This is a genomic window from Bacillus sp. ISL-46, assembly GCF_018613205.1.
In genome coordinates this window covers 1-57,671 of sequence record NZ_JAGGQR010000017.1, presented here as the reverse complement: position 1 = coordinate 57,671, position 57,671 = coordinate 1, and the positions used below count along the sequence as shown (strand labels likewise).

At 37.6% G+C, this 57,671-nt stretch carries 58 protein-coding genes, 1 pseudogene, 1 riboswitch and 1 other annotated feature (1 of these 61 running past the window's edge); of the genes and pseudogenes, 40 read left to right on the top strand and 19 right to left on the bottom strand.

What is annotated here, in order from left to right; genetic code table 11:
• Together addB and addA are read left to right on the top strand one after the other, a co-directional pair.
• Positions 1-618, top strand: the 3' portion of a protein-coding gene (gene addB / locus J7E67_RS11930; RefSeq protein WP_214713220.1) for a helicase-exonuclease AddAB subunit AddB. It extends 2,865 nt beyond the left edge of the window; the window shows 618 of its 3,483 coding nt (coding positions 2,866-3,483); its start codon lies beyond the left edge, outside the window; its stop codon occupies positions 616-618.
• On the top strand, positions 615-4,409 hold the full coding sequence (gene addA, locus J7E67_RS11925; protein ID WP_214713219.1) for a helicase-exonuclease AddAB subunit AddA: 3,795 nt from the start codon (positions 615-617) through the stop codon (positions 4,407-4,409). Before addB ends, addA begins: the two co-directional genes overlap by 4 nt.
• Positions 4,410-4,456: 47 nt before the next feature.
• Here addA and J7E67_RS11920 read toward each other — a convergent pair whose 3' ends face one another.
• The 6 genes from J7E67_RS11920 to J7E67_RS11895 form a co-directional block, all read right to left on the bottom strand.
• Positions 4,457-4,675 (bottom strand): spore germination protein, encoded by a 219-nt coding sequence (locus J7E67_RS11920; RefSeq protein ID WP_214713218.1) that lies wholly within the window; start codon positions 4,673-4,675, stop codon positions 4,457-4,459.
• A 56-nt stretch (positions 4,676-4,731) separates the two neighbouring features.
• Complete coding sequence (locus J7E67_RS11915) at positions 4,732-5,139, bottom strand: spore germination protein GerPE (protein WP_214713217.1); 408 nt, start codon at positions 5,137-5,139, stop codon at positions 4,732-4,734.
• Between the two features lie 5 nt (positions 5,140-5,144).
• The gene (locus J7E67_RS11910) at positions 5,145-5,321 is read right to left on the bottom strand and encodes a spore gernimation protein GerPD (RefSeq protein WP_168242447.1); all 177 of its coding nucleotides are present in this window, start codon (positions 5,319-5,321) and stop codon (positions 5,145-5,147) included.
• Positions 5,318-5,932 carry a spore germination protein GerPC gene (gene gerPC / locus J7E67_RS11905; RefSeq protein ID WP_214732001.1) on the bottom strand — a complete coding sequence of 205 codons (615 nt, stop codon included), beginning with the start codon at positions 5,930-5,932 and terminating at the stop codon, positions 5,318-5,320. Before gerPC ends, J7E67_RS11910 begins: the two co-directional genes overlap by 4 nt.
• Before the next feature lie 62 nt (positions 5,933-5,994).
• Positions 5,995-6,222 carry a spore germination protein GerPB gene (locus tag J7E67_RS11900; RefSeq protein WP_214713215.1) on the bottom strand — a complete coding sequence of 76 codons (228 nt, stop codon included), beginning with the start codon at positions 6,220-6,222 and terminating at the stop codon, positions 5,995-5,997.
• A gap of 18 nt (positions 6,223-6,240) precedes the next feature.
• Positions 6,241-6,462, bottom strand: a complete 222-nt coding sequence (locus J7E67_RS11895; protein ID WP_214713214.1) for a spore germination protein — start codon at positions 6,460-6,462, stop codon at positions 6,241-6,243.
• Between the two features lie 261 nt (positions 6,463-6,723).
• Positions 6,724-6,810: riboswitch (cyclic di-GMP riboswitch) on the top strand.
• 133 nt (positions 6,811-6,943) lie between these two features.
• Here J7E67_RS11895 and J7E67_RS11890 point away from each other — a divergent pair.
• From J7E67_RS11890 to J7E67_RS11865, 6 genes are all read left to right on the top strand, one after another.
• Positions 6,944-8,248, top strand: coding sequence for a TadA family conjugal transfer-associated ATPase (locus tag J7E67_RS11890; RefSeq protein ID WP_214713364.1), 1,305 nt, complete (start codon positions 6,944-6,946; stop codon positions 8,246-8,248).
• Positions 8,245-8,535, top strand: a complete 291-nt coding sequence (locus J7E67_RS11885) for a type II secretion system F family protein (RefSeq protein ID WP_251026717.1) — start codon at positions 8,245-8,247, stop codon at positions 8,533-8,535. Before J7E67_RS11890 ends, J7E67_RS11885 begins: the two co-directional genes overlap by 4 nt.
• 113 nt (positions 8,536-8,648) lie before the next feature.
• Positions 8,649-9,557, top strand: a complete 909-nt coding sequence (locus J7E67_RS11880) for a fumarylacetoacetate hydrolase family protein (protein ID WP_214731999.1) — start codon at positions 8,649-8,651, stop codon at positions 9,555-9,557.
• Between the two features lie 140 nt (positions 9,558-9,697).
• Positions 9,698-10,057 (top strand): YisL family protein, encoded by a 360-nt coding sequence (locus J7E67_RS11875; protein ID WP_214713212.1) that lies wholly within the window; start codon positions 9,698-9,700, stop codon positions 10,055-10,057.
• Positions 10,058-10,186: 129 nt separating this feature from the next.
• Complete coding sequence (locus J7E67_RS11870) at positions 10,187-10,459, top strand: ubiquitin-like small modifier protein 1 (protein WP_214713211.1); 273 nt, start codon at positions 10,187-10,189, stop codon at positions 10,457-10,459.
• Between the two features lies 1 nt (position 10,460).
• The gene (locus tag J7E67_RS11865) at positions 10,461-10,733 is read left to right on the top strand and encodes a MoaD-like domain-containing protein (RefSeq protein WP_214713210.1); all 273 of its coding nucleotides are present in this window, start codon (positions 10,461-10,463) and stop codon (positions 10,731-10,733) included.
• 83 nt (positions 10,734-10,816) lie between these two features.
• Here J7E67_RS11865 and J7E67_RS11860 read toward each other — a convergent pair whose 3' ends face one another.
• Positions 10,817-12,649, bottom strand: a complete 1,833-nt coding sequence (locus J7E67_RS11860; protein WP_214713209.1) for an aldehyde ferredoxin oxidoreductase family protein — start codon at positions 12,647-12,649, stop codon at positions 10,817-10,819.
• 243 nt (positions 12,650-12,892) lie between these two features.
• On the opposite strand from J7E67_RS11860, the gene J7E67_RS11855 reads away from it, so the two are divergent.
• Positions 12,893-13,921, top strand: coding sequence for a ThiF family adenylyltransferase (locus J7E67_RS11855; RefSeq protein WP_214731997.1), 1,029 nt, complete (start codon positions 12,893-12,895; stop codon positions 13,919-13,921).
• 45 nt (positions 13,922-13,966) lie between these two features.
• Here J7E67_RS11855 and J7E67_RS11850 read toward each other — a convergent pair whose 3' ends face one another.
• Positions 13,967-14,530 carry a DUF2777 domain-containing protein gene (locus J7E67_RS11850; RefSeq protein ID WP_214713207.1) on the bottom strand — a complete coding sequence of 188 codons (564 nt, stop codon included), beginning with the start codon at positions 14,528-14,530 and terminating at the stop codon, positions 13,967-13,969.
• Positions 14,531-14,752: 222 nt separating this feature from the next.
• Here J7E67_RS11850 and asnB point away from each other — a divergent pair, with 222 nt between their 5' ends.
• Both asnB and J7E67_RS11840 read left to right on the top strand, forming a co-directional pair.
• On the top strand, positions 14,753-16,600 hold the full coding sequence (gene asnB / locus J7E67_RS11845) for an asparagine synthase (glutamine-hydrolyzing) (protein ID WP_214713206.1): 1,848 nt from the start codon (positions 14,753-14,755) through the stop codon (positions 16,598-16,600).
• Between the two features lie 115 nt (positions 16,601-16,715).
• Positions 16,716-18,227 (top strand): alpha-amylase family glycosyl hydrolase, encoded by a 1,512-nt coding sequence (locus J7E67_RS11840; protein WP_214713205.1) that lies wholly within the window; start codon positions 16,716-16,718, stop codon positions 18,225-18,227.
• Between the two features lie 27 nt (positions 18,228-18,254).
• Here J7E67_RS11840 and J7E67_RS11835 read toward each other — a convergent pair whose 3' ends face one another.
• Together J7E67_RS11835 and J7E67_RS11830 are read right to left on the bottom strand one after the other, a co-directional pair.
• Positions 18,255-19,127 (bottom strand): SDR family oxidoreductase, encoded by an 873-nt coding sequence (locus J7E67_RS11835; protein ID WP_214713204.1) that lies wholly within the window; start codon positions 19,125-19,127, stop codon positions 18,255-18,257.
• Between the two features lie 114 nt (positions 19,128-19,241).
• Positions 19,242-19,739, bottom strand: a complete 498-nt coding sequence (locus J7E67_RS11830; RefSeq protein WP_088086042.1) for a YajQ family cyclic di-GMP-binding protein — start codon at positions 19,737-19,739, stop codon at positions 19,242-19,244.
• Positions 19,740-19,875: 136 nt separating this feature from the next.
• Between J7E67_RS11830 and J7E67_RS11825 the strand changes: the two genes are divergently transcribed.
• On the top strand, positions 19,876-20,739 hold the full coding sequence (locus J7E67_RS11825; RefSeq protein WP_214713203.1) for a CvfB family protein: 864 nt from the start codon (positions 19,876-19,878) through the stop codon (positions 20,737-20,739).
• 67 nt (positions 20,740-20,806) lie between these two features.
• The gene (locus tag J7E67_RS11820) at positions 20,807-20,938 is read left to right on the top strand and encodes a DUF3941 domain-containing protein (RefSeq protein ID WP_024028473.1); all 132 of its coding nucleotides are present in this window, start codon (positions 20,807-20,809) and stop codon (positions 20,936-20,938) included.
• Positions 20,939-20,984: 46 nt separating this feature from the next.
• On the opposite strand, the gene J7E67_RS11815 is transcribed toward J7E67_RS11820, so the two are convergent.
• Positions 20,985-21,845: a DegV family protein gene (locus J7E67_RS11815; RefSeq protein ID WP_214713202.1), complete on the bottom strand. Its 861-nt coding sequence runs from the start codon at positions 21,843-21,845 to the stop codon at positions 20,985-20,987.
• A gap of 124 nt (positions 21,846-21,969) precedes the next feature.
• Here J7E67_RS11815 and J7E67_RS11810 point away from each other — a divergent pair, with 124 nt between their 5' ends.
• The gene (locus J7E67_RS11810; protein WP_214713201.1) at positions 21,970-22,812 is read left to right on the top strand and encodes a YitT family protein; all 843 of its coding nucleotides are present in this window, start codon (positions 21,970-21,972) and stop codon (positions 22,810-22,812) included.
• Positions 22,813-22,978: 166 nt separating this feature from the next.
• Here the strand turns inward: J7E67_RS11810 and J7E67_RS11805 are convergent, their stop codons facing one another.
• From J7E67_RS11805 to J7E67_RS11795, 3 genes are all read right to left on the bottom strand, one after another.
• Complete coding sequence (locus J7E67_RS11805) at positions 22,979-23,164, bottom strand: DUF3813 domain-containing protein (protein WP_088086046.1); 186 nt, start codon at positions 23,162-23,164, stop codon at positions 22,979-22,981.
• 1 nt (position 23,165) lies between these two features.
• Positions 23,166-23,318: a hypothetical protein gene (locus J7E67_RS11800; RefSeq protein WP_168242474.1), complete on the bottom strand. Its 153-nt coding sequence runs from the start codon at positions 23,316-23,318 to the stop codon at positions 23,166-23,168.
• A gap of 112 nt (positions 23,319-23,430) precedes the next feature.
• Entirely contained in the window at positions 23,431-24,246 is an 816-nt protein-coding gene (locus J7E67_RS11795; protein WP_251026716.1) for a Cof-type HAD-IIB family hydrolase, read from the bottom strand.
• Between the two features lie 278 nt (positions 24,247-24,524).
• On the opposite strand from J7E67_RS11795, the gene J7E67_RS11790 reads away from it, so the two are divergent.
• Together J7E67_RS11790 and J7E67_RS11785 are read left to right on the top strand one after the other, a co-directional pair.
• Entirely contained in the window at positions 24,525-24,833 is a 309-nt protein-coding gene (locus J7E67_RS11790) for a metal-sulfur cluster assembly factor (protein WP_088086048.1), read from the top strand.
• Positions 24,834-25,231: 398 nt separating this feature from the next.
• On the top strand, positions 25,232-26,356 hold the full coding sequence (locus J7E67_RS11785) for a TIGR04053 family radical SAM/SPASM domain-containing protein (RefSeq protein ID WP_214713200.1): 1,125 nt from the start codon (positions 25,232-25,234) through the stop codon (positions 26,354-26,356).
• An 80-nt stretch (positions 26,357-26,436) separates the two neighbouring features.
• Here the strand turns inward: J7E67_RS11785 and J7E67_RS11780 are convergent.
• Positions 26,437-26,724 (bottom strand): annotated as a pseudogene (locus tag J7E67_RS11780) (helix-turn-helix domain-containing protein); the annotation flags it as partial.
• Between the two features lie 333 nt (positions 26,725-27,057).
• Here J7E67_RS11780 and moaA point away from each other — a divergent pair.
• The gene (gene moaA / locus J7E67_RS11775; protein ID WP_214713199.1) at positions 27,058-28,074 is read left to right on the top strand and encodes a GTP 3',8-cyclase MoaA; all 1,017 of its coding nucleotides are present in this window, start codon (positions 27,058-27,060) and stop codon (positions 28,072-28,074) included.
• 70 nt (positions 28,075-28,144) lie between these two features.
• Here the strand turns inward: moaA and ric are convergent, their stop codons facing one another.
• Positions 28,145-28,843, bottom strand: a complete 699-nt coding sequence (gene ric / locus J7E67_RS11770) for an iron-sulfur cluster repair di-iron protein (protein WP_214713198.1) — start codon at positions 28,841-28,843, stop codon at positions 28,145-28,147.
• A gap of 240 nt (positions 28,844-29,083) precedes the next feature.
• On the opposite strand from ric, the gene J7E67_RS11765 reads away from it, so the two are divergent.
• From J7E67_RS11765 to J7E67_RS11755, 3 genes are all read left to right on the top strand, one after another.
• Positions 29,084-30,349, top strand: a complete 1,266-nt coding sequence (locus J7E67_RS11765) for a molybdopterin molybdotransferase MoeA (protein WP_214713197.1) — start codon at positions 29,084-29,086, stop codon at positions 30,347-30,349.
• Entirely contained in the window at positions 30,337-30,885 is a 549-nt protein-coding gene (gene mobB / locus J7E67_RS11760; RefSeq protein ID WP_214713196.1) for a molybdopterin-guanine dinucleotide biosynthesis protein B, read from the top strand. Before J7E67_RS11765 ends, mobB begins: the two co-directional genes overlap by 13 nt.
• A gap of 324 nt (positions 30,886-31,209) precedes the next feature.
• On the top strand, positions 31,210-31,941 hold the full coding sequence (locus tag J7E67_RS11755) for a YwiC-like family protein (RefSeq protein ID WP_308160444.1): 732 nt from the start codon (positions 31,210-31,212) through the stop codon (positions 31,939-31,941).
• A 61-nt stretch (positions 31,942-32,002) separates the two neighbouring features.
• Here J7E67_RS11755 and J7E67_RS11750 read toward each other — a convergent pair whose 3' ends face one another.
• A complete protein-coding gene (locus J7E67_RS11750) occupies positions 32,003-32,695 on the bottom strand; it encodes a Crp/Fnr family transcriptional regulator (RefSeq protein WP_374223925.1) in 693 nt (230 codons plus the stop codon).
• A gap of 279 nt (positions 32,696-32,974) precedes the next feature.
• On the opposite strand from J7E67_RS11750, the gene J7E67_RS11745 reads away from it, so the two are divergent.
• Positions 32,975-33,154 (top strand): YjzC family protein, encoded by a 180-nt coding sequence (locus J7E67_RS11745; RefSeq protein ID WP_214713194.1) that lies wholly within the window; start codon positions 32,975-32,977, stop codon positions 33,152-33,154.
• Between the two features lie 167 nt (positions 33,155-33,321).
• Entirely contained in the window at positions 33,322-35,916 is a 2,595-nt protein-coding gene (gene clpB / locus J7E67_RS11740) for an ATP-dependent chaperone ClpB (RefSeq protein WP_214731993.1), read from the top strand.
• Between the two features lie 45 nt (positions 35,917-35,961).
• On the opposite strand, the gene J7E67_RS11735 is transcribed toward clpB, so the two are convergent.
• The gene (locus J7E67_RS11735) at positions 35,962-36,147 is read right to left on the bottom strand and encodes a YjzD family protein (RefSeq protein ID WP_168242484.1); all 186 of its coding nucleotides are present in this window, start codon (positions 36,145-36,147) and stop codon (positions 35,962-35,964) included.
• Positions 36,148-36,388: 241 nt separating this feature from the next.
• Between J7E67_RS11735 and J7E67_RS11730 the strand changes: the two genes are divergently transcribed.
• The 13 genes from J7E67_RS11730 (at position 36,389) to J7E67_RS11670 (ending at position 49,833) form a co-directional block, all read left to right on the top strand.
• Complete coding sequence (locus J7E67_RS11730) at positions 36,389-37,111, top strand: alpha/beta fold hydrolase (protein WP_214713192.1); 723 nt, start codon at positions 36,389-36,391, stop codon at positions 37,109-37,111.
• Positions 37,112-37,190: 79 nt separating this feature from the next.
• The gene (locus J7E67_RS11725; protein ID WP_214713191.1) at positions 37,191-38,030 is read left to right on the top strand and encodes a Rossmann-fold NAD(P)-binding domain-containing protein; all 840 of its coding nucleotides are present in this window, start codon (positions 37,191-37,193) and stop codon (positions 38,028-38,030) included.
• Positions 38,031-38,251: 221 nt separating this feature from the next.
• Complete coding sequence (locus J7E67_RS11720) at positions 38,252-39,199, top strand: BMP family ABC transporter substrate-binding protein (RefSeq protein ID WP_214713190.1); 948 nt, start codon at positions 38,252-38,254, stop codon at positions 39,197-39,199.
• 18 nt (positions 39,200-39,217) lie between these two features.
• Positions 39,218-39,409, top strand: coding sequence for a ComZ family protein (locus tag J7E67_RS11715; RefSeq protein ID WP_214713189.1), 192 nt, complete (start codon positions 39,218-39,220; stop codon positions 39,407-39,409).
• A 288-nt stretch (positions 39,410-39,697) separates the two neighbouring features.
• Positions 39,698-40,630, top strand: a complete 933-nt coding sequence (locus J7E67_RS11710; protein ID WP_214713188.1) for a beta-ketoacyl-ACP synthase III — start codon at positions 39,698-39,700, stop codon at positions 40,628-40,630.
• Positions 40,631-40,691: 61 nt separating this feature from the next.
• Entirely contained in the window at positions 40,692-41,930 is a 1,239-nt protein-coding gene (gene fabF / locus J7E67_RS11705) for a beta-ketoacyl-ACP synthase II (RefSeq protein WP_214713187.1), read from the top strand.
• Positions 41,931-42,062: 132 nt separating this feature from the next.
• Positions 42,063-42,863, top strand: a complete 801-nt coding sequence (locus J7E67_RS11700; RefSeq protein ID WP_214713186.1) for a DUF2268 domain-containing putative Zn-dependent protease — start codon at positions 42,063-42,065, stop codon at positions 42,861-42,863.
• Positions 42,864-43,002: 139 nt separating this feature from the next.
• Positions 43,003-44,028, top strand: a complete 1,026-nt coding sequence (locus J7E67_RS11695) for an ABC transporter ATP-binding protein (RefSeq protein ID WP_214713185.1) — start codon at positions 43,003-43,005, stop codon at positions 44,026-44,028.
• The gene (locus J7E67_RS11690) at positions 44,025-45,035 is read left to right on the top strand and encodes an ABC transporter ATP-binding protein (RefSeq protein ID WP_214713184.1); all 1,011 of its coding nucleotides are present in this window, start codon (positions 44,025-44,027) and stop codon (positions 45,033-45,035) included. The genes J7E67_RS11695 and J7E67_RS11690 overlap by 4 nt, the downstream gene beginning before the upstream one ends.
• 69 nt (positions 45,036-45,104) lie before the next feature.
• The gene (gene opp4A, locus J7E67_RS11685) at positions 45,105-46,820 is read left to right on the top strand and encodes an oligopeptide ABC transporter substrate-binding protein (RefSeq protein ID WP_214713183.1); all 1,716 of its coding nucleotides are present in this window, start codon (positions 45,105-45,107) and stop codon (positions 46,818-46,820) included.
• A gap of 163 nt (positions 46,821-46,983) precedes the next feature.
• Positions 46,984-47,949, top strand: coding sequence for an oligopeptide ABC transporter permease (gene opp4B, locus J7E67_RS11680; protein ID WP_088086069.1), 966 nt, complete (start codon positions 46,984-46,986; stop codon positions 47,947-47,949).
• Between the two features lie 11 nt (positions 47,950-47,960).
• Positions 47,961-48,872, top strand: a complete 912-nt coding sequence (gene opp4C / locus J7E67_RS11675; RefSeq protein ID WP_214713182.1) for an oligopeptide ABC transporter permease — start codon at positions 47,961-47,963, stop codon at positions 48,870-48,872.
• Between the two features lie 214 nt (positions 48,873-49,086).
• A complete protein-coding gene (locus J7E67_RS11670) occupies positions 49,087-49,833 on the top strand; it encodes a YjbA family protein (RefSeq protein WP_168242495.1) in 747 nt (248 codons plus the stop codon).
• 55 nt (positions 49,834-49,888) lie between these two features.
• On the opposite strand, the gene trpS is transcribed toward J7E67_RS11670, so the two are convergent.
• Complete coding sequence (gene trpS, locus J7E67_RS11665) at positions 49,889-50,881, bottom strand: tryptophan--tRNA ligase (protein WP_214713361.1); 993 nt, start codon at positions 50,879-50,881, stop codon at positions 49,889-49,891.
• A 52-nt stretch (positions 50,882-50,933) separates the two neighbouring features.
• Positions 50,934-51,185: a binding site (T-box leader), on the bottom strand.
• A gap of 632 nt (positions 51,186-51,817) precedes the next feature.
• Here trpS and J7E67_RS11655 point away from each other — a divergent pair.
• The 5 genes from J7E67_RS11655 to J7E67_RS11635 all read left to right on the top strand — a co-directional run bounded on the left by J7E67_RS11655 (position 51,818) and on the right by J7E67_RS11635 (position 57,632).
• Positions 51,818-53,512, top strand: a complete 1,695-nt coding sequence (locus tag J7E67_RS11655) for a peptide ABC transporter substrate-binding protein (protein ID WP_214713180.1) — start codon at positions 51,818-51,820, stop codon at positions 53,510-53,512.
• Positions 53,513-53,623: 111 nt separating this feature from the next.
• The gene (opp3b, locus tag J7E67_RS11650; RefSeq protein WP_214731991.1) at positions 53,624-54,556 is read left to right on the top strand and encodes an oligopeptide ABC transporter permease; all 933 of its coding nucleotides are present in this window, start codon (positions 53,624-53,626) and stop codon (positions 54,554-54,556) included.
• Positions 54,553-55,581: an oligopeptide ABC transporter permease gene (gene opp3C / locus J7E67_RS11645; protein WP_214731989.1), complete on the top strand. Its 1,029-nt coding sequence runs from the start codon at positions 54,553-54,555 to the stop codon at positions 55,579-55,581. Before opp3b ends, opp3C begins: the two co-directional genes overlap by 4 nt.
• Before the next feature lie 17 nt (positions 55,582-55,598).
• Positions 55,599-56,693 carry an ABC transporter ATP-binding protein gene (locus J7E67_RS11640; protein WP_214713177.1) on the top strand — a complete coding sequence of 365 codons (1,095 nt, stop codon included), beginning with the start codon at positions 55,599-55,601 and terminating at the stop codon, positions 56,691-56,693.
• Positions 56,694-57,632, top strand: coding sequence for an ABC transporter ATP-binding protein (locus J7E67_RS11635; RefSeq protein WP_214731987.1), 939 nt, complete (start codon positions 56,694-56,696; stop codon positions 57,630-57,632).
• The last annotated feature ends 39 nt before the right edge of the window (positions 57,633-57,671 follow it).

Sequence of the window (57,671 nt, the reverse complement as noted above, 5' to 3'; positions counted from 1 at the left end):
GTGATTGATTATAAATCAAGTGAAAAAGATGTCAATTTTAGCGAAGTATATTATGGACTTGCCCTGCAAATGTTAACCTACCTTGATATTGTCATGACCCATTCGAATGAATTGGTTGAGATGAAAGCTAGTCCTGCGGGTGTCCTCTATTTTCACGTCCATAATCCATTCATTAATACAACTAAAATGCTAACGATTGATGAAATTGAAAAGGAAATGATGAAAAAGTTTAAGATGAATGGATTAATGTTAAGCGATCAAAATGTGATCCGGCTTATGGATCAAACACTTGAATCTGGTGATTCGCATATTATTGCCGCAGGAATAAAAAAGGATGGAAATTTATCCAAAAAATCCAAGGTTGCCAGTTTATCGGAATTTGACGATTTGAAAACGTATGTCCGGAATTTATATCAGAAAACAGGTAACGCCATTATTGATGGTCAAATAGACATTGCTCCTTATAAATTAAAGGACAAAACACCTTGTACATTTTGTTCTTATAAATCAGTATGTCAATTTGATGAATCAATTGAAACGAATCAATTCCGGGTTCTCACACCCCACTCGAAGGAAGATGTTTTAGAACTAATTAGGAAGGAGGTACGTCAATCTTGAGAAATTTCACCATACCGCCTAAGCCAGAAGACGTGACATGGACAGACGACCAATGGAAAGCAATTATGGCAAAGGATCGAGACATCCTAGTCGCAGCAGCAGCAGGTTCGGGAAAAACGGCTGTCCTAGTGGAAAGAATGATCCAAAAAATCCTGTCAAAAGAAGACCCGATGGATGTCGATGAATTATTGGTGGTGACCTTTACGAATGCATCAGCTGCAGAAATGCGCCATCGGATTGGGGAAGCATTAGAAAAAGCCATTGATGAAGACCCGTGGTCGCGCCATTTAAGAAAGCAACTGAGCTTATTAAATAAAGCATCGATTTCAACACTTCATTCCTTTTGTATGGAAGTGATTCGAAAGTATTATTACTTAATCGATGTCGATCCTGGATTTCGAATTGCCGATGAAACAGAGGCACAATTAATCCGAGATGAAGTGATGGACGAGTTGTTTGAAGAAGAATACGGGAAAAAAGATAATGAGGCATTCTTCAACTTGGTCGATTCATTCACAAGTGATCGAAGTGATGCCGCATTAATGGATATTGTACGATCGATATACGATTTTGCTCGCTCCAATCCCTTACCAGACCAATATTTAAAGTCAATCATTCGTATGTATGATGTTTCAGCTATTAATAATCTAGCCGAACTCTCCTTTATTCAGGCACTTCTTTTTGATATTGAGTTGCAACTAGAAGCTTCCAGAGAAATGATTAAGCGGGGATTAGAAGTAACAAAGCTCCCTGGCGGACCTGCACCGAGAGCTGAAAACTTTTTAGATGATTTAAAGATGATTGATACTCTTCTTCTTGCCAAGCAGGACTCATGGGAAACTCTATATCAAGCAATGCAGACCTGGTCTTTTTCACGGGCAAAGCAAGTGAAAGGTGACCAATATGATAAAGAGCTGACAGAAAAGGCCCAAAAACTCCGAGAAAAAGCGAAGAAAAAAATCCAAGATATCAAAGAAGAGCTATTTACGCGAAAGCCTGAAAGTTTTTTACGTGACATGGATGAGATGCGGCCGTTAATAGAAACGCTAGTTCATATTGTCAAAGAATTTTCTCTGCGGTTTGAAAAGGTAAAAAGAGAAAAAGGGCTTGTAGACTATGCAGATTTAGAGCATTACTGCCTTGCAATTTTGACAAAGGAAATCTCAGCAGAGGGAGAATTTCTTCCATCCGAGGCTGCACTCGCTTACCAAAGGCATTTTAAAGAGGTCTATTGCGATGAATATCAAGACACAAATATGGTCCAGGAAACGATCCTAAAGCTTGTAACTAAAAAGGATGAGTTGAATGGTAATATGTTTATGGTCGGAGATGTTAAGCAGTCGATTTATCGCTTTCGTTTGGCTGAGCCGAACCTTTTCTTAGGCAAGTATAATCGCTTTAAAGCCGACGGAGATTCTACGGGACTACGTATTGATCTAGCAAGAAATTTCCGAAGCCGAAAAGAAGTGCTCGATGCAACCAATTATTTATTTAAACAAATTATGGGGATTAAAGTTGGTGAAATCGAATACGATGAGGCGGCAGAATTGCGTGCTGGCGCACCGTATCCAGACGATGAGCCCTATCCGGTAGAACTTTTGCTTATTGATCAAAATGCACAGGATAATGGGTCACCTGTAACGGAAGGCGAGACAGAGGTGTCAGAACTAGAAGAATTTGATGCTATCGGGCTTGAACAATCCCAACTCGAAGCGAGGATAATTGCTTCTAAAATAAAAGAACTAGTTGCAAGTGGAGCACCTGTATATACTACAAAAACGAAATCCAATCGGCCACTTATGTATCGGGATACAGTCATCCTGCTCCGTTCAATGACTTGGGCTCCGCAAATTATCGAAGAGTTTAAGCAACAAGGGATTCCGATTTATGCTAATCTTTCAACAGGGTATTTTAATGCAACCGAAGTGGCAATTATGATTTCATTACTACGAGTTATTGATAATCCCTTCCAAGACATACCGCTTGCAGCTATTTTACGCTCACCCATCGTTGGGTTGAACGAAGAAGAACTATCAATCATCCGCATTCATCAGAAGCGAGGTTCCTTTTGGGAGGCTGTTACCGCTTTTTGCAAGAGTAAAGAAGCCAAAAATACGGCTGAATTTTACGAAAAGCTGCGCCGTTTTTATGACTTTCTAGCAGAGTGGCGCGGGGTGGCAAGACAGGGTTCGTTGTCTGAGTTAATTTGGCAGCTCTACCGTGATACCCAGTTTTATGACTTTGTCGGCGGTTTACCAGGGGGAAAACAGCGCCAAGCTAATTTACGGGCATTATATGACAGAGCTAGACAATACGAACAAACATCGTTCCGTGGGCTGTTCCGGTTTCTTCGTTTTATCGAGAGAATGATTGAAAGAGGGGACGATCTTGGTGCAGCAAGGGCACTTGGTGAGCAAGAAGATGTTGTTCGGATTATGACCATCCATAGTAGTAAAGGACTTGAATTTCCCGTTGTATTCATGGCGGGAATGGCACGGACTTTTAATATGGCTGATGTTCGGAAACCATATATGCTCGATAAAGAATACGGATTTGCATCTAAGTATGTAAATGCGGAAAAAAGGATTTCTTACCCATCCTTACCGCAAATTGCTTTTAAGCGAAAAAAGAAAATGGAGATGCTCGCGGAAGAAATGCGCGTGTTATATGTGGCGATGACAAGGGCGAAAGAAAAACTTTATTTAACGGCTACGCTTAAAGATGCGCAAAAAAAAATAGACCAATGGAATGAAGTTTCCTCCCATATAGAATGGTTGTTAAAGGATTATGAGCGGGCAGCAGTTTCAAGCTATATTGACTGGATTGGACCAGCGCTTGTTCGCCATCAGGACGCCAATGAAATAAGGCTTAGTAGTACGGGAAATGCCCTTGTTCCTGAAGAAATTACAAGTCATCCTTCTTCATGGAAAATTTCTCTAATAAGTGCAGAAGAAATCAAGAAGACGGAATTAGAAATCGGAATGAATGAAGACCAATTTCTTGAAATGGTCCAAAAAGGGGAACATGTCCCAGCCACGTCGCCATTTGATGAAGAAATTAAGTTACGCTTAGACTGGGAATATTCCTTCCCAAGTGCCGCAGCCCATCGCTCCAAGCAATCCGTTTCTGAAATGAAACGCCAAAGAGAAATGGCAGATGAACAAAGTGGGACGGACCTTGTGAACCATGTGAATCACTATAAAAAGTCGATAGTTAAACGCCCAAAATTTATGCAGGAAAAGCAATTAAGTCCAGCTGAACGGGGGTCTGCCATGCATATGGTTATGCAGCACGTAGATTTAACCAATTCAGTTAGTCAAGAATCTCTCCAGGAACAGTTAACATGGATGGTAAACAACGAATTGTTAACCCCAGACCAAGCAGAAGTCATTGACAAAAATTTAATTGTTCAATTCTTTCATTCAGATTTAGGGATTAGATATTTTAACGCAAAAGCAATCAACAGAGAGGTTCCCTTTACCCTTTCCATGCCTGCTCGTGATGTGTACCCCACTTGGAAGGATGAAGAAGAATCTGTTTTTGTGCAAGGGATCATTGACTGTGTCTTTGAGGAAGAAAAGGGTCTTATTTTGGTCGATTATAAAACGGATCAAATTTCCGACAGGTATAAAGGTGGGTTTGATCAAGCAAAGTCCATACTTGAAAACCGTTACAAGATGCAAATTAACTTATATACAAGAGCAATTGAACAAATATGGAAAAGAAAGGTCACAGAAAGGTACTTGTTTTTCTTTGATGGAGCACATATTTTGAAGGTTGAAAAGGATTAAACGAACAAAAAATGACATAGACCATTTAGGCTGGTTTATGTCATTTTTTAATTATTCCCGACAATTGGCTGGTCAATTAACTTGGTATCAAGAACATTGGTTCCACTTAATCCGGAATTCGATACGATAAATCCACCAGTATTAAATGCACCTGAACCAGCATTTGTCTTTGAGGTGCTCTTTGGAGAGATATACACGGTATCGCCAAATTGCACTATACCTCCACTTACGTGAACGATTTGGACAGGACCAATAATCGCTGGCATGACAAACATCCTTTTTTAGTATATTCCCGGCATTTCCCTTAACGTAACTTATGCTTTTATCTTTGTCCCTGTTCTTCTACTTCTTCTTCTTTTCTAGGAATAGGAAGTAACTGTCGAATATGCTTAACTCTAGCCTCCATGGAAACATGGCGGCTGTTCCCAACGTGTAAAAGGGAAGATGAAGATATCCCGATAATATCAATTTTACTTACCTTAATTAGTGGGTTTGGATTTTGACGGGAGTATGAGAAAGGTTCATCGATAGGTAGAAAAGGAATAGGTTCGGAAAAGACTCGATAAGAGGATAAATTCCCCTCATTTCCATAAAATACGTCAGCTTCCCTTTGGACAGCGAGTGCTCTTGAAAGTCCATTAATGATACAGGAATCCCCTAGCTGTACCGTAGAGGAAAAAGAGGCAATCTTAATATTTATAGTGTCTACACAAGAGGTTCTCTGCAACATGATGGTCACTCCGGTGATAGGGGAACAAACGGGCCTATGATTAACGATTCTGCAGGGGTATCAAAGGTTGAGGCCAATTGAATCGTTTCCGTATCTCCCACCATTACTAACGATGAGCTTGCTACCCCAGTGATTTTTATGTTTTGGACAAAGAGTTCTCGGTTATAAACCTCGAAGTTCATTCTGTTTTCATCCCTTTCATATTTTCAGGTAAATTGCTGAAAAAAACAAATACCCCATTTTGAATTTCCTTTTTTAATGCTTCTATAACTAAATCGTCCGAAGGCGCATTTTCAAAAGAGCGGCTGCCAGAGGAATGGGCGTTTATATGTTGTTCAATCCTGATAGGAAGCTGTTTAATGATGTCTTGTTTTATGAACGATAAATATTCATCATTCGGTTGAACGGTTAATTCCCTTTGGGCATTTTCAACTAATTGAGGTAAATCCGTTTCTAAATATCTGTAAATAGCTTCCTCGATTTTCATTGATCTTTGCATTTGATCCTTGGGTGATATTGGTGTGGTTAAGGATTGATTTTGTACTGCGAAGTCCTCGATTCCTGATAATTCGGATGGGTTTAGACCTATGTTTAATGTTCCTTCAAGCGTCTCAACTTTCAATTGATCAAATTTATATTCAATTTTATCAACATGGATGGCCTTTTTTTCATTTAATTGTTTGATATCTTCTTTCATTTTTTGGAGAGCGTTCTCTAAAGTTAGAATTCGCTGCTCCTGTGCTTGAATACACATCTGCAGCCATTGAAGATATTGGGAATAATCCTGATACATGTAATCACCTCACAATTATTTCGCCAATAAGTTTATCAATTTTTATATGATAGGGCGGCTTACTAATCCTGTTCTCTAACAGCAGCTTGTAATGGTACGGCTGGTGTCCCTAATAAAGTCCCTGAAGGTTGAATGGATTGCGGTGCGGGTTGTGAAAATCCACCGGTATTATATAAATGAGCTGTTGGTTTAATAATCCCAGCACTGCCTATTTGTAGGACGGAGGAATTGGTAATCCCGCCAATTTTAATAAAATTAATCTGAATGGACTGCTGGATATAGAAATTCATTTGAAAATCACCCATTCATTAAGCATTAAGTGCAATTCCTTGATCGTAAACATCTGAATCATTGGTATTTGTGGAACTAACATTATTATGGAGCTGTAAGCTATCCCCTGTGTTAAAGGAACCAGCACCGGAAAAGGTTTTTGCAGTAGAAAATGGCATAATTTTATAAACATCTCCAATATGGAAAACAGAACTGCTGCCAAGTGTAATGACCTGTGCAACTCCAACAATCGCTGGCATTTTCAACACCCTTTTTTCATAGTATCTTCTACATCCTATGTATGGGCAAAGGTAATGTGATTGATTCGCCCAAATAAATTGGAAACAGAGGTCATTTAAGTTTATTTACACTTTTATTTATTTGTTTTTAGGGGTATGAATGAAAAACAGTTCAATTAACCTATGATTTACCACGCAAAATGATAAAATAGTAGGATATCAGATAAGGGTAAAACGTTCTATTATGTGATTAAGAGATCAGTCGGAAAAATAAACACTGAGTCTCGATAAAGGCAAAGCTGATGAAAATCAGTGACGCAAAGCTACAGGGGCTAAGGTGCATTTGCACTAAGCCAGCCAGTTACCGAAAGATCAGGGTGTTTCATAATAGATATTCTATGTCTGCATAGGTTTTCTATGTATATATGGTTGTTCTATGAATTCTATCCCCCCCTTTGGTAAAGGTGGGGCTATTTCTATTTCACGGAGGTGAAAATTGTTGATGATACCTTTAATGGACGAGGAAAATGAAAAGGCGAAAAAAGCTAACAAACATCAGGAATTAAAGAATGTTCTTCATAAGAAAATTTTGCAAGAGTTAAAAGAGCAAGAAATTGAGGAAATCATTCCAAAGTTTGACGGAATGGCAGTCGAAATAATAAAAGAAGATGAAGAATTCCGTGGGCAAATTGATCGAAAAAAAGTAGATGATGAGCTAATCAACGACCTAACTGGTTTCGGACCAATTAATTCCCTTCTTTTAGATGAAGATGTTTCAGAGGTAATGGTGAATGGACCCAACCAAGTTTACTGTGAACGAAAAGGGAAGTTGGTGTTAACGCCAGTTCAATTCCGAGACAATGAACATGTCATGAGTGTAATAGACAAAATAGTTGCCCCACTGGGACGGAGAATAGATGAAAGTTCTCCAATGGTAGATGCCAGGCTTCCGGATGGATCGCGTGTTAATGCTATCATTCCCCCCTTGGCATTAAATGGACCAACTATAACAATCAGGAAATTTCCAAAGGATCCCTACCAGATTGAAGATTTGATTAACTTTGGAACAGTCACAGAAGAAATGGCTATCTTTCTAGATGCTTGTGTGAAAGCACGGTTAAATATGTTTGTCAGCGGAGGAACAGGATCTGGCAAAACAACCACACTCAATGTTTTGTCAAATTTTATCCCAGATGATGAAAAAATCGTAACTATTGAGGATGCAGCCGAGATTCAATTGGGACAAGAGCATGTGATATCCCTAGAGTCACGTCCGCCCAATATAAAAGGTAAAGGAGCCATCTCCATTAGAGATCTTGTCAGGAACTCACTACGGATGAGACCAGACCGCGTTATTATCGGGGAAGTACGTGGAGGAGAAGCGCTTGATATGCTGCAGGCAATGAATACGGGACATGATGGTTCATTGGCTACAGGGCACTCAAACAGTCCAAGAGATATGATTGCTCGGTTGGAAACAATGGTTCTTATAGCTGGTGTAGATTTGCCGATAAAAGCACTACGTGAGCAAATTGCTGGGGCGATTGATGTGATTATACAGCAAACACGTTTGAAGGACGGAACAAGGAAAATTGTCAATATAACTGAGGTACAAGGAATGGAAGGAGAAATTATCGTTCTCCAAGATATCTTCTCTTTTAAACAAGAAGGACTTAACGCAGAAGGAAAAATCATTGGAAGGCTTGTACCTACCGGTGTCCACCCTAAGTTTTATGATCGTCTGGAGGCATCAGGGATTCACATTCCGTCGTCCGTGTTTATAGAAAATGAGGAGTGGCGGCAATGATTGGACTGCTCCTGATTTTTTTCAGAGATAGGCTTGATGTAGATATTGTTAGAGCGTTTATCAGTAATGTTTTACAAGCTGAAAAATTAGGAATCGGCATGGTTCGAGTGCTCCGAGTTCAATCCAATGAAGTCAGAGAACAGAGAAAGCAACGGGCGGAAGAGACGGCTATGAAAGCACCAATCAAAATGCTCTTTCCGTTAGTTCTTTTCATATTTCCAAGTTTATTTATCGTTTTGTTAGGACCGGCAATCATCCAATTTATCGATGCTTTTAAAAATAGTTAAGGGCTGATTCCCTTTTAATTAGGGATCGGCCTTTTTTGATTCTTTATATTTGTTCGGTTCATCTGTTTCTTTTACTATATAAAGTGTAATTACTATAAATTGAGGTGAAAACGATGAAATTTGTAACAGTAGAACATAATCATGAAACATTTGTTGGTTTAGTAGACCCAGATGAATCAAAAGTAATTTTATTAAATCCTGCTGAAGAAGCAAGGATAGGTAAAAGAAGTTTCCCTTCTTCAATGCAGGAATGTATCGATTTAGGAGAAAGTTTTATCGAACAAGTCCAAGTTTTGTATGATTGGGTAATTAGTGGTACACATGCTGCGTCATTATACGTCCCCATGGAAGAGGCAACCTTGCTAGCTCCTATTCCAAGACCAAACAAGAATATTTTCTGTGTAGGAAAAAATTATGCAGAACATGCGATTGAAATGGGAAGTGAAGCAGATATCCCGGAACATGTAATGGTCTTTACGAAAGCCCCTACAACGGTTATTGGACCGAATGAAACAGTCCTAAACCATCAAGATGTAACAAATCAACTTGATTATGAAGGGGAGCTAGCTGTCATCATCGGTAAAAAGGGAAGGGCGATAAAAAAAGAAGAGGCCCTCGACTACATTTTTGGTTATACCATTCTGAATGATGTGACCGCACGAGACTTACAATCAAGACACAAGCAATTTTTTATTGGTAAAAGCTTAGACACTACCTGTCCGATGGGACCATGGATTATCCATAAAAGTGTGATTGAAAATCCAAACCATTTACATATAGAAACTAGAGTTAATGGGGAAGTGAGACAGAACTCAAATACAAAGAATTTTATTTTTCCAATTGAGGAGGTTATCTCCGTTCTTTCAGCCGGAATGACACTTGAACCAGGGGATATTATTGCGACCGGCACACCAGCTGGAGTGGGAAAAGGCTTAAAGCCTCCTAAATTTTTATCTCCTGGCGATCAGATGGAAGTCACCATTGAAAAAATCGGAACACTCAAAAATACCATTAAGCAATAGGCACTCTTTAAATACCTCAAAATTGTAGGGGAACATATCCATTTTTGTTACTAGATTGACTTACTTTTTTCGTTTTTATCAAAGTTTTATGGTATGATAAGGTCGAAATAAATGAATTTCATTCATTAGGAGGTACTATATTGATTCACGGTCATATCACTGCATGGGTTTTAGCATTAATTTTATTTTTCATTGCTCTTTCCTTACATAAAAGTGGAAAAGCAAAAGGATTTAAAATTCTACAAATGATCTTACGAGTACTATACTTAGTTATAATAGCAACAGGTGCAGGACTTTTGTTTTCGGTTTACAGAATTGATGTTTGGTATATATTAAAAGCGGTTGTAGGTATATGGATAATCGGATTATTTGAAATGATCCTTGGCCGTGTGGCTAATAATAGAAGAACTTCTGTATTCTGGATTCAGTTTATCATTGCATGGGTGCTTGTATTATACCTAGGCTTTGCAAAATTACCAATGTCATTTTTACACCCATAAAACCTAATGTAACTAGTAAAGGCTGCCGAGCATATCGGCAGCCTTTTTAAATTTGCGAAAATGATAAACAACGTGACAACTGCTTAGTTTGGTTTTAATATTGAAATAAGTAGAGAGGAGAGGATCCATATGCTCGTAAAAGTGTTTGCTAATCTCCGGCAAATATGTGGTGGGGTAACGGTAGACGTTCAGCCGGATGGTGAACGGGTGATAGATGTTCTTGATAAAATGATTGAAATGTTTCCTGCATTAAACAATGAAATCTTTACTATTGAAAAGGAACTGCTTCCGTTTGTTCATGTCTATGTAAACGGGAGAAATATCATCCACCTTGATGACCTTCAGACTAAGGTAGAAGAAAAGGATCAATTTGCTCTTTTTCCGCCTGTTGCAGGGGGCTGATATGGTCATTAGAGATTTGGAGTTTCGTGGTATTAGTATTGAACATCTTGGCATGTATTTTGAAGAACTTGGTGCTTTACAGAGGACAGATAGGTTCCCTTATGTCTATGAAGCGGATAACTGGAAGGGTCAAATACTCTCCGAAGAGGAAATTTCATTTACTTCAAGTTTTAAGGTGAATACCGTCCAAGTGCGTTTTTGTGCAAATGACGATCATGCTTTAGATGTGTTAATCAAAAATTACCGCTATAAAACAACAAGAATTGGCGGTTAATTAAGTATAGCGTTAGCGCTGTCAAAACTTACGTATTAAAAAAAAGCTTCTGCATTTGTGCAGAAGCTTTCTTAATTAATGTCTTAGACAGGTTGTTTTACTTCAGGATCGATAATTCCTAATTCACGAAGCTTTTCATCTGTTACCAGGCCGTCTTTCCAGCCGCGAACTTGATAATATTCTTCTAGCATGATATCCATCCGGCTTACATGGCCCGCACTGTTCCCGGACGCCGGTTCTTCAGTAAAACGTTTTGGAAGGAAGTCATCTTCACGTTTATTAAAGCCTGCAAGGTTATTGTAATAACGTTCAAGATTATAGATTCTTTCCCCAGCCTTCATAACATCCTCAGCTGATAGTTGAACTCCAGTCATTGCACTGTATTGCTCCGCATAATGCTCTGCGTTTTCTGAGAAGGATGAGAACTTACAAATATTCATAGAATCTGAGAATGCTAGCATATCTTGGAATACTTTTAGTAATTCGCCTTTTCCTTCTGGCTTTAATCGGTCAGTTGGTTCAGGAATACCAGCAATTTCACTGGCTACAGTGTACCCACGAAGGTGACATGCACCGCGGTTACTTGTAGCATAACCAAGTCCAATACCTTGAATGCCGCGAGGATCATAGGCAGGGATGGATTGGCCTTTAACAGACATTGATAATTCAGGTGCACCCCAAAGTGCAGTTGCACGTGCAGGCCCTTCAGCAAGTACGCCGCCAAATCCTTCACGGAAGGCGATTTTTTTGGTTAATTCAATCATTGAATCGGCGTCGCCCCAGATTAGTTCCTCGGTAATAATCCCTTTTTCAAAAGCTTCCATTGTAACGGAGAAACAATGTCCAAGTTCAATTGTATCAAGCCCATATTCATTACAGCGGTCGATCATAAATGAAATCGCTTCTGCATCACTTAATAAACAGTTGGAGCCAAGTGACCAAGCGGATTCGAATTCAATGCTCTCTACTCGTGTTTTATACTTCCCATCTTTTACTTCTACTTCAATTTTACAACCAACTGGGCAGGCATGGCAGGTCTTGTTAGCAACACGTAAATTAGTGTTGTAATATTCACCACTGTGTTTCTCTGCTTCATCCCAGTGTGTTAATTGGGAGTTCTTTGTTGGAAGCGCTCCCACTTCATTGATCAAGTTGGTTAATACATTTGTTCCATATACGGATAATCCGCCTTTATTAGGTGCCGTTAAGCCGCCATCAAGGATCGCCTTTACAGCTTTTTTATTGGCATCTTTGTAATCGGTATCTAATTTTGGTTGTGGCATATTGCCTTTTTGAGCAGCTTTGATAACAATTGCTTTTAATTTTTTATAGCCCGCAACAGCAGCTGTCCCACCACGGCCTGCAGCACGGTCATGCTCATTAATAAATGCAGCAAAGCGGACGGTGTTTTCACCTGCTTGACCAATCGTCATAACACTTATGTCCTCTTCACCGTGTTCGTCTTTCATTGCTTGAATAAAGGCTCGTGTGCTAGTTCCCCAAAGGTTTGAAGCGTCACGGAGCTCTGCTTTACCATCTTCAATAAATAGGTATACAGGCTTGTCACTTTTTCCTGAAAAAATAATATTATCCACACCTGCCCATTTGAGCCGCGCTGCAGTCCACCCGCCGATGTGTGAATCCGTTACCGTACCAGTCAGCGGAGATTTAGTAACAACACAAAGCCGTCCGCTCATCGAAGAACGTGAGCCTGTGACAGGGCCTGTCATAATACAAATGATGTTTTCTGCAGATAATGGCTCGACTTCAGGGCCGTTATCTAAAACATACTTAACCCCTAGGCCACGACCACCTATGTACTTAACTGCATCATCTTCGTTGATTCCTCTGTAATCAACCACACCATTTGTTAAGTCGACTAATACTTCTTTGTTTTTAAAACCGCCTAGATTCAAAGTTTTTCCCCCTCTTTCCCATATTAAAAAAATATATACTAATCTCTTATAATATTAGATATTGTTATAAGAGATTCCTACCAAATTATACTAAAACCCAATATTTATTATATCTCTTTTTCAATATTTTTAAAATTAAATTATTTATAACAGACAATCAAAAATAATTTGGTAAGATAATAGTAATATAACTTTTTCTTTTGCGGTTCATGATTACAGTTTAACTTAGGAAAGAGGTGGATCATGAGTGATTTAGAACGCTATTCAAGACAGATTCTTTTTCAACAGATTGGGGAGTCAGGACAAATAAAATTGCAAAATAGCAAAGTGGCAATTGTTGGAGTTGGTGCACTTGGCACGGTAATCGCGAACCATCTGGTTCGTTCTGGAGTTGGCTATATAAGGTTAATTGATAGGGATTTGGTTGAACTATCAAATTTGCAGCGGCAGACACTTTTTGATGAAGAGGATGCAAAATTACAGCTCCCAAAGGTAATTGCTGCAAAAAAAAGATTAAATCGAATTAATTCTACTGTTACAGTCGATGCAGTAATCGCTGATTTAAACCTAGATAATGCGGAAGAATTATTAACGGAATTTAATTGTATCGTTGATGGCTCTGATAATTTTATGACACGATTCTTAATCAATGATGTGGCCGTAAAGTACGGAATTCCTTGGGTTCATGGTGCTGCTGTTAGTTCAAGAGGCATGTTTGCCTCGATCAAACCCGGAATTACCCCCTGCTACCGCTGTCTCTTTCCACATGTCCCAACTGGGACGGGGGAAACCTGCGATACAGTTGGCGTATTGTCACCATTGACGGATATTATCGGTTCCTTTCAAGTCATGGAAACAATGAAAATATTAATTGATGAAAAGACTACACCTAATCTAGAACAAATTGATATATGGGATTATACCACCATGCAAATGGATATTTCAGAAGGGAGAAATTCTAATTGTCCGACATGTGTGAATCATCAATTTGATTTTTTAGATCGATCCTCGGAACTCCAGGTGGCCTATACGACACTTTGTGGGCGTAATACAGTCCAAATCAATCCTAGAAATAAACGAGACTTAGATGTAAAAAAGTTGGCTGCGAATCTCAAGAAAAGTGGTAAAGTATCAGGAAATGACTACTTAATCCGTTTTACTCCTGATGAAGATATTTCTATTGTCGTATTTAAAGATGCACGTGTATTGATTCATGGTACAAATGATTTGGTCCAAGCAAAATTGCTTTATTCAAAATACATCGGGAACTAAATTGGTACCAAAAAAAAAGGCGTGGGAGCTGCCCCAGCCTTTTTCTTATGATATCATTTTTTCGATCACTAATCGTTTTCCGGTATTTAATGTAAATTCAAATCGATCATTAACTTTTTCATAGTAACAAAAGTGGTGCTGGACATTACAAATTTGCTCCTGATTATCGAAAACCAAAAAATTAACTCCATCCTTTCGATTTTCGTCCGATAAGAAGGATAAATGGTTGTAACAATAGATGCAATCGTAAATAGAAAAGTTTAAGGAGTTTAAAGTGGTCACAAATTGAAAAAAAGCATCATCATTGATTCCATCTAAAAGCCGCTCAAGTGAATAAATTAAATGTTTCCTAATTCTTACTAAATCATGGTTACGAAGCATCGTTGCTTCGTTTCCAATTCGGACCTTTCCTGTTTCATACAATTTACCTTTCTTCCAACGATTCATTCGGAAGACTTCTATTTCCTGCTGAAGGTAATCATCTAACATTTCGGCTTCTTCTGTTTCCTCATCAAAAAAAATCCATTGTTCATTAATTTGTTCAACAGTTCCTTCTGTGTATGCTCTTTCCTGAAAATCGTAAAGTCTCATTCGTTGTTGTCGATTCATTATTAACCTCCGTGCCCAGATGCTATCATATTCTTTTTAGACATCTTCATGAAATTTTATAACTGAAAGATAAAGTATTATCTTTTAAATCATATGAATTGTTGGCTTACTCCATCGACCTCCGCTTTTCTATTCGGACAATTAACCATTTCCCATGGGCTGAATACTATAAAAACATGAATTCATGTACAGTAGTTCTGTTAATGAGGAGTGTGATAGGAAATGTGTGGTATTACAGGCTGGATTAATTTTGATAAATCACTTAAGAACGAGGCGGGTACACTTACCAAAATGACCAATACACTGGCAAAAAGAGGACCTGATGAGACCAACATCTGGTCTGAGACACATGTCGCTTTTGGCCATAAGAGACTTATTGTTGTCGACCCTGAAGGGGGAAGGCAGCCAATGTCCAAACAAAAAGACGGCTTCGATTACACCATTTGCTACAATGGGGAATTATATAATACAGAAGATATCCGCAAAGTTCTCCATACTAAAGGATATTCATTTAAAGGTCATTCTGATACAGAAGTTCTATTATCTGCCTATATAGAATGGGCGGAAGAGTGTGTAAATTACTTAAATGGGATTTATGCATTTGCCATTTGGGATAATAAGAAGGAACAGCTCTTTATTGGTCGTGACCGCTTAGGGGTTAAACCATTATTTTTCAGAGAACACAAGAAGGGGCTTATATTTGCTTCTGAAACCAAGGCTATTTTAGCCCATCCAGAAGTGAAAACAGAGATTGATCAAGAGGGGCTTGCTGAGATCTTTGGAATCGGCCCTTCCAGGTCACCGGGTTCTGGTGTTTTTAAAGGGATTAAAGAACTAAGACCAGCCCATGCATTAACATTTTCAAAAAATGGTTTAAAAATTTGGAGATATTGGAATGTAAAAAGTGGTGAACACAAGGATAATGTGGAAGAAACAGCAGAAAAGGTCCGTTATTTAGTCACCGATGCGGTAACAAGGCAGCTTGTTTCCGATGTTCCTCTAAGTACCTTTTTATCTGGCGGACTAGATTCTAGCATCATCACGGCCATTGCCGCAAAAGGATTCAAGGACCAAAATAAGGGGCAGTTACACACTTATTCAATCGATTATGAAGGTAATGACAAATTCTTTTCTTCAAATGAATTCCAGCCGGATGCTGATGGGAAATTTATTCAAATGATAACGGATAAATTTAATACAAAGCACCATAACAAAATTATTACTCAAAGGCAATTGGTCAATGATTTGGTGGAAGCTACACATGTTAGAGATCTTCCAGGGATGGCAGATGTGGATTCATCGTTACTGTGGTTTTGTAAGGAAATTAAACAGGATTTTGTTGTCAGCCTTTCAGGGGAATGTGCTGATGAAATTTTCGGAGGGTATCCTTGGTTCCATCGAAAACAAGACTTAGAACGTCCAGGATTTCCGTGGATGAGATCTGTATCAGAAAGACAAGGTTTGTTGAAATCGCATTGGCAGGAAAAATTAAAATTAAATGACTATGTCATGGAAAAGTATTATCAAGCGGTTGCCGAAACCCCGAGGCTAGAGGGTGAAAGCGGGGAAGATTCTAAACGCAGAGAATTATTTTATATTAATATGATTAATTTTATGACAACATTACTTGATCGGAAAGACCGAATGAGCATGGGCGCAAGCCTGGAAGTCAGAGTTCCCTTTGCTGATCACCGTCTTGTCGAATATGTATGGAATATCCCATGGGATATGAAAATGTATCGAGGCAGGGAAAAAGGGATTCTTAGAAAAGCCTTTGAAGGTATATTACCAGAGGAAGTATTGTACCGGAAAAAAAGCCCTTATCCAAAAACACATAATCCTGCCTATACCATTGCCGTTCAAAAACTGGTGGAAAATATATTACAAGATAAATCCTCAGCATTGCATGAATTTTTTAATAAAGAACAGCTTGAGAGTATCGTCAAGTCTGGTGGAAATTCATTTCAAGAACCTTGGTTTGGGCAATTGATGACAGGACCACAGTTATTGGCATATCTTGTGCAGCTCCATACATGGTTTAAGGATTACAATATTAACATAGTAAATTAAAAATGAATTTCCGATAAAACGAAGAATTAAAATTTGGAATAAGGACTTGATTAGATTAAAATGGTGTAGGGAAGAGGATATCCTCTTCTTTTTTTTTAGAGGAGGATATAACTTTATGAAAAAAATTACTTTTATTTTAATGCTATTATTACTAAATTCATCATTTCCTGCAAATGCTGCTGTTGAAAAGGGTGAACGTTTGTGGCAGGATGAATCCGTTTATTCTATCATGGTAGATCGTTTTAACGACGGGGATAGAAAAAATGACATCGATGTTAATGCCAAAGACCCATTAGCATATAACGGCGGTGATATCCAAGGTATTATTGATAAATTGGATTACATCCATGATATGGGATTTACTTCGATTCGACTAACTCCGATAGTTGACAATGCAAAGAATGGCTACCATGGTTCTTGGGTGAATGATTTTTACAAAGTAGACGAGCATTTTGGCACAATTAAGACTTTCCAAACGCTTGTAAAAGAAGCGCATAAGCGAAAGATGAAGGTTATCATGGATTTTGTGACGAATAATGTAGCTGCGGACCATCCATGGTTAAGTGATACTAATAAGCAGGACTGGTTTCATGAAAAAAAGGATACCCTTGCTGGAAATGAAAATCAGAAGGAGCTTGAAATGGGCTGGTCGGAGGGCTTGCCTGACCTTAATCAGGACAACCCTGAAGTAAAAAAATACTTAATTAATGCAGCAAAATGGTGGATTAATAAAACAGATATTGATGGGCTTAGTCTACCAGAAGTAAATTATGTTCCAGTAAGCTTTTGGACAGATTTTTCAACTGAAGTTAAGAAAGAAAACAAGGATTTCTTTCTGTTGGGAGTCATGTCGAAAAATACTTCAACTAATCTGAAAGAGTATGAAAGTGCCGGAATAGATAGTGTAGTTGATTACTCGTATAGCGAAAAGTTAAGAAAAACGTTTGCAGGTACGGATCAATCTTTCAGCACACTTTATTCGGGTGCTGATAATGGTCTGAACTCCTTATTAAGGGCAAATTTTATGGATAATGAATATACGTCAAGATTTACGAGTGACATTGTGGCAAAGAAACAATTCCCTGGCTCACGCTGGAAAACAGCATTGGTTTATCTTTACACGACCCCTGGAATCCCCTTCTTTTATTATGGAAGTGAAATTGCTTTAAATGGGGGAGAAATCCCGGATAACCGTGGGCAAATGAGCTTTCGAGCGGAAAAGGACCTGATTGATTATATTACCAAGGTGAGTGAATTAAGAAATCAGCTTCCATCGCTAACAAGAGGGACAATGGAAATGCTCTATGATCAAAAGGGAATGGCAGTTTATAAACGAGTTTATAAAGGTGAAACGTCAATAATTGCAATCAATAATTCGAGTAAATCCCAAAGTGTTACGTTAACAAATAGTCAAATTGAAGGTGGAAAAGAGCTGCGGGGCCTGTTGGCAGGAGATAAAGTTAAAAGTGAAGATAATAAATACATGATCATCCTTGATCGGGATAATTCAGAGGTATATGTTTTAGCTGAGAAAAGTGGCATCAAATTCTCATTAATTGCTAGCGTAGCCGTTGTATACCTGTTGTGTTTCTTATTTCTTTATAAAATAAGGAAACGAAAAAGATAAAATGTCGGGGAAATCCCCGACATTTTTTTAACTATTGATAATTTCTCCGCCATTTACATGAATCATTTGCCCACTAACATAGGAGGAGTCATCTGAAGCCAGGAAAACATAGCTTGCGGCCAATTCAAATGGTTGTCCTGCTCTCCCCATTGGGGTAGTTGATCCGAAAGTTGCAACCTGGTCTGCAGGGAAAGTCGATGGAATGAGTGGTGTCCAAATGGGACCTGGAGCCACACCATTAACACGAATCCCTTGAGGTGCAAGAGACATCGCTAAAGAGCGGGTAAAGGAAACAACCGCACCTTTTGTAGCTGAATAGTCCAATAATTGTTCATTCCCCTTGTAAGCAGTAATCGAGGCAGTATTAATGATGGATGCCCCTTGTTTTAAAAAAGGCAGAACCATTTTAGTCATATAAAAAAAGGAGAAAATATTCGTTCGGAACGTTTTTTCCAATTGATCCGAAGTAATAGACAATAAGCTTTTTTGCGGATGTTGTTCCGCTGCATTGTTGACGAGTATATCTAATCGGCCAAACTCAGAATGAATCTTATTGACAGTCTCCTTACAAAAATCTTCATTGCCAATGTCACCCGAATAAAGAAGACATCTTCGACCCTCGGCTTCAATCATTTGTTTAGTTTCTTCTGCATCTTGATGCTCTTCTAAATAGACAATAGCAATATCTGCCCCTTCTTTGGCAAAATAAATAGCAACTGATTTTCCTATACCACTGTCGCCACCGGTAATAATCGCTGTTTTACCTGCTAATTTTCCTCCAGGCTTATAATTAGGATCAACTGAAATAGGCCGAGGATCCATTTCACTTTCTATGCCAGGTTGATGGTTCTGATGCTGAGGTGGAAAGATATTCTTTTGTTTATTTTGATTGTTGCTCATTTACTAAAACCTCCAAGTGTTTACTCACAATTAGTTTTAGTTAAATGGGTTAAATTATGAAAAATATAGATAATAAAAAGCGAAAGGATTTTAAATCCTTCCGCCGTTTTGTTCTTAACGATAATTAATAAACTGGACATCTACAGTTAGGTCAGCCTCGCGCACGAGGGAGATTATTTTTTGTAAATCATCGCGGTTTTTACCGCTAACACGAACTTGGTCGTCCTGTACCTGACTTTTTACCTTGACGCCACTATTTTTAATAATTGTATTGATTTTTTTGGCATTTTCTTTATCAATACCTTGAACAAGCTTGGCTCTTTGGCGAACAGTTCCGCCTGATGCTTTTTCGACTTTCCCATAGTCAAGATTTCTAACGGGAACGCTTCGTTTCATCAATTTGCTAAATAAAACATCTTTAAGCTGGTCCATTTTATATTCATCATCTGAAATAAGAACAAGCTCTTCTTTTTCTTTATCAAGTGAGACTTCACTTTTACTGCCTTTAAAATCATAGCGAGTGCCAATTTCCTTCATGGTTTGGGCAATCGCATTTGAAACTTCAGATAAGTCTACTTGAGATACAATATCAAATGAGCTATCTTTTGACATAACAAAACCTCCATTTTATAACAAAATGTGAAACTCAGCCTGCTAAAGTTTCCCTTTATGGGTACATTATAGTAAAATATAGCAGTTGTAACAACCGCTTAGGAAAATTCTCCGAAAAAGAAAGAAGGAGTTATATATGTCTTTAAATGAACTTATTGGTCAAACAACCACATTAACAGTCGCCCGTAAAGCATCCTTTGGCTATTTTTTAACAGACGGTAATGAAGATGTTTTGCTGCATATAAATCAAGCCAATCAAGAATTAGAAGAAGAAGATCAGGTTGAAGTGTTTCTTTATGTTGATTCAGAAGGTCGAATCTCTGCATCAACCATTATTCCTGAGGTTGCGATTGGACGATATGCTTGGGTTAAAGTAACGGACATAAATCCAAGAATTGGCGTCTTTATCAATATAGGACTTCCAAAGGATATTTTGTTAGGAATCGATGATTTGCCTGTGCATAAGTCAGTATGGCCAATGCCAGGAGATTTAGTATACATAACTTTAAAGCTAAGCAGCAATTACCTTCTTTACGCGAAGCTTGCCAGTGACCAAGTAATTGAATCTATTTCCGTAAAAGCAACAAGAGAAAATTTTAATAAAAATGTGCAGGGACATATTTATCGTACAGCTAAAGTAGGCAGCTGGATCTTTACAATAGAAGGGTTCAAAGGTTTCATTCATGAATCACAAAGACCAGAAGAGCCCCGTATAGGTGAAAAGGTTGAGGGAAGGATTATTGACGTTAAGGAAGACGGAACAATTAATGTTTCATTACTAGCAAGGAAAGAGGAATCGCAGGATCTAGATGCGGAACGGATATATGAATATCTAATGAGCAGAAATGGAGCCATGCCCTATAACGATAAAAGCATGCCTGAAGATATTAAAGATCGCTTTGATTTGAGCAAAGGTGCCTTCAAGCGGGCCCTTGGAAAGCTTATGAAAGAGGGCAGGGTATACCAAGAGGGCAACTGGACATATGTAAAGAAAGATTAATGTGTTTTTACATACTCTTTTCAAATTGACAGAAACTAAAATGAATCTATTTGAAAGGGGTAAGGATATGCCACACACATCAGACAACGATAAAAAAGCAAAAGACAACAATGCCCTTCGCCATGAAAAGAATATGATGCGCGAAAAAAATCGTCAAGCTGGAAAAAATCAATACTCCAAGCAGACAGACCATAAATAGAGTAATGGAAATGAGTGAGGTGCGCACCTCACTCATTTTTTTATTATTAAGAAGGCATTTGATTTAAGAAGAAAATGGCGATTGTTCCTGCACCTGTATGTGACCCAACGGCAGAACCAATGGAAGAAATGAATACCTCTTTCGGATGGAATTCTTCTTCAATCAGTGCTTTCATTTCTAATGTGGTTTCTTCACAATCAGCTTGGCTAATCCCAATCACTTGGTCTTCCATATTTGCCCCGCGTTCCTTCATGATTTCGATGATACGGCGCATTACTTTTTTCTTCCCACGTATTTTTTCAATTGGAACAAGTTTTCCGGCTTCTACATTTAAGATGGGCTTAATGTTCAATAATCCACCGAGGAAGGCAGATGCTTTTGATACTCGGCCACCCTTTGCTAAATAATCTAAATCTTCAACAGTAAAAAGATGTTCCATGTGTTGGCTTCTAAAAACAACTTCTTCTAAGATTGTTTCTTTACCGACACCTTTCATGGCGAGTGATGCTGCTTCTTTAACTACAAGACCAGATCCAAGCGATGCACATTTTGTATCGACAATTGTTAATTTAAAATTTGGATATTTTTCCTTCACTTGGTCAAGAATCATAACAGCGGTTGAATATGTACCAGATAATTCTGAAGAAAAAGCTATGTATATCCCATCTTCATCTTTTTCTGCCATTTCGGTAAATACTTCCTCAAACAGAAGTGGGGAGACTTGAGATGTTTTTGGAACAACACCATTACGGATTGCCTCATAGACGGTGTTTGGATCAATTGATTTTACATCTTCAAATTCTTTGCCATTAATCTCGACTTTTAAAGGAAATAAAGTAACATGATTCTCTTCATAAAAACTTTTTGGTAAATCGCATGCGCTATCAGCTAGTATTCTTACCTGCATGAAGCTCACCTGCTTTCAGGCTAATTTATAGTTTCAGTTTATCGGTTTCACCATAAAAATACAATTAGCAATCACCACAAAAGTATTAATGGATTGACAATCACATATAAAGGGGGAAATTGAAATGATATGGCTCCAGGCGCAAAAAATGGTAGTGGTGGCAGCGGGTTCATTGTTAGTTGCGTTAGCGATGAATTTATTTTTAATACCGGCAAATATTTATTCAAGTGGATTTACTGGAATAGCACAACTACTTTCAAAGGTGTTAAGTGACTATACTCCTATCCATGTTTCACTAGGGTTATTATTATTATTGCTGAATATTCCTGTGGCCATTTTAGGCTGGAAAAAGGTAGGGAAATCCTTTACCGTCTATAGCTTTATAAGTGTTGCCCTGTCCTCGTTGTTTTTAATACTAATTCCTATTAAACAAGTTTCGAATGATATCCTTCTAAATGCTGTTTTTGGTGGTGTCATCCAAGCTGTTGGCGTCGGGATTACGTTAAAATGGGGGGCTTCAACAGGCGGAGTGGATATCATTGCAATGGTTTTATCGAGAATGAAAGACAAGCCGATCGGACCCTATATGTTGGTTATAAATGGGGTGATTATTATAACAGCTGGATTTTTGTATGGCTGGGAGAAAGCCCTTTATACACTTGTCACTTTATATACTTCGACAAGAGTGATTGACGCCATTCATACTAGACATGCAAAACTCACTGCAATAATTATTACCAAAAAGGCTGATGTAATGAAAAAAGCAATACAAGAAAAACTTGTAAGAGGAATCACGATTCTACCAGCAAAAGGTGCGTTCTCAAACGAAGCAAGAGAAATGTTGATGGTTGTTATTACCCGCTATGAGCTCTTTGATTTGGAAAGGATCCTTAAGGAAGTGGATCCCAATGCCTTTACAAATATTATTCAAACAACCAATATCTATGGATTTTTTCGTAAGGAATAAAAAGAAAAGCGGAAGCGCCTTGTTCAGGGGCGACAGGCATAAGAAGCCGGCTTGAAGGTTACTTTTTAACCTTCAGGACGGATTGGCTTATGACCCCGAGCCCCTAGGCGCTGTAGCTAGACAAAAAGAAAAGCGGAAGCGCCCGTAGGTGCCTCCGCTTTTCTTTTTAAGTCATCTGTTCAAGCTCTTGTTGCATTTGTTGGAGCTGTGCTTGCTCTGCTACAGTCGAATTTGCATAAGCAGAACTTAATGCATTTTTAGCTTTCGCGACAGCAGAATCAAGATCAGCTGGGTCGGCAGACTTCGCCATCTCAACAAATCTTCGTGCTTCTTGGAACAATTGGTTTCCCATGTTATATTCCTCCAAGCGAGGATTCTTGCACATTGGACATCTTCTGAGCTTCCGCTTCAGCGTAAGTCATGTGATAAGGAATACGTTCAGCATGCTTACTGACCGTATCCACTCCTTGCTGAACAAAGCGTTTTGATTTGTTTCGTTTACCCATTCGAATCCCTCCAATATGCTCATAGCTCATATTGAAACAGCAACGCTGCCTCAAAAAATAGTATGTACCAAAAGGGGGAGGTTCATTTAGGTAAACAATGGTGAAATGAGTGTTAATATTTTATATTTAACAAATCCGCCAAATATTGAGCAACACCATCTTCTTCGTTACTTAAAGTGACGTCATTAGCAATATTTTTCACACTGTCGATTCCATTTCCCATGGCAATTCCATGACCAGCATATTCAAGCATTTCAAGGTCGTTGTCTTCATCGCCAAACGCAATAATTCTATCAGCGGGAATACCATAATAATCAGAAGCCTTTTTTAACCCCACGGCCTTACTTAAGCCAACCTTTATAATTTCAACCACATGCCATGGAGCGGCCCAACTGCGATGATCGATAACTTCTGCATGGACAGCCGATAAGTGTTCGCGAATTATCTTTAATTGATCCTCCTCCGTATGAATTAACAAACTCGTGGGTGAATCATTTAAATAATTTGCCAGATCGCCCGTAGTGATTTTTGGATTGCCAAAGTTGAAAATATCTAACAGCTTTTCATCGTGGTAATGGAAGTAAACATCATCGATCACTTCGGCAATTATATTATGGAAGTGGAAACTTCTGCACGCTTCCACAATATCTTTTGCAACCTTTATATCAAGAGGTTCATGATAAAATCCCCAGTCAGGTTTTCGAGGGTGATGCATAAATGCTCCATTGAAATTGACAATCGGAGTGTCCAAATCCAATTCCCGATAGTACATCTCGCTGGAACGATAAGGCCTTCCTGTTGCAATCATAACGATATGACCTTGTTCTCTTGCTTTTTTAATAATTCCGTGTGTTTTTAATGATATCGTTTTATCATCTTTTAATAATGTCCCATCTAAATCTAATGCAATTAGGTGTCTATCTGTCATAATAACTCCTTCTAATTATAATTTTCATCGCTAATAAAGTGCGTCGCTTTAGGAAAAAATTTATATACATGTTACACTGCAATTATGAATTTAATACTTAGTGGAATTATTAATTCCTATATTTACTATGTTAACAATTTTATATCTAAACTGTAAAAAAATTCACACCAAATGATATAAAAAAACTATATACTTTTTTTAACTAAGTCTCAATCTTGGCATGCTTGATAATTTGCTATAATAGAGTGGGACAAAGATAATGAAGGAGTGGATCAAACATGAATGAAGAACTAAAAGAAAATATCATGGGTGCCTTAGAACTAGTAATCGACCCTGAACTAGGAGTAGATATTGTTAATTTAGGATTAGTATATAATGCTGAAATGGATGAAGAAGGAAACGTAACGATTACAATGACGTTAACTTCAATGGGCTGCCCACTTGCTGGAACAATTGTTGACCAGGTTAAACGGGCATTGGCCGACATTCCGGAAATCAAAGAAGTAGAAGTAAATATTGTTTTTAATCCTCCATGGAATAAAGAAATGATGTCACGTTATGCGAAAATCGCATTAGGAATTCGCTAAGCTTAATTAGAGGCTTTTGAACTCTCAGTAAAATAAGCGTATTTTTTAGAAACAGCAGATTTTCTGCTGTTTTTTTTATTTCAAAATAAGAAAGGTGAAAAATTTGAACTTAGATAACTGTCTAGCTCCAGCGCCCAGCGGCTAGTGTACTTCGCCCTTTTCCCTACGAAAAGTCAACATCGGATCGCTAACGCTCTACGTGTATCCTTTATCTTAGTCAAAGTGCTCCAGTCCATACGCCGCTAACCGGGCGCTTGCGCTTTTCTTATTCTTCACGATTCAGACATATCTAGCTTACAGAATGTGAGATAGTTCACTTTTTTCAAATATAAACACCTTTATAATAAAGATTAATAAGGCTGTTGGATTTGAATAGCCGTTATTAGGAGGCGTTTCATATGGCTATTAGCCGAGATTTTAATAAAGACCCTTTTATCGTGATTTGGGAACTCACTAGAGCTTGTCAATTAAAGTGTCTGCACTGCCGTGCCGATGCACAGTATAAAAGGGATCCACGTGAACTATCTTTTGAAGAAGGAAAAAATCTAATTGATCAAATATATGAAATGAACAATCCGATGCTTGTTTTTACTGGCGGAGACCCGCTGATGAGAGAAGATGTTTTTGATATTGCGAAATATGCAGTTGAAAAAGGCGTTCGGGTATCAATGACCCCAAGTGCGACACCAAATGTAACAAAAGAAGCAATTGAAAAAGCAAAAGAAGTAGGTCTTGCTCGCTGGGCATTTAGTATTGATGGTCCTAGGGCTGAGATTCATGACCATTTTAGAGGAACAGCTGGATCATTTGACCTTACCATGGAAAAAATAAAATATTTGCATGAAGTTGGATTACCCATTCAGATTAATACGGTGATTTCCCGTTACAATATTGACTACCTTGATGAAATGGCAAAAATGGTTGAAGACTTAGAATGTGTGTTATGGAGTGTCTTTTTCCTAGTGCCAACAGGAAGAGGTCAACAATCAGATATGATTTCTCCAGTTCAACATGAAAAAGTATTCAGATGGCTATATGATTTAAGTAAGCGCGTGTCTTTTGATATCAAAACAACAGAAGCAATGCACTACAGACGTGTTGTGATTCAACAAAAAATGCGCGAAGCGAAAGAAACAACAGATGAGATTGAGTATTTAAGCGCATTAACAGAAAAGGGATTAACAGGCTCTATCGATGGTTTAGGGCGAGCACTAAAAGGTGTTAATGATGGTAATGGTTTTGTATTCATCTCTCATACGGGGGATGTATATCCAAGCGGACTATTACCCGTTAAAGCTGGTAATATCCGGGAAACTCCATTAGCGGAAATTTATCGTGAATCACCAATATTCCAATCGCTAAGAAACCCAGATCTTTTTAAAGGGAAATGTGGTGTCTGTGAATTCCGTCATGTTTGCGGAGGATCAAGGTCTAGAGCGTATGCGATGACTGGAGATTATCTAGAAAGCGAGCCATTCTGCGTTTATATTCCTAAATCATTAAGAGAAAAGCAAGTACAGTAAATTAAAACGATAAAACAAGGTTGCCTCAATAGTGAGACAGCCTTGCGTATATAGATAACTACAAATAAGTAAAGGCCAGCCTATTCGATACTGCAATAAACGGCAGAACAATTTTCACAGTCGATTTCATTTTTTAAGTATTGTAAATCCAATATAGAGATCTTTCCTTTTTTAACTGAAATGATTTTATCTTTCTTTAGTTCACTAAGTATACGGTTTGTACTCTCACGTGAAGTACCGCAGAAGTTGGCAAGTTCTTGGTTGGTTAACGGCAGATCTATTAAGATCTCATTATCTTTTTGAATACCATAACTATTCGACATACGGATAAGTGTTGAGAATAGCGCACCTCGTTTTCCATTTAACAACCATCTATTTTCCATCGTGATCAATGTTTAGTTTGTTAGTACCATTTTATCTCATGAGGAACCAATAAGAAGAAGTAAACAATGACAATATAGTGAAAACTCATATGAAATTAATCATGTTTATTTATTTTCTATTTGAATTTTAGGTTAAATGAATAAAATCTGTAGAGGAAAATTTTTACCAAAACAGTTATTTATAGATTGTAAAACTTCTGCTAAGATAAGAATTGTATTAAAAAGTATTGCTATAGTGAATAAAGTAACAGTTTTTTTATCTAAAGACTGGTACACTGAATATCATTAGGTTCCTTAAAATAATGGAGTTGATATGGAATGGAAAAAACCATTATTAAAGATAAATTAAATAGACCATTGCATGACTTAAGAATTTCTGTGATTGATCGATGTAATTTCCGTTGCCAATACTGTATGCCAGCTGACCAATTTGGTCCTGATTTTGAGTTTCTTCCTAAAAGTGCCTTGCTATCCTATGAAGAGATCGAACGCCTAGCGAAAATATTTGTTAGTTTGGGTGTGGAAAAAATCCGCCTAACAGGAGGAGAACCTCTTCTTCGTAGAGATATGCCCATTCTTGTTAAGAAGCTGTCAGCTATTGAGGGCTTACTTGATATCGGATTAACGACGAATGGTGTGCTTCTACCGAAATTTGCCAAAGATTTAAAGGAAGCAGGACTCAAAAGAGTAAATGTAAGCCTTGATACCTTAAACGATGAATTGTTTGGCAAAATTAACGGGCGTGGGGTTGGAACTGGGCCAGTTTTGGAAGGCATTGAAGCAGCGAAACAAGCAGGTCTTGGGGTCAAAATTAATATGGTTGTCAAAAAAGGTTTGAATGATACTGAAATTATTCCAATGGCAGAGTACTGCAAAGAGAACGGTCTGGAGCTTCGCTATATAGAATTCATGGATGTTGGCTCCACGAACGGCTGGAAAATGGATGATGTTATTACTAAAAAACAGATATATTATTTGTTAAAAGAACAATTTGATCTTGAACCCGTTGACCCAGCCTATTACGGAGAAGTGGCAAAGGTGTACCGCTATAAAGATAAAGATGTGAATGTAGGATTTATCACATCTGTTTCGGAATCATTTTGTTCAAGTTGCACTCGTTCTCGACTTTCAGCGAATGGTCAGATTTTTACTTGTTTATTTAATGGGAATGGGCATGATATCCGTAATTTTATGAGAAACGGTGCCTCTGATGAAGAAATCCGTGAGCGGGTGAGCGCCATTTGGAATGGACGAGATGACAGATATTCAGACGAACGAACAGACGAAACGCACAAAAACCGTAAAAAAATAGAAATGTCCTATATTGGTGGTTAAACTCTCTTCCAGGAAGAGAGTTTTTTTGTACAAAAAAACAGCCCGCTTTAAGAAAAGCGGACTGTTGATTTTATAAAAGATACCTAGGAAATAGGATGTTGTTTTCAAGATGCACATGCATAAAGGTTAATCCTTCTAACGCTTCCAAGCGTGCATATACTAATCGGTACGTACCGCATGCATCCAGAGGTAGAGTGTAGTCAGAAGTTACTGCACGGATCTCTCTTAAAATTTCACCGGCATGGTCATGTTCTTTTTCTAATTCAACAATCATTGCAATTGCTTCTTCACGATTCTCCACGGTTCCATCCGCAAGCTGCTTAATTAATGGGAATACAACAGCTTCCTCTTTCGCCATATGCTCCATCAATTCTTTTTTGAATTCAAAGAAGAGTTCGTAAACCTTTAGTAACTCTGGATGATTATCTCCATGGACACGTGAAACCTTCGTTACATAGGGACTTAGCATAGTTAGTTCCTCTTCAGATACACGATGGTAGTTGGAAATGACATGATCAATAATTGTAGTTGAATCAGAATTAGTCCAAACCTCAACATCTTTCTCGGTGTTTTCGTATTTTTCAAATACCTCTTTTAAGTCATCTAACAATGTATCCAGGTTAAGCTTATTTTGAGCAACTGCTTCTGTTAACGGAATATTACCACCGCAGCAAAAATCGATTCGGTTCTTTTTGAAAACATCACTCGTTTTAGGTAATTCGTTAACAATATCTTTAACTAATGAATTGGCTGTAATTGTAAAACTCATCTTTAATTTCCTCCCAAAGTCCAAGATTAAATCTAACCTAAGCATAATGTAAAATAGAAAAAAACTAGGTGACCTGAATCACACATTCCCTATGATCTTATATTTTTTGGCAAGATTCTTTTATTTTGTGACATTTGATATGTTAGTAAGTTTTTAATAAGCTTATAATGTTGATTAGTCGATGACTATTAGTACATATTACAATGGATAGATATTTGTTTAAGGCAGGAGCTGATTATTTTGTTCGAAAGAAGAAGACCGATTCCAATTGGAGAAGCGGTCAAAAGCATAATGGAATATCAATTACTTGGTGTGACCGAAAAAGTTTCGATAAATGAAAGCTTTGGCCGCTTTTTATCGGAGGATTTAATCGCAACTAGCGATGTGCCCCATTTTGACCGTGCACCGTATGATGGCTTTGCTGTCAGGTCAATCGATACACGAGAGGCTTCGCAATCCAATGTAGTTGAATTTGAAGTGGTCGATCACATCGGCGCGGGAATGGTTTCTACTAAAGTAATTGGAGAGCACCAAGCTGTTAGAATTATGACTGGCGCAATGATGCCAGTAGGAACAGATGCTGTCGTTATGTTTGAGGTGGCTAAGGCTTACGAAAAGGATGGAATCCCATATATGTCCATTAAACGCAGCTTTAAAGAGGGGGATAACGTTTCGTTCAGTGGTGAAGATGCCAAGCAGGGTGAAGTTTTGGTGAAAAAAGGTACATTGATAAATCCTGGAATTCAAGCAATGCTTGCTACGTTTGGATATGAACGAGTGTCCGTTGCGAAAAAGCCACGTGTTGGTTTGTTTGCAACAGGGACAGAGCTTTTAGAAGTAAATGAAGCCTTAGTTCCAGGAAAAATTCGTAATAGTAATTCCCATATGATTGCAGCTCAAATTGAAAGAGCGGGAGCCATTGTTCACTATTTTGGAAAGCTTCCTGATGAATTCGACACTTGCTTTGAAGCAGTCCAAAAAGCAATAAATGAAGTAGACTTATTAATTACCACCGGCGGGGTTTCAGTTGGGGATTTTGATTATCTGCCTGCTATCTATGAAAAGCTTGGGGCAGAGGTTTTCTTTAATAAAGTTGCCATGCGCCCTGGAAGTGTGACGACGGTTGCACAGCACAATGGGAAGCTTCTCTTTGGACTCTCGGGTAATCCTTCGGCTTGTTATGTAGGCTTTGAATTGTTTGCCCGCCCAATTATCCGTAGGATGCTTTTTTCAGAAAAACCTCACCTTCGTAAAGAACAAGCTCTTTTAGAAGTCGATTTTCCTAAAGCCAATCCGTTTACAAGGTTTGTCCGAAGTTCTACGTTTATAGATGCGGGAAGACTAAAGGCAAAACCGAGTGGACTTGACAAGTCTAACATTATAATGAGCCTTTCTGGAGCTAATTCGTTGATGATTCTTCCAGGCGGAACTAGAGGCTTTACAGCCGGTTGTGAAGTCGATGTCCTCCTGCTTGAAGACCAGGTTGGCAGTATGTGGCCGTGGTAAAGCCTGTCATCTTTCAGGTGGTTGGTTATCAAAATAGTGGGAAAACCACCATAACATCCAAACTGATCGAAGACTTAGTAAAAAAAGGACTTAAAACAGTTACAATTAAGCATCATGGTCATGGAGGCAGGCTCGCAGCCATGCCGCAGAAAGATACAGAAAAACATTTAAATGCAGGTGCGCTTGCCTCGATTGTTGAAGGAGATGGAAGTTTAATGTTACGGGCTGACAATTTCTATCCATCACTAGAAGATCAGATCGAGTTAATGAAATTCTTTCATCCAGATGTAATATTAATCGAAGGCTATAAGTTAAAGTCCTTCCCGAAGTTACTGCTATTAAGAGATGAAAGTGACCTTTCTTTGTTAGACACCGTAAGTAATGTTTCTGCAATTGTGTATTGGAAAGAAGAAATGCAGAAGCAAATCACATCAAGAATCAATGTGCCCAGCTTTCATATCAACGATGAAGGTGCATTAATCTGGATTGAGCAATTACTTCAGGAGCTTGTTCATAAAATTAATCAAAAAAGTTAATAAAATTGTCAAATCTGTTACTTTTATCACAGCTAGAAATATGGATATACTCTACAATACAAATTAGGGGATATTATGTTTGTTAAAATAGAATTATAGGTCTTTAATGGAAATACAGCAATCACTCATTGGATAACCGACCTAGAGATGATTGAAGTTACCTAGTAGATGATATAGATTTGCTGTACTTCCATTTTAACCTAAACAATTTTGTCACAAAAAGAAGGCGGAGTCCTTCTTTTTTACTGTAATTATGTGATGTGTTTCACTTATTTTTCCGCTAAGCTGGCTTATATTTAGGTTAGTCAAGGAAGAGGAGTGAAAATGATGAAGTTATTTTTACCGAAACAACATGGTGCATGGGCAATGCTAATCATCCCTTTTTGGCTTGGTGTCATTGAAGGAGGGTTTATGTGGAAGCATGTTCCATTTTTCTTTGGATGGCTCCTATTATACTTGGCGACCTATCCGATGCTTCTTTTATTTAAAAAGAAAAAACTTCAGTTTTATACTAAATGGACACTTGTATATATGATTCCATCCCTATTACTTTTACTTAATCCACTTTTGGAAAGACCAACTATTTTTTATTTTGGTCTTCTAATGATTCCGTTTTTTATAATAAATGCTTACTTTACTTCCAAAAATCAAGACCGTGCTTTTATGAATGATCTCTCTGCTATTTTTGCCTTTTCAGTTGCTGGATTAGCAAGCAGTTATTTAGAACACGGTGTTATGAACATAGAGACGCTTGTTTTCACCTTTGTAACTTCGGTCCTGTTTTTTGTGGGCTGTACTTTTTATGTCAAAACAATGATTAGGGAGAAGAAGAATACCCAATTTAAATGGATTTCATGGATTTACCATTTTCTTTTAGTGGCAGTGTGGTTCAGAGTTGGCTTTTGGATCGTTGCAATAGCATTTATCCCAAGTCTTCTGAGAGCTATTATATTTTATGGGAAACCATTATCGCCTAAACAAATTGGCATTTACGAAATAATAAATTCAGCTATATTCTTTACGATCATGGCCATTCAAATAATCTTATTAAAATAAAAAAATCGGTCGATATGACCGATTTTTTTGCTTTATTTTAAGTTGTTTGCCAGCAGCAATTCTAATCAACTTTACAGATTTCGGTTGGACAATCTTCACAATCAATTTCCCGTTTTAAATACTCTAAATCATGAATAGTAATTGTTCCTTTATCAATTGACAGGATACCGGCCTTTCGTAAATCGCTCAACAAGCGATTTACTACTTCTCTTGATGTACCACAAAAATTGGCTAACTCTTGATTGGTTAGTGGTAATTCAATTAATATTCCTTTATGGGTTTTAATTCCATAACTATTGGTAATTCGAATAAGTGTGGAATAAAGAGCCCCTTTTTTTCCATGAAGAACCAAATCACGAAACTTAGTTTGAGTTTTTCGATGTTGCTGACTCATCCACTTTATGAATTCAAATGAAAGTGCCAGATTTTGCGAGAGTTTTTCTTCAAGCGTGTCTTTCATAATAACGGCAACTTCACCACTCTCGACAACACGTGCACTTAATAAATATCTTGAAGAAGGGGAAAATAAGTTTAATTCACCAACAAAATCACCACGCGAGCACATTCTTAACGTAAGTTCTCTTCCATCAGGGATGATCTTGCTGATTTGAAGAATGCCACTTTGAACAATATACAATTCATCGGCTACAGATCCTTCTTGAAATAAAAAGGTACCTTTTTCAATTTTTTTTATATGGTGAACGGTATCAAAAAGATGGGACAGTGTTACCGGCATTTCTTTTACTGACTGCATACTCATAACCACCTTTAAAGGTACGAATTCAATGCTCATTTGATTTTAAAAAATGACAGTCAAGGTTTAATTTGCTAGATAATACTATAATTATATTGTTAACAAAGAATAATTAGCAACAAATGAGCGATAAGTTCATACAATCGTCAAAGTTTGAAGAATCTTTGCGTATTTCTTAGGAAATAATGTCGACTAATAAGATAATTTGCAAAAAATTCCAATAATGAGCCGCTAACAAAAAGGTAATAATAAAGATGTAGAATAGAAGGAGGGAAAAAAATGGGTCAAAATCATCAGTTTAAATCAGGAAAAAAAGCACCTAATAATGGTGTGTATGTTGAAATCGGTGACACGGAAAGCCCTGTTAATAATCCCAAAAAAATAAAGCTAAAAGCAGGGGATACATTTCCTGAAACATCAAATGATGAACGTGTTTGGACATATCAGCGGAAACCATAAATAAATAAGGAAAAGTCATCCATGGGGTGGCTTTTTCTTTTGCCTGCGGCCTTGGCGTTTGTGGGCAATTTTTGCTGTTTTTCTTCTTTGCAAAAATTTACTTTTTATATATGAAGTTTTATAATAAAAGGAAAGGTCAAAATTGGTCAAAAAGGGTGTGATAAAAAATGGACATGAATCGAATGACAGAAAGGTTACAAAAGGGGCTAATGGATGCTCAGTCGCTAGCTGTCAAAAAAAATCATCAAGAGATTGATGAACCCCATTTGTTTTTATGTTTAATGGATCAAGAAGATAGTCTCATTTCTTCTATATTAGAAAAGTCAGGTATCCCTCCCGAAAAAATTAGAAAGAACCTTACTGCTGCTCTTGCTAAAAAAACAGAGGTTACGGGAAGTGGGGTTGAACAGGGAAAACTTTATATCACAGCCAAGCTGCAAAAACTTTTTGTCAGTGCCGAGGAGTTTGCCAAAAAGTTTTCTGATGAGTATTTATCGGTTGAACATATTCTGTTAGCTGCAGTCTACGCGAAGGATTCAGAAATGCGAAGGCTTTTACAAAACGTTGGAATTCAACCAGACAAAGTTTTGCAAGCAATTAAAGAAATTAGGGGGAACCAAAGAGTGACATCACAAAATCCAGAAGCAGGATACGAAGCACTAAAAAAATATGGACGGGATCTTGTTGCTGAGGTTAAAGAAGGAAAAATGGATCCAGTTATTGGCCGTGATTCTGAAATCCGCAATGTAATTCGGATATTATCAAGGAAAACAAAGAATAATCCTGTTTTAATCGGTGAACCTGGTGTAGGGAAAACTGCTATTGTGGAAGGGTTGGCACAAAGGATAGTTAGGAAAGATGTACCGGAAGGACTCAAGGATAAAACAATTTTCTCATTGGATATGAGTGCGTTAATTGCTGGAGCCAAATTTAGAGGTGAGTTTGAAGAAAGATTGAAAGCAGTCCTAAATGAAATCAAAAAAAGTGAAGGACGAATTTTGTTATTTATTGATGAAATTCACACGATCGTAGGAGCCGGTAAGACGGAAGGCGCCATGGATGCAGGCAATATGTTAAAACCAATGCTTGCCCGTGGTGAACTTCATTGTATTGGAGCAACTACTCTAGATGAGCACCGAAAATATATCGAAAAGGATCCAGCACTTGAACGTAGATTTCAGCAGGTACTGGTTCAAGAACCAAACGTTGAAGATACCATTTCAATCTTAAGAGGGTTAAAAGAACGATATGAAGTGCATCACGGTGTTAAAATTCATGACCATGCCTTGGTTGCTGCAGCCACATTATCTGATCGTTATATCACCGATCGTTTTTTGCCTGATAAAGCAATTGATCTAGTCGATGAGGCTTGTGCTTTAATACGTACTGAAATAGATTCAATGCCTACCGAATTAGATGAAGTAACACGCAGGGTTATGCAATTGGAAATTGAAGAAGCTGCCTTAAGTAAAGAGGTTGATGACGGGAGCAAGTTGAGGCTGGAGGCACTCCTAAAAGAACTAGCTGATTTAAAAGAAACAGCCAATGAAATGAAGGCAAAATGGCTTCAAGAGAAACAAAGTATACAGAAATTGCAGGAGAAAAGAGAACAACTGGAAAAGCTTCGCAGGGAGCTTCAACAAGCTGAAGATAAATACGATTTAAACCGAGCGGCAGAGCTTCGCCACGGTCAAATTCCGTTAGCAGAAAAAGAGCTAAAGGAACTCGAAACGGCAACTGCTAAGGACGAACGTTTGCTTCGTGAAGAAGTTACTGGAGAAGAAATCTCCAATATCGTATCAAGATGGACAGGAATACCTCTTTCTAAGCTAGTAGAAGGGGAGAGAGAAAAGCTGTTAAAATTGGAATCAATCTTGCACGAAAGAGTCATCGGCCAGAATGAGGCAGTAAATTTAGTGGCAGATGCAGTACTCAGGGCGCGTGCTGGAATTAAGGATCCTAATCGACCAATTGGATCGTTTTTATTTTTAGGTCCGACAGGTGTTGGGAAAACGGAGCTTGCGAAAGCATTGGCCGAGTCTTTATTCGACAGTGAGGAACATATTATACGTATCGATATGTCTGAATATATGGAGAAGCATGCTGTGTCCCGCCTAATTGGAGCCCCTCCAGGCTATATTGGCTATGAAGAAGGCGGACAGTTGACGGAAGCTGTAAGGAGAAGACCATATTCTGTTGTTTTAATGGATGAAATTGAAAAAGCTCATCCTGAGGTATTTAACATTCTCTTACAAGCGCTTGATGACGGAAGAATTACTGACTCAAAAGGGCGTGTCGTTGACTTTAAAAATACAGTTACTATTATGACTTCTAATATTGGCTCACATTTTTTACTAGAACGAAGTGAAACCGAGGTTGAAATCTCTGAAGCGGTAAGGGAGAAAGTGATGAGTCAATTACGGGGACATTTCCGTCCTGAGTTTTTAAATCGAATCGATGAAACAATCCTCTTTAAGCCGCTATCATTGGACGAAATTAAGATTATCGTTGCCAAAATGATGAGAGAACTTCAAAATCGGTTAAAGCATCAACAAATTGATATAATCATTAATGAGGAAGCAAAAGAATTCATTGCCGTAAATGGATTTGATCCAATTTATGGGGCAAGGCCTTTAAAACGATTTATTCAAAGAAACATTGAAACCAAGCTAGCCCGTGAAATAATCGCTGGCAAGTTACATGATCAGTCAAGAGTGGAAATAAATATTAACGACGGTGAGATTACTTTATCGGTTTATTAAATACCTATAGAAAAAGGTCATCCATTTGATAGGATGACCTTTTTCTTAATGTTTTGTTGCGGGCTCGTTAGGAATTATTGCAGCAGCAATGTAAATCAAGATCGTTACCCCAACTGAAGCAATAGCAGCAGGCATAAATTCATATTTAGCACCTGCAGTCATTGAACTCACTACATATGTAAGCATTTGCACTAAAAGAAATGACCAGAAAAAGGTCCAAAAAAATCGCACTATTTTTCACCTCTAACCTATTTTACATCTTCATTTATATTATCATATGATTCTGAAATGATAAAGTGAAACTTCCGCCAGTGGTAAGTAATACCACTCAGGCTATTCCGAGCATTTTCCGTTTTTAAAAGGTGATTACTAATTTTCCAGCTGAGCTTAATAAAAATAGGCTAACCCCCCTTTCATCTTTAATGAGGCGGCATACAATACAGTGAGGAAATATGTAAAAGGAGATTTATCTATGGAGAATCGTAATTTTCAGATGGATACCCAATGGAATATTATTCACTACCCTGAAAAGCCTACCGGATTTGGGATCTTAATAATTGGAGATGAAAGACATTTTGTCGATGAAAGTAAATGCTTTTGGACACAAAATGAAGGAAGGTTAGCTATTGTTAACCAGCTTAAAGAAAAAGGGTACACCATTTTTTCCTCAAATCTATATGGGCGAAACTGGGGAAGCAATAATGCAGTTGAGCTTGCCGAGAGGTTATACCAGCATGTCATAAGAAGTGAAATATTAAATAACAAAATCCATATCTTAGCCGAAGGTATGGGGGCGCTGGTTGCCATAAGTTTAATGGAGAAAATGAAAGGGCGGATACGGTCAATTATTCTGCTCAACCCCATTATTTCCTTGAAAAACCATCTTGAACAAGAAAAGGAACATAAATTCTTTTATAAAAAGTTAATGAGGGAATTAGTAGCAGCACATCAAATGGACCAACATGTACTCGAAAACCATATTTTCAGTATGGATGATAAAATAAATCTTCAATTTGGATGTCCAGTTAAAATTATTCATGTCCTTTCAGGGGGGAAATCGTATAACCAATCTAAAGTGTATCACCAAATAATTAGTGACCCAGAAATAAACCCTACTTTCATTCTACCTGAAAAAAAACAACAGCTTGGCAATATGATGTTAAAGTTTTTCAACAACCATGAAACGATCCTATAGGCTGGTCCTCCCCAAAAAGAAATAATTCCTTAGCGATATGCATAGGATTCATTAAGGTAAGTATGGGGAGGAATATTTTATGGACAAGGCAATTATATTTGGGATGTTTGACTTTGTTGGTTTTCACGTTGGCAAAAACCTGCTCAATAAAGGAATAGAGGTCAATGGCGTTCATATAGATGAGGTTGATAATATAGATTTTCTTGATGAAAAAAGACTTGAAGTCGGTAGAAATGCAAACTTTCTGGAAAAATCGTTATTCGAGTTGGAGAATAGTCCTAGAGAAGACATGAGTAATACAAGGATTATATTTTCTATATATGACTTATTTATGCTTAAAAAGGAACAAATTTTACAAAATGAAGAGGTAACAAAGCCGATAATTCAGTATATAGAGGACAATAACAAAAATGCGAATATCGTTTTTATTCTTCCGATTCAAATGCTTACCAGTACATTTAGGGGAAAAGAAATTGAGGGATTCCTAAGTAGGATAAACGGATTAGTAAAGAATACACAGATATTGTATTTACCTGCTATTTATGGTCCATGGCAGCCGTTAACTTTTTTGTTTCAACAAGCTATTGTTTCCAAATTTAAAAAGACAGATATAACTCATGAAGAACGGGAATGGATAAACGATGTCATATTTGTTGATGATGCCATTGAATCAATCTTAGAAATCATAGAGAAAGGAAAACCTGGGAGTTATTTGATTGAAAGTGGAAGTGATGACCAATGGTTCAGGTGTGCTTCTTACCTAAAAATCGATGAAAATCAGTCTCGGTTAAGTAACTTATCATCAATACAAGGTGATCTTCCAGTATTAAAAGTAACAGTAAGAAAGGTAACCCCAATTTCAGCTTCTATCCTGGCACAAATGGAACATGTGCAGCGATTGTATGAAAATCGTTTATAAGGCAATTGGCATACTGTTTGAAAGAATCATGAAATATATGACCATATAAAATAAAGATCCAGATGTGTTGTGGTTTTAAAATTGTCTTTTCATTTATTTGTTGAAAGGTTAGAATAAAATTGGAAAAAGCAGTCATAGAATTATTTTCCTTTGTTCTATAAATTAATAATGTAAAGGAAACGTGTTATAGAAATGGCAACAGTACGAAGGAGATGCATGAAATGATAAACCGTTTCGGAATCATACTTTTATGCCTTTTTTTGCTTGGGGCCTGCGGAGAGACAAAATCTACAGGTAAAATAAAAAAGGTTGGATTGTTAGTACCTGAAACGGTCAATGACCAAGTATGGGGGACGAAGGGCTTTAAAGGTTTGTTAAAAATACAGTCAAAATTTGATGTGGATGTGTTTTATAAAGAAGGAATTAATTCAGAAGCAGTTGTCGAACGTGCAGTAGAAGAGTTTGACCAAAAAGGGGTAAATCTAATATTCGGCCATGGGTCTGAATATGCTGAATACTTTAATAATCTTTCTAAAGATTATCCTGATATCCATTTTATTAGTTTTAATGGTGATGCTAAAAACAAAAACACAACTAGTCTGAATTTTAAAGCACACGCGATGGGTTTTTTTGGAGGAATGGTTGCTGCACATATGTCAAAAGCACAAAATGTCGGTGTTATAGCCGCTTATGAATGGCAGCCAGAGATTGAGGGCTTCTATCAGGGGACTATGGCTGAAAATAAAAACACGAAAGTTAGTATAGAATATGTTGGAAATTGGGATGATGAAATAAAAGCAGTTCAATTAGCAAATGACATGATGGAAAAGGGAATTGATGTGATTTATCCTGCAGGTGACGGGTTTAATGTGCCAGTAATAGAAACAGTAAAGGAACACGGCATGTATGCAATCGGTTACGTTTCGGACCAATCTGATTTAGGTGAATCTACGGTATTAACAAGTACCATACAGCAGGTAGATATTTTATATGAAAAGGTTGCAGATCTATACAATAAAGGGGAACTAAAAACAGGTAACCTTTCCTATGATTTTCAAGACAATGTTATTTCACTTGGTAAATTTAGTCCTCATGTAAACAAAGAATTCATTCTGGAGATAAACAATCAAATTGAAGATTATAAAAAAACAGGAAACTTGCCAAAATGAAAAATTGAAGGAGTACATATGAACAGTCAAGATAAAACATTTCAATTTATGCAGATCGCGATGAAATACTTACCAGAAGCAAAGGAACAATTGGACACGGCTGGTGTGGAATTATCAATGGAATTAATCGAGCCATTCATGAATCTTTTTACAAAGGTCATGCAAGAAGCATATGAACTCGGTCTAGCTGAAGGTCGAAAAGAAATATAATGAGAAAGTAAGCTCTCGTAATAGGGAGCTTATTTATTTGTTTGGCAATGTTAAGGATTATTGTTGATTTTATAGCCAAGTTGATTGGAGCGATGCGCCTGGAGCGGAAATCATCTGCCAAGTTTAATTGAGTCATTTTTTTATTGGAATATACTTAAGCGAAGAGAGAAATAAGAAGAAACAGTTGCTTAAAATAGGTTTTATTTGATAAAATTAGTACCAAGTCATAATAATTGATATTAACTTTAGGATATAGAGAATCTTGCGAAAAAAAAGGAGTTGGAACTTGTGAAAGCAGGTATTGTAGGGATTGGCAGGTATTTACCAGAGAAAATTGTCACCAATAAGGATTTAGAAAAAATAATGGATACCTCTGATGAATGGATTCGTACAATGACAGGTATCGAAGAAAGAAGAATTGCTGCCGATGATGTTAATACATCTGATATGGCATTTGAAGCAGCAAAACAGGCCATTCAAGATGCCGGAATTACCGCTGAAGAGATTGATTTAATCTTGGTAGCTACAGTTACACCTGATACTCCTTTTCCATCGGTTGCCTGCAGAATTCAAGAAAGGCTGGGGGCAAAAAAGGCGGCAGCGATGGATGTCAGTGCAGCATGTGCTGGCTTTATGTACGGAATTGTGACAGCGAAACAATTCATTGAAACCGAAGTTTATAAATATGTCCTAGTCGTTGGCGTGGAAAAGCTTTCGAAAGTTACCGACTGGAGTGACCGCAATACTGCAGTATTGTTTGGGGACGGCGCTGGTGCCACCATTATTGGACCTGTTTCAGAAAATCGCGGAATCCTTTCCTTTGAGCTTGGAGCAGATGGTACTGGATCAAAACACCTATACCAGGATGAATATATTATTATGAATGGTAGAGAAGTGTTCAAATTTGCTGTAAGGCAAATGGGGGAAAGCTGTATCAATGTTCTCGAAAAAGCAGGTTTAACAAAGGATGATGTTGATTTCCTTATTCCTCATCAGGCCAATATTCGTATTATGGAAGCATCTAGACAAAGATTAGAGCTGCCAGTCGAAAAAATGTCCAAAACGATTAATAAATATGGTAATACTTCTGCTGCATCGATTCCAATTTCGATTGTGGAAGATGTAGAAGAGGGAAGAATTAAAGATGATGACCTCATTGTCATGGTTGGCTTCGGCGGAGGCTTAACTTGGGGAGCAATTGCAATTAGATGGGGAAAATAAAGAGATATTTTTTGATAAATAACCATACGAAACAAGATACGAAATGAAGGAGATAGATAATATGGAAAAGCGCAGGGTCGTTGTAACAGGCGTAGGTGCAGTAACGCCACTTGGAAATGATGCTGAAACAACATGGAAGCACATATTAGAAGGTAAATCAGGGATTGGGCCATTGACAAGAGTTAATGCAGATGAATATCCTGCAAAAGTTGCCGCAGAATCTACTGATTTTAACCCAGAAGCCTTTATGGATAGAAAAGATGCACGCAAAATGGACCGTTTTACACAATTTGCAGTTGCATCGGCATTAATGGCAGTAAAAGATGCTAATTTAACTATTAATGAAGATAACTCCCATCGTGTTGGAGTATGGATTGGTTCTGGCATCGGCGGAATGGAAACATTTGAACAGCAATACGAAATATTTCAGAAGAGAGGCTACAAGCGTGTAAGCCCATTCTTTGTACCAATGTTGATTCCTGATATGGCAACAGGACAGGTTTCAATTATACTTGGGGCAAGAGGCTTCAATTCTTGTACAGTAACTGCCTGTGCAACAGGAACTAATTCCATAGGTGATGCCTTTAAAGTAATTCAACGCGGCGATGCAGATGCAATGGTGACCGGCGGAGCGGAAGCACCAATTACAAAAATGTCTGTCGCAGGCTTCTGCGCGAATACGGCTCTTTCAACAAATCCAGACCCGAAGACAGCTAGCAGACCATTCGATAAAAACCGCGATGGCTTTGTTATTGGTGAAGGTGCCGGGATCATTGTTCTGGAGGAACTTGATCATGCCTTAGCACGTGGTGCTAAAATCTATGCCGAAATTATTGGTTATGGGGCAACTGGTGATGCCTATCATATAACTGCACCAGCACCTGGTGGTGAAGGTGGTGCCCGTGCAATGAAAATGGCTATTAATGATGGCGGATTAAATCCTGAGGAAATTGATTATGTAAATGCCCACGGGACTAGTACTGAATATAATGACAAGTTTGAAACCCTTGCGGTGAAGGAAGTATTTGGCGAACATGCATATAAATTAGCAATCAGTTCAACTAAATCTATGACAGGACACCTTCTAGGTGCAGCAGGTGGTGTAGAAGCGATTTTCACTGTTTTAGCAATAAGAGACAGCATCCTTCCTCCAACTATGAATTATGAAACACCAGACCCTGAATGTGACTTAGATTATGTAGTCAATAAAGCACGTTCGAAAGAAATTAAGGCAGCCATGAGTAATTCGCTAGGCTTTGGCGGCCACAACGCAACGATTGTTTTCAAAAAATATGAATAAGTAAAAAATTCGACCGGAGATGATTTCTGGTCGAATTTTTTTTGAAAAATAATACCTCAGAAATACATGAACCACTTTTGTTACGTTTAATAAACTGATCAGAGGGTGAGTGAAGTAAAATGGGGTGAAGTAATGGGAATCATTCGAACAGAGCAATGGTTAGAGGAGGAGATTGACCGACCCGTTAAGATTTGTGAAAGATTAGAGCCATATTTTAAAAAACAAACCGCAAAGGAAATTTATAATCAATTGATGGATTTTGGGATGTATCGGCCGTCTAGGGCCGCAAGGAACAATCTTGTTCGGATGAAGGAACAAAAAGCATGGGATAAAGTAGAGCGTCTATTTAATAATTATAAACATAAATGGAATGGCCCTGACATACCAATTTTTCTCTTTCCAGTAGCACAGTCAGGAGGTTTTTTTATCAGAGAAGTTAAAAGCAAGGCTGGTGTTTCTTTCCCAGATAAAATGTTTCTTTTTCTCTCTACCTATGATGACCCAAATGAAGTAGAGGCACTTTTGATTCATGAATACCACCACGTCTGTCGGCTTAGGATGTTAGATAAAAGGCTGGAAGACTATACTTTGCTTGATTCCATTATCATAGAAGGACTGGCAGAATATGCAGTTTTAAAAAATTGTGGACGGGAATATTTAGCTCCATGGTGCCGTATGTATAAAGAAAAGGAGTTATTAAATTTTTGGGAGAAATATTTGAAAGAACAGCTAAACACAAAAAAACATGAAAAGAAGCACGATGAATTACTTTTTGGGGTAGGAAGACTGCCAAATCTATTAGGTTATGCTGCAGGATATCATTTGATTGAACATTTTTACAAAAACAATAATTATTCTACAAAACTATCTTTTACAAATTCTGCAATAAAATATCTTGAATACTATAATAAAACCTTCGAAAAAAGCCAGTAAAATAAGGCTTTTTTTAATGATGAAATAACATATATTAGGAATTGTGCAAAAAAATCTTGCAATTGTAACAATTCTGTAATAGAATTTTATTGAATATATAGAATAAACTGAATAATTCAAAAAAGTTGGAAGGTGTACTATGAGCGCAAAAAAATCGCTGCACAAAGAGGCACCATTGCTTGAATTGAAAAATTTACAGACCGCTTTTGATATTGACGGAACTGATTATAATGCAGTAGATCATGTTTCGTTCAATGTAATGCCAGGGAAAATTATCGGTATTGTTGGAGAATCTGGTTGTGGTAAGTCTGTTTTGAGCCTTTCGATTATGAAGTTACTCCCGAAAGGAAGTGGAAAAATAAAATCAGGTGAAGTCATTTTTGATGGAGTAAATCTTGAGAAAATGTCCGAATCACAAATCAATAAAATTCGTGGGAAAGACGTCTCCATGATTTTCCAAGAACCAATGACCTCATTAAATCCAGTCTTTACAATAGGATATCAACTCCAAGAAGTCCTTTTCAACCATACAAAGATAACTAAAAAAGAGGCTCGGTTAAAATCGATCGCCTTATTGAAAAGTGTTGGAATCTCTCGACCAGAAAAACTCGTTGATGAGTATCCGCACCAATTATCAGGCGGGATGAGACAACGCGTCATGATCGCCATTGCCATTGCATGTCAGCCTAGATTATTAATTGCTGACGAACCAACCACTGCCCTCGATGTTACCGTTCAAGCTCAAATTCTCGAACTTTTAAAAGATATACAAGCCGTAAATGATATGTCTGTTATTTTGATTACACATGATTTGGGTGTAATTGCGGAAATGTGTGACGAAGTAATGGTGATGTATGCTGGAAGGATTGTAGAACGTACCGATGTGGATACACTTTTCCATAATCCTAAACATCCATATACAAGTTTGCTCTTAGGGGCAATCCCGAAAATGGATGGACAAGAAGAACGGTTAAGTTCGATTAAAGGTATCGTCCCATCGCTTATAAATATGCCGAAAACTGGCTGCCGTTTTGCCCATCGATGTCCAAACGCCATGCCTGAATGCACTACAATTACCCCTTTGCTTGAAGATGTTGAACAAGGCCATGAGGTTGCCTGTTTGCTCTTTGAAACTAGCAAGCCAAGAGAAGGGGTGAAAAAATGAGTACCATTTATATACATAAAAAGGCAGCCCATTCTTCCTCTCAATCTGAAAATCTATTAGAGATTAAAAATCTTAAAACCTATTACCCAGTCAAAGGTGGGTTCTTTAAGCGCACTATTGGAAATGTAAAAGCGGTAGATAATATCTCTTTTGAGATTAAAAAAGGAGAAACTCTTGGACTAGTAGGTGAATCCGGATGTGGCAAATCTACGGCAGGGAGAACCATTCTTCGTTTACTTAAACCAACGGGGGGGCAAATTCTCTTTAATGGAAAAGACATTACCAAAGTAACTGGTAAATCACTTCGAGAGATTCGCAAAGATATGCAGATGGTCTTTCAGGATCCCTATGCTTCCTTGAATCCCATGCAAATGGTTGGAGATATAATTGCAGAGCCTATTTATAATTTTTCAATAAAAGATAAGGCAGAGTTAAAACGGGAAGTCATGGATTTGTTAGATAAAGTAGGCTTGCCGCCTGATGCCTATTACAAGTATGCCCATGAATTTTCTGGGGGACAGCGCCAAAGAATTGGAATAGCTAGAGCTCTAGCATTAAAACCCAAATTAATTATTGCCGATGAACCGGTTTCAGCACTAGACGTATCCGTCCAATCGCAGGTATTAAACCTGTTAAAGGACTTACAGGAAGAATTTGATCTTACTTTTCTTTTCATTGCGCATGACTTAAGTGTTGTTAAACACATGAGTGACCGAATAGGTGTTATGTACCTAGGGAATATGGTTGAGGTTTCCGATAAAGACAGCCTTTACGCTGAACCTCTCCATCCATATACACAGGCATTAATTTCAGCTATTCCAACTCCGGATCCCAGGGTGAAAAAGGAGCGGGTCATATTAAAGGGTGATGTGCCAAGCCCTATCAATCCTCCATCTGGTTGCACATTCCATCCGCGCTGCCCAATGGCAATGGAGGAATGTTCTAAAAGTAAGCCCGTATTAAAGGAGGTGAAGCCCTCTCATCGAGTAGCTTGCCACCTTTACTAGAAAAGTGAAAGTGCCTAAGGGCTGGAATTAGTCAGTAGCTAAGGGAAAAATATAATAGGGGGGAAACAAATGAAGAAGAGAAGTATGCTTATGTTTGCAGCATTAATGCTGGTTCTTTCCGCATTTTTAGCAGCTTGCAGCGGCGGTGAAAAAGCGGGTACTAAGAAAAATGAAAACGAAGGTAAAAGCGGCGAAACAGCCGGAAAACCACAGGATGGCGGCACACTAGTCTATGCACTGGATTCAGCACCTGAAGGTAAATTTAACTACTCTTTTTATGGTACACAAACTGATGCATATGTAATTGATTTCTTTGATGAAAACTTAATTGATTATGATGAGAACCTAAAGGCACAACCACATATCGCATCATGGAAAACAGCAGACAATAAAGTCTTTGACTTCGAAATCAAACAAGGTGTTAAATGGCACAACGGGGACGAATTATCAGTTAAGGACTGGGAATTCGCTTTGAAAGTTGTTGCTGACAAGGATTATGAAGGTCCGCGCTTTGATAACGTAAGAAACATTGTGGGTGCACAAGATTATCATGATGGTAAAGCAAAGGAGATTGCTGGTATTAAAGTAGTCGATGATTACCACATTCAAATTACTTTCGATAAGGCCCGAGTAAACAACCTGGATAATCTTTGGACATACCCTATGAACCGTACAGCATTTAAAGGAATTGCTGTAAAAGATATGATGGGGTCTGAACAGGTTCGTACAAAGCCAGTTGGTTTAGGACCATTTAAAGTTTCTAAAATTATCCCTGGTGAATCAGTTGAAATGGAGCGCTTTGATGATTACTTCGGCGGTAAACCGCATATCGAAAAAGTCGTTGTTAAAGTGATCGACCCATCTCTTTCTGTAGGAGAACTTAAAAACGGAACGCTTGATATGACTTCTTTCCATCCTAGTATTATTGATCAAGTTAAAGCGCTTGATAATGTAAACGCAGTAACATATCCCGGCGTAAGCTATTACTATGTTGGTTTCAGATTAGGTACTTGGGATGGCGGGAAAAACGTCATGAGCGAACCAAAATACCAAGAGAAAAAGCTTCGTGAAGCAATGTATTATGCAATCAATCGTGAGGAATGGGTTAAGGCGTTCTTCTTTGGTGTAGGTAAGCCTGTAAACCGTCCAATCCCGACAAACCATTGGATTGCAGCACCTAATGAAGATTTAGAGCAATACAAATATGATCCGGAAAAAGCTAAATCACTATTAGATGAAGCAGGCTACAAAGACGTTGATGGCGATGGATTCCGTGAAGATCCAAACGGTAAGAAATTCGTTGTAAACTTCAGCCACTATGCAACGGATAACCCAACTTTTGAATCTCGTGCCAAAGCAATGACTCAATATTGGGAAGCTGTTGGATTGAAAACTAAATTAACGATGACTGACGTAAATCTTTACTATGAAATGCTTGAAAAAGCGGACAAATCAATGGAAGTATTCTTCGGAGGCTGGTCAACTGGTGCAGATCCAGATCCAACTCCACTTTGGGGCTCAAAAGCACTTTGGAACTATCCACGCTGGGTAAATGCGGACAGTGATAAATTGTTGGATCAAGCACTTGATATCAGTGTTGTTGGAACAGATAACGAAAAACGTAAGGATCTTTATGTACAATGGCAAAAACTATTCATGCAAGATCTTCCGGCATTACCAATTGCTGAACTAGAAGAAACAATGGCTGTTAGCAAGCGAGTTCAGGAAGTTAAATTTGACGTTTCTGGTATGAACCGTCCAAATGAATGGTGGATAAAACAATAGTACAGTTTTCTAAAAATTAATACAATTTGTTTTAAAGGCTAACTAATACTGACAACTCAATTTTGAACTTCAAATGGGAGAAGGCTTTGCTTCTCCCATTTGAACAAAATAGGCGAGATATACAGCTTGTGGTTACCAAAGCTTATAGACAAGGAGAATGCACATGTTGAAATATGCATTTCGTAGAATATTGGGAATGATTCCAATGTTACTCCTTACTTCCATAGTAGTGTTTTCCTTGGCAAAATTAATGCCGGGGGATTCTCTAAGTGGAGAGATTGATCCAAGAAATACAAATCCAGAATACATCGCAGAAATGCGTGAGAAATTGGGTTACAATGATCCGATGCCTCAGCAGTATTTCCGTTGGATTAGTGGTTTCGTGGAGGGGGATTTTGGGAAATCAACGCGATTCAAAATTGCTGTATCTGAAGTTATTGGAGAACGTCTCCCTAACACCATACTATTAGGCCTTTCAGCTATCTTAATAACCTACGTCCTTGCATTTTTTATGGGTTCATATGCAGGTCGAAAGCCGTATACCTTAATGGATAACCTGATAGGAGGATTAAACTACATAGGTTTGGCAATTCCATCCTTTATTGCAGGAGTATTCGCCATCTTTTTCTTTTCATTTAAGTTAGGCTGGTTTCCATCTAATGGCTCAGTGGACATTGGCGTTACAGATGGAACATTAGAATGGTGGCTAAGCCGTTTTCATCATGTTTTTTTACCTGCTATCGTACTTGGATTATTAAGTACAGCAAGTTATACACAATTTTTACGTAACGATATAATTGAAAATAGCCGTAAAGATTATGTTCGTACTGCTCGTGCAAAAGGGACTCCGGAAAGTAAGATCTACAATGTTCATATTTTAAGAAACTCAATTATCCCACTTATAACCTTTTTAGGCTTTGATATTGTCGCCATTATTAGTGGTGCTATTATCACCGAGACGATTTTTACATATCCAGGTCTTGGACAATTATTCCTACAGTCTGTCGGGACAAGAGATTATCCAGTGTTAATGACATTGACAATGTTTTTCTCTTTCTTAACACTTATCGGCAACTTAGTAGCAGATGTATTATATGGTGTTGTAGATCCGAGAATTAGGCTAGATTAGGGGGAGAAAAAATGAAAGTCGTAACACAAAACGAAAAAAATGTTATCGTAACACCCCCGAAAAAAAGTTTATCTCCTTTTGCCATTGCTCGGAAGAAATTTGTAAAAAATAAATTAGCAATGATCAGCTTTCTCTTTTTATTAATTGTTACTTTTGTTTCGATACTAGCTCCTTTTATTACCACTGCAGATATTACGAGAATTAACATTGGTCAAATGTCGTTAGAGCCATCGGGTGATCATTGGCTTGGAACGGATAAAGCCGGTCGAGATGTTTTTACGAGATTACTATATGGCGGACGTATATCGTTGTTAGTTGGAATGAGTTGTACATTATTTGTAATTTTACTTGGAACATTAATCGGCTCTATTTCAGGTTATTTTGGCGGAACAGTAGATAGTATATTAATGAGATTTACTGATTTTATCTTAAACTTTCCATTCCTCGTATTTGTAATAGTCCTCAATGCCATTCTGTTTGGAAAAGTAAATGGGTTATGGGTATTAATTGGCACCATTAGCTTGTTAAGTTGGGGAGGGATTGCCCGGATTGTCCGTAGTAAAATTCTCGCTGAAAAAGAAAATGAATATATTACGGCTGCTATTTCAATTGGTTGTTCACCAGCCAAAGTAATTATGAAACATCTATTACCAAACATTTTATCTACAATTATCGTTCAAGCGACGATTACATTTGCAACGATGATTGTTGCTGAAACAGGATTAAGTTTTCTTGGCTTTGGTGTACCTCAGGAAATTCCAAGTTGGGGAAATATGTTGAATTCGGCAAACGAGCCGGATGTTCTCCAATTTAAGCTTTGGATATGGGTACCGCCGGCATTAATTATAACGATTACTATTTTATCGATAAACTTTATCGGAGAAGGACTAAAGGATGCTTTCAATCCAAAATCAAAAAGATAAAATCTGCCATTAATGTGGTGGATTTTTTTGTTGTTCTTTTCATTCTGGAATAACCAATATCATTTACCCATATACATTAAGATATATAATAGGACAGGTTCTAAAAAAGTAGGTCAATCATTGAAATTGGAGCAAAATATATATAAAGGAATAATTTAACTTAGGTCTGCCCATACTGATTTACAAACAGTTTCTTGAAGTGAGGGGTTGTAAAATGTTGTATCTTCATGATGTATGGGTAAATTGGTTTGAAGGGGAAGAAAACGGTTATAATGTTTGTCACTTTCATGAATGGCGTAAGGATGACGGGGTGGAACTGTTAGATCAGGTACCACTGATAAAAGTTGAGCCTGTTTTGTTTAAGTACATTGAAAACGATTTGTCGGAATTACCTCAACAACTTCTAGATGATATTTATCAGAAAGCCTATTTAAGAAAAAACCATGAAAGAGTTCAACTTGACTATTGCTTCGTGGTAACTGATGGAATTGGGATCTTAGCAATTGATACCATCGGCTATAATATCCCGATTCGAAAAAGTCGGTTAATTCCTAGACAAGAGCAACTGGTGTACGAAATGATTGCTCAACACGAGGCTACTAAATATCATTTTTATGAGCAGGAAAAAATGAAGGACTATCATATTCTCTCACCTGAACCAGAACTAATGAGAGGTTTAACAAGAAAAGAACGTCAATTAAAACAACTGTTATTTATGGCTTTAGATCAATTGCTCTCATCTAGTAATGAAGCAGAAGTTAGATATTGGTATACCGAATGGTGCCCAGAGCATTATTCAACCATTCAAGAATTAAATTTTGAAGCTGCATGGGAACAATTGTTTGAGGAAACAAAGTATGGGTGGTCTAAGCGACACGAGACATTTTGTGAAAATTTAATAAAAGGACAGCCGTTTTTTGAAAAGCTTTGGGAAATGGAGCACGGCCCGAAGGTAAATTAAAAGCCTGACCCAAAAGATATGTATTCCATATCTTTTGTGGGTCAGGCTTTTTTTGTTATCTCCTTTTTCTGCCAAGTCCCATGGCATTTTCCATTTTTTTAAGGGTTTTTGTTGCCACTAGATTTGCCTTTTCTGCACCTGCATCTAGAATCCTGTCGAGTTCTGATGATTCGAGTAAATCATAGTATTTTTCTTGAATAGGCTTAAAGAAATTTACGACGACATCTGCTAAATCGCCTTTAAAATCACCATATCCTTTCCCTTCATACATTCCTTCAATTTCTGAAATTGATTTAGCACCTAGGATAGAATAAATCGATAATAGGTTAGATATACCAGGTTTGTTTAATTTATCGAATTTAACAATTCCTTCTGAATCTGTGACTGCACTCTTAATTTTCTTCTCAATCTGTTTTGGGTCATCCAATGGTGTGATAATTGCCTTTTTATTTGGATCTGATTTGCTCATCTTTTTTGTTGGTTCTTGCAATGACATAATTCTCGCACCAATTTTAGGAATACTAATCTCAGGGATAGTTAATATGTCCCTGTATTTTTTATTAAATCTTTCGGCTAAATCTCGTGTTAATTCCAAATGTTGTTTTTGATCTTCGCCTACAGGTACAAGATTTGTGTTATATAAGAGGATATCCGCAGCCATGAGTGGCGGGTAAGTTAAAAGACTTGCCTGCACAGCCTCTTTACCAGTAGATTTATCCTTAAATTGTGTCATTCTTTCAAGTTCACCAATATAGGCAACACATTGCATAATCCATCCTGCCTGGGCGTGAGCTGGGACTTCAGATTGAATAAATAGAGTAGCTTTTTCTGGATCAATTCCAACTGCTAGATACAATGCCGCTAAACTTCGAATATTTTTACGAAGTGTTATTGGATCCTGTGGAACTGTAACGGCATGCTGGTCTACGATACAAAAGAAACAATTGTATTCGTTTTGCATTTCGACAAACTGTTTTAATGCTCCGATATAGTTACCTAGTGTTATTGTTCCACTCGGCTGAATACCAGAAAAGATCGTTTTCATGATTAATTTCCTCCTAAAAAAATATATAAAAAAAACCATTCATCCCCATAAAACTAATAGGGACGAATGGTTCCGCGGTACCACCCTAAATTACTCAAAAAAGAGTCACTCAATTCCACAATCATCCACAATGACAATCGGGAGTCCTTTTAACGCAAGGAAAACGTCAAATCCTACTTTTAAACCGTTTTAAATGTTCAGACAGAGGCTCCAAAGTCCATTCCGTATTTATTCGTGTTTGTTTACACCAGCCACAAACTCTCTGAAACGAAGGAAAATACGTACTACTCTTTATCATAGCCTTTTAAGCAACTATACAATTGTTCTTATTATAAATGAACTGTATATTTAATTTCAAGTCCGTAAAAAATAATATAGGCAACAGGAGATTAACATCAGTAGACCGTTAGCTAATCCATGAAATAGAAGGGGTGATGGATTGAATGTAATGAGCTCAGATAATGCAGGAATATCTTCGAACTTTCTATTGTTTTGCCCTCTTGAAAAAGCCAAATTAAATGATTTACCAATGACATCGTAAGAGCCAGAATTAATAGTATAAAGAAGTAAGGATGTAAGAAACAGCAGAGAAGAAACATAAAACGATATATCGATATAACTTAATAAAGAAATACCTTCTTTTGAGAAAGAGGAAATTAATAGTATGAGTAACTGTGTAAAAGCTAGTATATAATGTTTTTTCTTAAATCTAAATTTCACAGTATAACCTCCTAAACATTGATTTATTAGGGATACACAGAATATTATACAAAAAAATTATAATAAGTGTAAATTATAACATAGGAAATTGTAATGAATACGTAAAGAATGTTTCAATCCTGTAAATAAAATTGTAAAAAATAATGTACAATTAATTTTAAATATGTATAATAGAGAATGTAGTAATTTTTCAGAATAATAGAAAAGGGAGGTCTATAAGTGAAGAAATCAAAACTTTCACTACTTTTAGTCTTATCATTAGTTCTTAGCATGTTCCTAGCAGCATGTTCAGGCGGTACAGATAAGAATGAAGGCAAAGACAAAAATGAAGGCAATAATGCTGGTAATGAAGAACAACTAGCAGATGAGCAAGTACTTAATGTTCTTGAGTCTGCTGAAATTCCATCTATGGACAGCGTAATGTCTCAAGACGTATTAAGCTTCACAATGTTAAATGCTACAAACGAAGGTTTATATCGTTTAGATGCAGACCAAAAAGTTATCCCTGGAGTTGCTGAAGCTGCACCAACATACAATGATGACAAAACTGTTATTACAATTAAACTAAGGCAAGATACAAAATGGTCAAACGGTGACCCTGTTACTGCTAATGATTTTGTGTTTGCATGGCAACGTGCAATTGATCCGAAAGTTGCAGCTCCATATGGTGCATACTTCATGGAAGGCAAAATCAAAAATGCATCTGAAATTGTTGCAGGTAAAGCTAAACTAGATGATTTAGGTATTAAAGCAATAGATGATTATACTTTGGAAATTACTTTAGTGAGAGCGCTTCCATACATCGAATCTTACCTAACATTCCCATTGTTCTACCCACAAAACAAAAAGTTTGTTGAAGCAGAAGGCGCTAACTATGCGAAAGATGCTACTCACTTACTTTACAATGGTCCATTTAAGATGACTAAGTGGGATGGCCCAACTGGAACTGAATGGGTATTAGAAAAGAATGCTGATTACGTAAATGCTAAAGACGTTACTCTAGAGAAAATTAACTTTAACGTTTCTAAAGATCCACAAGCTTCTGCAAACGCATATACTGCTGGCGAAGCTGATATCACACCAAAGCTTGCACAAGCTGCAATCCTTTCTCAATTTGAAGGACAACCCGATTTATTACGCTACCAAGAGCCATCTATCTGGTGGTTAAAAATGAACGAAAAGAACAAAGCATTGAAGAATGTAAATATCCGTAAAGCTATTGCTTTAACTGTTGACAAAAAAGCTTTAACAGAAGATGTATTAGCAAACGGATCTATCCCTGCTGATTTTCTTGTACCAAAAGGTTTCTCATTCTTAGACGGTAAAGATTTCCGTGATACTGCAGGTACATACCTAAGCACTAATAAAGAAGAAGCTAAAAAGCTTTGGGAACAAGGACTTAAAGAAACAGGCCTTAAAGAAGTATCATTTACTTATGTTGGTCAAGATACAGAAACATCAAAAGTTACTGATGCTTTCGTTAAAGATCAATTAGAAAAAAACCTACCAGGATTAAAAATTACTATTGAAGCTGTACCTTTCAAAATTCGTATCGCACGTGAAGATGCTGAAGATTATGATTTATTAATGGGTGGTTGGGGCCCTGATTACGCTGATCCTATGACATACATGGATTTATGGGTTACTGGTGGCGGACAAAACCACATGAGCTATAGTAATCCTGAATTTGATAAGTTAATTAACTCAGCTAGTGAAGAACTTGTAGCTAAGCCACAAGATCGTTGGAAAGCTCTTCAAGATGCAGAAAAAATCTTGTTGGAAGATGATGCAGCAATTGCACCACTTTACCAACGTTCAGTTAACCTTCTTATTAATCCAAAGGTTAAAGGTTTTGCTCACCATGCATTTGGTCCAGATTATAGTTACCAGTGGATTAAAATCACAAATAAGTAGCTATATTAATCAAATAGAAAGAGAGTATATTGAAGAAATATACTCTCTTTTTACCTGTGTGGGAATTGTCAAAAAACGTCGAATATTTAAATAAAATTAGGGGGTGTAGGCATGGCAAAATATATCTTACAACGAACTGGCTATATGATAATTACACTTTTTATAGTAGCATCACTTACATTTTTCCTCATGAAGCTAATTCCAGGTAGCCCTTTTAATAATTTCGAAAAGCTCTCAGAAGTTCAGCGCGATATTTTGCTGGATAAATACGGTTTAAATGAACCTCTGCCTGTTCAATATTTTAGTTATATGAGGAATTTGGTAAAGGGTGACCTAGGAATCTCCTTTCAATTTGATAATACCCCTGTAACAGAACTTATTGCTAACCGTATTGGTCCTTCTGCACAATTAGGTTTGCAAGCAATGATAGTTGGTGCAATACTTGGCATATTCTTGGGTGTAATTGCTGCCTTAAAGCAAAATACATGGATAGATTATGGGTCTACATTTATTGCTGTAGTGGGTAAATCAGTACCGTCATTTATATTTGCTGGATTGCTTCAGTTTTATATTTCTGTTAAATTGCATTGGCTTCCTGTTATGTTATGGAAAGGACCCGAATATACCATTCTGCCTACCATTGCACTAGCAATGTTTCCAATATCAATTGCGGCACGGTTTATGCGCACTGAAATGATAGAGGTTTTAGGATCTGATTATATTACTTTGGCGAGAGCAAAGGGAGCAAGCCGCTGGCAAATTAGTCTAAAGCATGCACTTAGGAATGCATTAATACCTGTTGTGACTGTTATGGGACCCTTAGCTGTTAGCTTAATGACTGGTTCACTAGTTATTGAACAAATTTTTGGAATTCCAGGATTAGGGGAGCAATTTGTTAAATCAATTAATATGAATGACTACCCTGTCATTATGGGAACTAATATTTTATTTGCTGTATTATTTGTTGTAGTTATCTTAATTGTTGATATTCTATATGGAATCATCGACCCACGTATTCGTATATCGGGGGGGAAAGCTAAATGAGCAACAAAGACATTACAATCTCAAAGGATATGTTTGCTCCTGCCCATATTGACCCATCAAAGAGTGAAAAAATTTCTAAAAAGAGCCTAAACTTTTGGCAGGATTCATGGCTAAGAGTTCGGAAGAATAAAGGTGCGGTTGTTAGCTTAGTGGTCCTAGCTATCATGCTTATTATGGCATTTGTTGGTCCGTTAATTACGCCATATGATTATGATACACAAAATACTAAATATAATAACTTGCCGCCACGTATTCAGGGTTTAGAAAATGTAGAATGGCTTCCGTTTGATGGTACATTAACCAGGAGAGACGGCACAGTATACAACGCATATGAAGTTCGAAAAGTTGATGCCTATTACTGGTTTGGAACTGATAATTTAGGCCGTGATCAATTTGCACGGATTTGGAAAGGTACACAAGTATCGTTATTTATCGCCTTCATGGCTGCATTAGTTGATATGGCTATTGGCGTAATGTATGGAGCTGTTTCTGGTTATTTGGGCGGTCGTATCGACGGTGTGATGCAGCGGATTATTGAAGTTATTGTCGGTATTCCCAACCTGATTGTCGTTGTTTTAATGATATTGGTGTTAAAGCCAGGTATTATTCCAATCATAATAGCTTTAACTATAACCGGCTGGACTAGTATGGCCCGAGTGGTTCGCGCACAAGTGTTGAAATTTAAAGGTCAGGAATTTGTTTTGGCTGCCAAAACACTAGGTGCTTCCAATTCTTCAATTATTTTTAAACATATGATTCCGAACATGTTTGGTGTCATTATCATAAATACGATGTTTTCCATCCCAAATGCTATTTTCTTTGAAGCATTTTTGAGCTTTATTGGGTTGGGATTACAAGAACCGAATGCATCTTTAGGAACATTAGTCAATTCAGGATTTAAATCTATGATTGCATTTCCTTATCAAATGATTATTCCTTCCATTATGATAGCTATTATTATGGTTTGCTTTAACTTAGTGGCGGACGGATTACGAGATGCGTTGGATCCAAAAATGCGTGATTAGAAGGCAGGTGTATGTAAATGGAGAAAGTTTTACAAGTAAAGGATTTAAATATATCGTTTCATACATTTTCTGGAGAAGTACAAGCGATTCGTGGTGTAAGCTTTGATTTATATAATGGTGAAACATTAGCGATCGTTGGTGAATCAGGTTCTGGAAAATCAGTTACAACAAAATCAATCATGCGGTTACTTCCTGAACACAATTCAGAAATTAAAAGTGGTGAAATTCTTTTCGAAGGAAAAGACCTAACAAAACTTAAAGATAAAGAAATGCAAAAAATCCGTGGAAAAGATATTTCAATGATTTTCCAAGACCCGATGACTTCACTAAATCCAACAATGAAAATTGGCAACCAGATTATGGAGCCACTTATTAAACATCAAAATATAAGCAGACACGCTGCAAAGGAAAGAGCAGTTGATTTATTAAAACTAGTTGGTATTCCAAAAGCAGAGATACGTGTAGATCAATACCCGCATCAGTTCTCCGGTGGGATGAGACAAAGGGTTGTTATCGCCATTGCCTTGGCATGTAATCCTAAAATTCTTATTGCTGATGAACCGACAACTGCTTTAGACGTTACAATTCAAGCACAAATTCTTGAATTAATGAAGGATCTACAAAAGAAAATTGATACATCGATAATCTTCATTACCCATGACCTTGGGGTGGTTGCCAATGTAGCGGATCGTGTAGCAGTGATGTATGGTGGGAAAATTGTTGAAATTGGGACAGCCGATGAGATTTTCTATAATCCACAACATCCATACACATGGGGATTAATTAGTTCAATGCCTGACATGGATACACATGACGAGGAGTTATTCTCGATTCCAGGGACACCACCAGATTTATTAGATCCTCCAAAAGGTGATGCGTTTGCACCGCGTAACCCATTTGTTATGAAAATTGATTTAGAGCAAGAGCCGCCTTTCTATAAAGTTTCTGACACACATTATGCAGCTACCTGGCTGTTACATCCTGATGCACCAAAGGTTAACCCACCTGAGGCTGTAAAAAGACGCCAAAATCAATTTGCAGGAAATGCTGGAGTTGCTATTTTAGAGAAAACTGGTCAAGGTCAATTCCCTGGAAAAAAGGAGGGGAAATAAATGGCTCAGAATGAAAAATTACTTGAAATTAAAAATTTAAAGCAATATTTTAATGAAGGTAAAGTGAACGAAGTAAAAGCAGTAGATAATGTCTCTTTTGATATATTTAAAGGTGAAGTAATGGGATTAGTAGGAGAGTCTGGTTGTGGTAAATCAACAACAGGGCGCACAATAATCCGTTTATACGATGCTACTGGCGGCGAAGTTTTATACGATGGAGTTAACGTCCACGGTAAAAAGTCTAAAAAACAATTAAAAGATTTTAATCGGAAAATGCAAATGATATTCCAAGATCCATATGCGTCATTAAATCCGAGATTAAAAATAGCTGATGTTATTGCCGAGGGAATTGATATCCATGGCTTGGCAAATTCAAAAAAAGATCGGATGGAGCAAGTATATGAGCTCTTAGAAACCGTTGGCTTGAATAGAGAGCATGCGAACCGCTATCCTCATGAATTTAGTGGTGGTCAGCGTCAGCGAATTGGTATTGCACGTGCCCTTGCTGTCCAACCCGAATTTATCATTGCTGATGAACCTATTTCAGCGTTGGATGTTTCTATCCAAGCGCAGGTTGTTAACTTGATGAAAAAACTTCAAAAAGAGAAAAACTTAACCTATCTCTTCATTGCCCATGATCTTTCAATGGTAAAATACATTAGTGATCGTATCGGTGTTATGTATTTTGGTAAAATGGTAGAACTTGCACCTGCCGATGAACTTAATAAAAATCCACTTCACCCGTACACACAATCACTTTTATCAGCGATTCCTGCTCCAGACCCAATCAGTGAACGGACACGGAAACGGAAATCATATGATCCAGCTATTCATAACTACGAGCCTAATGAACCAGTTGAATTTAGAGAGGTTACTCCTGGTCACTTTGTTCTATGCTCGGAGAAAGAGTTCAAACAATACAAAGTACAATCTAAATAAAACAAAAAAACGATCTCGCTGTGAGATCGTTTTTTTGTT

Coding starts and splice junctions, on each gene's coding strand:
- J7E67_RS11800 (WP_168242474.1), bottom strand. CDS start 23,318: ATGGGTAAACGAAACAAATCAAAACGCTTTGTTCAGCAAGGAGTGGAT.
- J7E67_RS11805 (WP_088086046.1), bottom strand. CDS start 23,164: ATGGGAAACCAATTGTTCCAAGAAGCACGAAGATTTGTTGAGATGGCG.
- J7E67_RS11795 (WP_251026716.1), bottom strand. CDS start 24,246: ATGACAGATAGACACCTAATTGCATTAGATTTAGATGGGACATTATTA.
- J7E67_RS11730 (WP_214713192.1), top strand. CDS start 36,389: ATGGAGAATCGTAATTTTCAGATGGATACCCAATGGAATATTATTCAC.
- J7E67_RS11690 (WP_214713184.1), top strand. CDS start 44,025: ATGAGTACCATTTATATACATAAAAAGGCAGCCCATTCTTCCTCTCAA.
- J7E67_RS11750 (WP_374223925.1), bottom strand. CDS start 32,695: ATGCAGTCAGTAAAAGAAATGCCGGTAACACTGTCCCATCTTTTTGAT.
- moaA (WP_214713199.1), top strand. CDS start 27,058: ATGGAAAAAACCATTATTAAAGATAAATTAAATAGACCATTGCATGAC.
- J7E67_RS11885 (WP_251026717.1), top strand. CDS start 8,245: ATGATTGGACTGCTCCTGATTTTTTTCAGAGATAGGCTTGATGTAGAT.
- ric (WP_214713198.1), bottom strand. CDS start 28,843: ATGAGTTTTACAATTACAGCCAATTCATTAGTTAAAGATATTGTTAAC.
- gerPC (WP_214732001.1), bottom strand. CDS start 5,932: ATGTATCAGGATTATTCCCAATATCTTCAATGGCTGCAGATGTGTATT.
- J7E67_RS11910 (WP_168242447.1), bottom strand. CDS start 5,321: ATGAACTTCGAGGTTTATAACCGAGAACTCTTTGTCCAAAACATAAAA.
- J7E67_RS11745 (WP_214713194.1), top strand. CDS start 32,975: ATGGGTCAAAATCATCAGTTTAAATCAGGAAAAAAAGCACCTAATAAT.
- J7E67_RS11810 (WP_214713201.1), top strand. CDS start 21,970: ATGATATGGCTCCAGGCGCAAAAAATGGTAGTGGTGGCAGCGGGTTCA.
- opp3C (WP_214731989.1), top strand. CDS start 54,553: ATGAGCAACAAAGACATTACAATCTCAAAGGATATGTTTGCTCCTGCC.
- J7E67_RS11820 (WP_024028473.1), top strand. CDS start 20,807: ATGCCACACACATCAGACAACGATAAAAAAGCAAAAGACAACAATGCC.
- J7E67_RS11835 (WP_214713204.1), bottom strand. CDS start 19,127: ATGAGCAACAATCAAAATAAACAAAAGAATATCTTTCCACCTCAGCAT.
- J7E67_RS11895 (WP_214713214.1), bottom strand. CDS start 6,462: ATGCCAGCGATTGTTGGAGTTGCACAGGTCATTACACTTGGCAGCAGT.
- J7E67_RS11720 (WP_214713190.1), top strand. CDS start 38,252: ATGATAAACCGTTTCGGAATCATACTTTTATGCCTTTTTTTGCTTGGG.
- asnB (WP_214713206.1), top strand. CDS start 14,753: ATGTGTGGTATTACAGGCTGGATTAATTTTGATAAATCACTTAAGAAC.
- J7E67_RS11865 (WP_214713210.1), top strand. CDS start 10,461: ATGGTCATTAGAGATTTGGAGTTTCGTGGTATTAGTATTGAACATCTT.
- J7E67_RS11635 (WP_214731987.1), top strand. CDS start 56,694: ATGGCTCAGAATGAAAAATTACTTGAAATTAAAAATTTAAAGCAATAT.
- opp4B (WP_088086069.1), top strand. CDS start 46,984: ATGTTGAAATATGCATTTCGTAGAATATTGGGAATGATTCCAATGTTA.
- fabF (WP_214713187.1), top strand. CDS start 40,692: ATGGAAAAGCGCAGGGTCGTTGTAACAGGCGTAGGTGCAGTAACGCCA.
- J7E67_RS11755 (WP_308160444.1), top strand. CDS start 31,210: ATGATGAAGTTATTTTTACCGAAACAACATGGTGCATGGGCAATGCTA.
- J7E67_RS11815 (WP_214713202.1), bottom strand. CDS start 21,845: ATGCAGGTAAGAATACTAGCTGATAGCGCATGCGATTTACCAAAAAGT.
- J7E67_RS11920 (WP_214713218.1), bottom strand. CDS start 4,675: ATGCCAGCGATTATTGGTCCTGTCCAAATCGTTCACGTAAGTGGAGGT.
- J7E67_RS11870 (WP_214713211.1), top strand. CDS start 10,187: ATGCTCGTAAAAGTGTTTGCTAATCTCCGGCAAATATGTGGTGGGGTA.
- J7E67_RS11695 (WP_214713185.1), top strand. CDS start 43,003: ATGAGCGCAAAAAAATCGCTGCACAAAGAGGCACCATTGCTTGAATTG.
- J7E67_RS11855 (WP_214731997.1), top strand. CDS start 12,893: ATGAGTGATTTAGAACGCTATTCAAGACAGATTCTTTTTCAACAGATT.
- J7E67_RS11715 (WP_214713189.1), top strand. CDS start 39,218: ATGAACAGTCAAGATAAAACATTTCAATTTATGCAGATCGCGATGAAA.
- J7E67_RS11700 (WP_214713186.1), top strand. CDS start 42,063: ATGGGAATCATTCGAACAGAGCAATGGTTAGAGGAGGAGATTGACCGA.
- J7E67_RS11830 (WP_088086042.1), bottom strand. CDS start 19,739: ATGTCAAAAGATAGCTCATTTGATATTGTATCTCAAGTAGACTTATCT.
- opp3b (WP_214731991.1), top strand. CDS start 53,624: ATGGCAAAATATATCTTACAACGAACTGGCTATATGATAATTACACTT.
- J7E67_RS11840 (WP_214713205.1), top strand. CDS start 16,716: ATGAAAAAAATTACTTTTATTTTAATGCTATTATTACTAAATTCATCA.
- clpB (WP_214731993.1), top strand. CDS start 33,322: ATGGACATGAATCGAATGACAGAAAGGTTACAAAAGGGGCTAATGGAT.
- J7E67_RS11785 (WP_214713200.1), top strand. CDS start 25,232: ATGGCTATTAGCCGAGATTTTAATAAAGACCCTTTTATCGTGATTTGG.
- J7E67_RS11890 (WP_214713364.1), top strand. CDS start 6,944: ATGATACCTTTAATGGACGAGGAAAATGAAAAGGCGAAAAAAGCTAAC.
- J7E67_RS11670 (WP_168242495.1), top strand. CDS start 49,087: ATGTTGTATCTTCATGATGTATGGGTAAATTGGTTTGAAGGGGAAGAA.
- J7E67_RS11880 (WP_214731999.1), top strand. CDS start 8,649: ATGAAATTTGTAACAGTAGAACATAATCATGAAACATTTGTTGGTTTA.
- opp4C (WP_214713182.1), top strand. CDS start 47,961: ATGAAAGTCGTAACACAAAACGAAAAAAATGTTATCGTAACACCCCCG.
- J7E67_RS11790 (WP_088086048.1), top strand. CDS start 24,525: ATGAATGAAGAACTAAAAGAAAATATCATGGGTGCCTTAGAACTAGTA.
- J7E67_RS11725 (WP_214713191.1), top strand. CDS start 37,191: ATGGACAAGGCAATTATATTTGGGATGTTTGACTTTGTTGGTTTTCAC.
- J7E67_RS11850 (WP_214713207.1), bottom strand. CDS start 14,530: ATGAATCGACAACAACGAATGAGACTTTACGATTTTCAGGAAAGAGCA.
- opp4A (WP_214713183.1), top strand. CDS start 45,105: ATGAAGAAGAGAAGTATGCTTATGTTTGCAGCATTAATGCTGGTTCTT.
- J7E67_RS11640 (WP_214713177.1), top strand. CDS start 55,599: ATGGAGAAAGTTTTACAAGTAAAGGATTTAAATATATCGTTTCATACA.
- J7E67_RS11825 (WP_214713203.1), top strand. CDS start 19,876: ATGTCTTTAAATGAACTTATTGGTCAAACAACCACATTAACAGTCGCC.
- J7E67_RS11900 (WP_214713215.1), bottom strand. CDS start 6,222: ATGAATTTCTATATCCAGCAGTCCATTCAGATTAATTTTATTAAAATT.
- J7E67_RS11915 (WP_214713217.1), bottom strand. CDS start 5,139: ATGTTGCAGAGAACCTCTTGTGTAGACACTATAAATATTAAGATTGCC.